The sequence below is a fragment of the Parasphingorhabdus sp. SCSIO 66989 genome, assembly GCF_032852305.1.
In the GTDB taxonomy this organism is placed as follows: domain Bacteria; phylum Pseudomonadota; class Alphaproteobacteria; order Sphingomonadales; family Sphingomonadaceae; genus Alterisphingorhabdus; species Alterisphingorhabdus coralli.
Map to the genome: position 1 here is coordinate 2,098,452 of NZ_CP136594.1, position 56,604 is coordinate 2,155,055.

A 56,604-nucleotide genomic window follows, 5' to 3' on the forward strand; every position below is an offset into this window, starting at 1 on the left:
GGCGAGATTACGGAATACACAGCATGTTCCAACATCAACACACGTTCCGCCGCCGCCAAGGCAATCGCTCCGCCAGAACCGCCCTCGCCGACAATAACCGCCACCATTGGCACGTGCAGCGATAGGCAGCGCTCTGTTGCACGGGCAATTGCCTCGGCCTGACCGCGCTCTTCGGCATCTACGCCAGGAAAAGCACCGGATGTATCGACCAGCGTCACCACCGGCAGCTTGAACCGCTCGGCCATATCCATCAGCCGCACCGCCTTGCGATAACCCTCAGGTCGGCCCATGCCAAAATTATGTTTCAGCCGACTCTCGGTATCAGACCCTTTTTCATGGCCGATAACCATGACCGGATGCTCGCCGAGACGCGCAAAACCGCCGATAATAGCGGCATCCTCTGCGAACAGCCTGTCACCGCATAGGGGCATGAAATCACTGAACATATGGTCAATAAAGTCATGGAAATGCGGGCGATCCGGATGCCGGGCCACTCGCGTTTTCTGCCAGGGCGTGAGGTTGTTATAGGTCAGCGCCAGCATCTTGTCGGCCTTGGCCTGTAATTTGCCGATATCCGCTTCCAGATCGATACTGTCCTGGTCTGCCGTTTCGCGCAGTTCGTCTATCCGGGCATGCAGCGCAGCAATGGGTTTTTCAAATTCGAGGAAACTCGTCATTTAGGGCCCTTAAGTTATAAAGCGTTGCGTTATCCGCTGGTTGTTCCGCGGTCAATCGCTGCTCTGATTACGCGTGGCATGTGGAACGCTCGCCGAACGCGTCGCCAATGGGTGCCGCTCATTGACCAGCGCCACCAATCTTTGTGCGTCAACATGGGTATAGATTTGCGTAGTCGCAATATCCGCATGTCCCAGCATCGCCTGCAGGGTGCGCAAATCGGCACCGCCCTGCAACAAATGGGTGGCAAAGGCATGGCGCAGCACATGCGGGCTTATGCCATCCGGATTGAGCCCGGCACGCGCCGCGGCAGCCTTAAGCAATTGGAACAGACGGATGCGACTCAAATGGCCTTTACGGGAGGGAAACATCCATTGCGCATCATCCGGCAGAGTCTTGCGCCAATCCGCCAGAACCGTCCGCGCTCGCTGCGACAAAGGCACCATGCGCTGCGCACCGCCCTTTCCGGTAATCAGCATAACGCGTTTATCAGGCGCATAGGCGCTGGCAGGAAGCGATACCAATTCACTGACTCGCAGCCCTGAACCATAGAGCAGCTCTACCATAGCCAATAAGCGCAATGCTGCGGTGCCATTGGTCTCTTTTGCCGCTTCATCTTCCAATAATGTGAAGAGACGCTCTACAGCACCCGTGTCCAACGTCTTAGGTAGCGCTTTGCCGGTCTTTGGCCTTGTCAAGGAAAGCGAAGGATCGCTGTCGCGGACATGTTCTTCGACAAGGAAACGAAAGAATTGGCGCAAAGCAGAGATTTTGCGCGATACGGTTGTTGGCGCAAAGTCTGACCAGCGTTGCGCCAGCGCTGCGAGCGTATCAGCATCGGCCATGGCCAATTTGCCGCACAGCCATTCCGATGCCTGATGCAGGTCGCGTTCATAAGCAGCAAGGCTATTGGGCGCGGTTCCCTTTTCCACCGCCATCATCGCCAGAAAACTGGCTATGTAATCAGCATCTTTGGAGGCTGGCTGGTCCGCCATCACGGCCTATGCCCGGGTTACCGCCTCTGCGGCGATCATCCGTGCCTCGGCTTCCAGGCCGACCTTGTCCAGTGCGCGAACAATATGGAACAGGTGCGCGGGCGACATGCCCGACCAGTCCTGTGCCTGCATACCAACAGCAGCAGTCAGCACCGTCAACGCAGCGTTATTGGTGTCTGCGGCATCATTGAGTGCCTTTTCCCATCGGCTTTGTTTATTCAAGACATAGCCATATTCCGCCACCAGATCCTCGGCGGCATCTGTATCGGTGCGCCCCAGTCCGGCAAGGCCGGCGATAAGAAACGCCGTTTTCCGGTAACTCTCACTTGAGTCACTATCGGCAAAGCTGCGCATCGCGGTCTCGGATATCTGCTCGCCTGTTGATGGCTGGCCAACGGCGATCAGCCCCCAGGCAAGGGATCCTTGCGAAACCAACGAGCGCCAGCGCACCGCATTGCGGTCAAGCCCTGCCGATAGCATGGCGGCAACCAATCCATCGGCACTGTCAGCATAGTTATTCATGACCGGGAAACGTGCCGCAGCCCGCGCGGTCAGCACCTGACTGCCATAGCGCTCAAGACTGTCTCCAGCATCATCCCAAAGCTGTTGCAACGCTGCCATGCGATCAGCAGCCGCGCGCTGACGATAGGCTTCGCGCAAGAGCACCGTGCGTCCGCGCACCGCGGAGGTCATATTGGTTTCATCGAAAGTGATCGAATAAAGATCAACCAGAGCAGCATTGGACAATACACCCATCGCAGCCGCAATATCTGCCGAGCGCATGCGCGATTCGAGGGGAACCGCGGGGTTCTCTGCGCGCCAAGCCTTAAACCGTCTGTCGGTGTCATTATAAAGAGCCTCGGGCGGCTCGGCTCCTGTTGCTGTTGCAAGGCCAAATCGCCAGAGTGTCAGGCGATCGACACCATCCCAATTGACCGTTACCGCGCGGCGGCTATTGGCCCCGGCTCCGACAACCTTTTGCGCCAATAGCACATCAATCTCGTCTGCCACCGCGTTGCGTGATGCCCGATCAATCTGGGCTCGAGCCGAGGATTGGTTGCCCGACATCGCGGCACAGATCGCCAGCACCAACTGCCAGTTGCTTTCATCGCTTTGTGCCGCACCGCCATTGGCGATTGGACAGAAGCCGGTCAAATCGGCGCTGGCCAGAGCCGCATCGCGTGCGACATTGTAGAGCCGCCCCTGATAACGTCCGGCATCAACCTGCTGCGCCAGATGGCGCGCGAGAGACGCCTCACCCATATTGAGCAATAGCCGGGTGCGCGCCGCGATCCAGTCGGTATCATTGGCGCCGCTGGGGCTTTTCAAGTCGCTGACCAGCACACGCCTCAGCAATATATGGCCCCAGCGCGAAACAATCGGCTTGTCGATATTGGCCAAAAGCGAGGTTATATAAGGGCCGCGCACATTGGACAGTGCGGAGGAATCAAAGCCACCTTCGTCAGTTCCGATAAGCCCGACCTGGCCAAGATTGCGCCGCGCCCGCGCTGGCAGGCTGGATGGCGCCAGATCTTGGGTGACAAGCGCGTCCTGCATGACCTCATCTTGATCGCGGATAATATCCGCTTCGGTCACCTCGGATGAGGCATCGGGTAAAGTAGGCGGCGGTGCTGGTTGGCTGGTCGACCCCGTTGGTGATGGTGTTTGAGCAGGTCCGGCTGGAGACGGCGCAGGAGCAGGCGCTGCTGCAGGCGCCGGAGCGGGGGCTGGAGCTGGAGAGGACGGCGCAGGCACCGGTGTGGGATCCCCGAAACCAGGCGGTAACAGCGATTCAGGTTCATCCTGATCCTGACCGTAAATCGGGCCCATAGCGACGGCGACCATAGCAATCGCCAAAACCGATGCCACGCCGCGCTTTGCACTTTTGGATGATGGGATTCGCATCGGCATTATTCACTATAATCCTCTGGCTCCGGCGGTTCCGGTGCCTTGGGCTCAAGCGGAACCTCGATACGCGACATCGCCTGTTCGCCACCATTGATATAGCCAACAACGCCAAGAGCGACCAGCAATACTGCAACTATTCCCAGTAACCGACCTATACGCATTTGATTTTTGCTTTTCCTTCAAGGCATTAACCGGATGAGAGTCTGTCTCACCCCAAATTTGCGCCTGTCTATAATCGGCGAAACGATATGATGCTATCCCCTTGCCTCTTTCTTCAACCCAATTATAGCCATGCCCATCATGCAACAAGGACGAAATCGGACCGAGATAGCGGAACAACAGCAATCTCAAGCGGATGTGACAGGAATTGACCGTCCGATTGTTCTTGTCGGGCTGATGGGATCGGGCAAGAGCACCATTGGCCGCCGATTGGCCAATAGCCTGAAACTGCGCTTTGTCGATGCCGATGAGGAAATCGAAAAAGCTGCTGACCGAACGATCAGCGAGATATTCGACGAATATGGCGAGAAACAGTTTCGCGATGGCGAACGCCGGGTGATTGCCCGGCTGATCGGCAAAGACCCTATCGTGCTGGCCACAGGCGGCGGTGCATTTGTTAATGATGACACTCGTGCGCTGATAAAGCGTGACGCCTTGTCCATTTGGCTTGATGCTGATCTTGAGACGCTGGTGGAGCGGGTTTCGCGCAAGGATACCCGTCCATTGCTGCGCAACAAATCACCGCGTGATGTGCTCACAAAGCTCGCTGCCGAGCGTAATCCCCTCTATGCAGAGGCCGATTTGCGCGTGACCAGCGCCAATGGCCCGCATATGGCGACGGTCGAACGAATATTGGAGGCGCTTGCCCAATGGCAATCCTGAATGTTGATCTTGGCGAGCGCAGCTATGCGATCACCATCAGTCCCGGCCTGCTCGACGATCCAGCACTTGCGCTTAAGGACTATGCCAGCAAAGGCCGGTTGCTGATCATCACCGACAGCAATGTCGGCGCGCTGTACGCGCAGCGTTTCTCTGAAACCCTTGGTCGACAACAGATAACGGCACACATCCTGACCCTATCGGCAGGCGAGGAAACCAAAAGTTGGGTGCAACTGGAAGCGGTGACCGACTGGCTGATTGGTCACGGCGTAGAACGCAGCGAGAGCATAGTCGCGCTGGGCGGCGGCGTGATCGGTGATCTGGTCGGTTTGGCCAGCGCCTTGGTCAAACGTGGTTGCCAATTTGTGCAGATACCCACCAGTCTTTTGGCGCAGGTGGACAGTTCGGTCGGCGGCAAGACCGCGATCAATAGCCGCGCCGGTAAAAATCTGATCGGTGTGTTTCACCAACCCAAGGCGGTGCTAATCGATCCGAAGATGCTCGCCACCCTGCCCCCGCGAGAAATGCGCGCAGGTTATGCCGAGATAGTCAAATATGGCCTGATCAATGACCGTGCCTTTTTTGAATGGTGCTACGAGAATGGTGCCGCACTATTGGCAGGCGATCATGATCTCGCGGAAAAAGCGATCTATGACAGCCTGCGGTCCAAAGCGGATATCGTCGCTGCGGATGAGCGCGAGACCCGCAATGTCCGCGCCCTGCTCAATCTGGGGCATACTTTTGGCCATGCGCTGGAGGCGGAGACCGGGTTTTCCGATAGGCTGCTCCACGGTGAGGCGGTGGCGCTGGGTATGGTGCTGGCGCATGATTTCTCGGTGGAACAGGGCTTCTGCCCAAACGCCAATGCCGAGAGGCTCCGCACGCATTTTGTTGCTACTGGCCTGCCCACCACCCTTGCCGAGGTTGGAATCGCTGCGAGCGGTGAGACCTTGGTCGCGCATATGGCGCATGACAAGAAAATGACCGGCGGCAAGCTGCCCTTCATTCTCACCCATGGCATTGGCGAAGCATTTATTACCCGCGACATTGCCATGCAGTCTGTTGCCGATTTTCTCGAAGACCAACGCAGCAAAGCACCTGCAATCCATGCCTAATGGCGTTGCCAAGCGCGATCTGCCGCAAAAGATCTGCCCGGAGTGCAACCGTCCCTTTACCTGGCGCAAGAAATGGGCGCGTGATTGGGATAATGTCGTCTATTGCTCGCAGCGATGCCGCCAAAGCAGCAAGAAGTAGCTTCTATACCTATTTGCCCGGTGTATCTGCAGCAAAAGTGACGTCGATATCAAAGGCCTTGGATTCTTCCGTGCCAAAGCTCATATCCAAGCCGGCATACATGTCACCGCTTTCCATTTGCGCTTCCAGCCTCTGGCGGTCACGATCACGGTATTCACTGACAATCTCTTCTACCGAGCGGGTGTCTAGGCCATTGGCCAACAGCCCGTTGCGCGCCATGGAAATCGCGGTTTCCATGACCTCGCGGTGCAAGCCTTCGGCACCGCCCTCACTTAAGCGCATCTCATGCACGCGGTCATAGACCCGGACAAAAATCCGCGCATTGGGGAAGGCTGTTGCAATCGCCTCCAGCTGATCGCCGGAGAAATTGCGTTCATCCATGCAGAACATCAGCAAATCCGCCTTGTCCGCCCCGGCACTGCGCAGCAGGTCAATACGGGTTCCATCACCATAGAAAACCTTCCGGCCGAATGTGCCACTGACAGCAATCTGCTCCGGTTTGACGTCAATAAAGGTAAGCGAGAGATTGGCTCCGGCAAGAATCTGCCCCACCGCCTGGCCAAAGCGGCCATGGCCAATAATGATCGCATCGGAGTCTTCAGACTGTGATGGGTCCTCCAGATCGTGATCAATCTTCTGCTTCACCCCGCCTAACCCGCGCGACAGCAGCATCAGGAAAGGTGTGCAGACCATGGAGAGCGTGACCACAGCACCATAAAGGCTTGCTGCTTCCGGATCGATCAGCAGCGCCTGTTGCGCCTGATTGAACAGGACGAAACCAAATTCACCGCCCTGGCTCAGTAGCAATCCCAACACCAAAGCAGCGGAATTGGTCATGCCGAACAGTTTGCCGAGACCGAAAATCAGAGCAACTTTGGTCACAATCAGCAACGCAGCAAGGCCAATCACAAGAAACGGATTGCTGGCGATAACACCTAAATCCAGCATCATGCCAACACTGACAAAGAACAGGCCAAGCAGGATCGAACGGAAGGGATCAATGTCGCTTTCCAGCTCATGCCGAAAGGGGGAGTCGGCCAGCATTACTCCGGCAACAAATGCCCCAAGTGCAGGCGAGAGGCCAAGAGATGCCATCAGCAAGGCACTGCCGAAGACGGCAAACAGGCCCGCGACGATAAAGAGCTCACGTTCGGCGACGCGGCCGATATATTTCAGGATTGGATTCAGCAGAAAATGGCCGATAATGATCAGACCAATAATCGCTGCCACTGCATAAAGCGCGAGTAACCAGCCAGCGGTCGCATTTTCCGCCTGGGGCGCGCGCGACAGGGCCGCGATAATCGTAATCAGCGGGATAATCGAGAGGTCCTGAAATAGGAGGATCGAGAAAGCGCGCTCACCGGTCGGCGTATTCAACCGCCCTTCCGATTGCAGCATCGGCAGGACCTGTGCTGTGGATGAAAGACCGAGTGGCAAGCCGATAGCCAATGCGGCCTCCCAGCTTGGGTTGCGCAAAAAGTAAATAAGACCGGCCATGGCCAGCCCGCACAGCGCCACCTGTGCTAGACCCAATCCGAAAATATCGCGTTTCAATTTCCATAGCCGCGCCGGAGCCAGTTCCAGACCAACGAGAAACAGCAGCAACACAATCCCGACTTCGGCGAAGACCAATATCGTCTCGCCATCGCGTACCAATCCCAGGACACCCGGCCCGATCAATACACCGGCGAGAAGATAGCCCAGTACAGCGCCCAGCCCGAAGCGCCGGAAAAGCAGCACAAAAGCGAGTGACGCGGCGAGCAAAATGAAGCCGGAGAGGAAAATATCCTCCATATGCATTTCGCCATGCTCCATCAAAAGCGCTCCATCAGGCGTTTTCCGCCTCGGTTGGTGTGTCGGCAAAAGCGACTGACAGCGCTTCATATGGCAGCATTATCGCACCATGCCGCGCCGGATAAGGCGCGGCGCGAGCGAGCAAAATCATATCGGGCCAGAGCTCAGTTACATCACATTCATTGCCCTCAAGCAGGTCGCGACAGTGCTGCGCGCGTAACTCTGCCTCTTCCTGCGATAGGCCAAGGGCATTTCCGGCCAAAATCGCGGCCGATGCCTGGCCTAGAGCACAAGCCTGAACATCCAGACCAATGCGGCTAATCCTAACGGCCCCGTCTCTATCAAACCCAAGCCTGATAGTGCTGCCACAGACCGGCGACCGCTTCTCTACGATGCGTTCAAAAGCATCATCCAGAGGCCATCGATACAGAGATGCCGCCAGTCGCAAAATGTCCCGATCATAAAGTGCAGAATTACTCATCATTACCCCAAAGTGCTCTGACGTTCCGCCAGATAGTCAACAATGAGGTCTCCACAGGCGTTAAGCAAGGGGTAGGTCCGCCCTTCGGTCAGCCATTCGGGGCGCTCTCTGGTGGCATAGGCATATTCATGCACCAATATAATCAGCAGAAAGACCACCGTGCTGATCAACAGGCCTTTGATAATACCAAAGCCGAAACCCAGTACCCGGTCGATCGGACCCAAAAAGGATTCACGCGAACGCTGGCCAGTTCTGCGTGCAATCCAGCGCAGGCCGAAATAGCCGATAAGAAACAGCGCCATATAAGCCAGCAAAGACGCACCGGTCTCGCTTGTAGTCATGGTAGCGAGATATTCAGTCGCCGGCTCATGCGCAAAACCGATGAGCACTACCGCCACCAGCAGCGCGCCGAGCGACAGTAGCTGCTCCAAGAGGCCGCGGAAAAGCCCGGCAATGGCGGCAATGGCCATCACGCTCAGTACAAGAATATCGAAAATCGTCACGAGGATGCAGCTAGTTACTCGTCAGGATATGGTCAACGAGATTTGCAAGGGTAACGACATTTTGAACGCTAATGCCGTTAGGGACATCTTTTTGCGCAGGAGCAATCGCGCGATCAAAACCCAGCTTCGCCGCCTCGCGCAGCCGGATATTGCCATGCGCCACGGGGCGCACCTCACCGGACAGCGCAATCTCGCCAAAGAAAATAGACGCATCCGGCACAGGACGATCCGCCAGTGCAGAGATAAGCGCCGCCGCTACTGCTATATCGGCGGCAGGGTCAGAGATGCGATAGCCGCCGCCGATGTTCAGATAGACTTCCGAGGTCGCGAAATTCAGGCCGCACCGCGCTTCCAATACCGCCAATATCATCGCCAACCGCCCGCTGTCCCAGCCAACCACCGCGCGACGCGGAGTTGCACCGCTGGCGAGCTTTACCGTTAGCGCCTGTATCTCGACCAACACCGGGCGTGTGCCTTCCAATGCCGGAAACACCACCGCGCCGGGGACATTGGCATCGCGTTCGGAAAGGAATAGCGAGGACGGATTGGCTACCTCGGTCAGCCCTGCCCCTTCCATCGCAAACACACCAATCTCGTCGGTCGCGCCAAAGCGATTCTTGATCGCGCGCAATATGCGATATTGATGGCTGCGCTCGCCTTCAAAGCTGGCAACGGTATCCACCATATGCTCAAGCACCCGCGGCCCGGCGATCGAACCATCCTTGGTGACATGGCCGACCAATATGATCGCGGTACCGCTTTCCTTGGCATAACGGATAAGCTCGTGCGCCGAAGCGCGCACCTGACTCACTGTACCCGGCGCGCCCTCAATCCGGTCGCTATGCATGGTCTGGATCGAATCGATCACCACCATCGCGGTGTTCTCGCGCTCCTGCAGCGTCGCCAAAATATCGCGCACCGATGTCGCCGCGGCCAGCCTGATCGGCGCATCCCCAAGCCCTAGCCTCTGACCCCGCAAGCGCACCTGATCCGCAGCTTCCTCACCGCTGATATAGACAATATCGCGCCCCTGCCGCGCCATATGCGCCGACGCTTGCAGCAGCAATGTGGATTTACCGATCCCGGGATCACCGCCCAGCAGAATGGCAGAGCCCGGAACTAGTCCGCCGCCCAGCACACGGTCCAGTTCGGCGATTCCGGTCGTCAGCCGCGGCGGTGGCGTTACATCAGCATCCAGTTTGGAAAGCGCTATCGTGCGCCCGCCGGTGCTGAGATCATGCTTGGCCGAAAAGACGGTTTCGCCCACTTCCTCAACCAAAGAATTCCAAGCACCGCAATCACCACACTGCCCCTGCCAGCGATGCGAGACCGCACCACATTCCTGACAGACATATTTCTTCTTGGTCTTGGGCAAGGCCATGCTCCCGATAATCTTTTGAAACAGATAGAGAACAAAATCGGATTTGTCAGCAGAAACTTATGCACTAGCTATCACGCAAATCCTCTCGACAATCATGCCCTGCCCTGCAAATGATAACCTATGCGTCAGAAAGAACTCCGCCTTGCTCTTGTCTGCTATGGCGGGATCAGCCTCGCCGTCTATATGCACGGCATCACCAAGGAGATATGGCGTCTGGCCCGTGCGAGCCGGAATTTCCATGCCAATGATCCGGCAGTTGATGGCACACAAGGCGTCTATCGCGCACTGCTCGAATATATTGCAGAACAGCGCAATCTGAAGCTGCGGGTTCTGCCCGATATCATCGCCGGAACCAGCGCGGGCGGAATCAATGGTGTGTTTCTGGCGCAGGCGCTGATGAGCGGAGAATCACTTGAGCCGTTGACCGATTTATGGCTCGAATGTGCCGATATTGATGTGCTGCTTGATCCTGATGCGCGGCCCCTTTCGCGCTTCACCAAATTCTGGGCGCAACCGCTGGTGTGGTTCGCGCTGTCGCGTCCGGGTGGCGCTGTGGAACGCACAGTCAGCAAAAGCGCGCGCAATGAGGTCAAGACCAAGCTGTCACGGCTGATCCGCGCGCGCTGGTTTGCGCCGCCTTTTAGCGGCATCGGTTTTTCACAACTCCTCTATAATGCACTCGATGCCATGCGGGCTTCGGAGAAAGGGCCAAAGTTGATCCCGCATGGCCAACCGCTTGATCTGTTTGTCACCGTCACCGATTTTCACGGCCATCTGGAACGGATGCGTCTGCACAGTCCGCCCGAGGTGGTAGAGACCGAGCATCGTCTCACCATCCGTTTCTCGGCGACACGCGGTGAAGGCAGCACACCGCTGGCAGATCCCGCAGAACTGGTCTTCGCCGCGCGTGCGACCGCCAGTTTTCCCGGTGCCTTTCCGCCTTTTACAGTGCAGGAAATTGATCAGCTCCTGCAACAGAAAGAGCGCCAATGGCCAAGCCGTGACAGTTTTCTGCGGCGGACCTTGCCGCAGCAATATGCCCGCGATGTGATTGAGGATACGGTTTTGGTCGATGGCGCTGTTCTCACCAATGCCCCATTCGGGCAGGCAATGGAGGCGCTGAAAAACCGCCCCGCGCATCGCGAAGTGGATCGGCGTTTTGTCTATATCGACCCCAAGCCGGATTTTCGCGGTGCGACGGCGGAGAAAGCCAAGGCGCGGCGTGAGAAAGGGGATAAAGACCCCCTGCCCGGCTTTTTTGCGACGATATTTGGCGCCATATCGGATATTCCGCGCGAGCAGCCGATCCGTGACAATCTGGAGATGATTGAAGGGCGCAGTTCGCGGGTGCAACGCATGTTGCAGATTACCGATAATCTGCGCGGCGATGTTGAAGAGACGGTCGCCAAGCTGTTCGGGCGCACGCTCTTTCTAGACCGCCCAACGCCCAAAAGGCTGGCGGCATGGCGCAACAAGGCGCAGGACAAGGCCGCACGCATGGCGGGCTTTACCTATGGTCCCTATGGTCAGCTCAAGCTCAATGGCATTGTGGAGGATATTGTCTTCACCCTGAAGCGCGCTCATGCCGAGGCGAGTTCGGTGTATCCCTATGAGCTGCGCGAAACTTTGTGGAAGCATCTGCAGGCGCAGGGCATGGATGACCTCGCCAGCAGTTCGGGCGGCGCGACTGATCAGGCAATTGGCTTTTTCCGCTCGCAGGATCTGGGTTTCCGCGTCCGACGCCTGCGCTTTATGGCGCGGCGACTGGGGCAGGATATTGCCGATGCCGATAATGCACCGCCCGAAGCGGTGATGGCAATGCAGGAGACGATTTATAATTGTCTCTCGCTCTACCTCGAATGTGAAACCAAGGATCAGCGCGGCAAAGACTTCTCCGAAATTGCGGCCATAGCGATTGCACAGCCCGGCAAGGCCCTCGAACAGCTCGCAGAGGGTCGCAATTTGCGGGGTATTGATAACCAGGTCGATGCAAAAATCAGTGAGGCGCTGGCGATGCTGCCCAAAGAAGCCCGGCGCGAGATGCTGCTCTCCTATCTCGGCTTTCCGTTTTACGACATTGCGACGCTACCGATATTGCAGGGCGAGGGTCTGGATGAGTTTGACCCGATCAAGGTCGATCGTATCTCCCCCGATGATGCGCCCTCTATCCGTGCGGGCGGTGCCGATGCCACTCTAAAGGGCATTGAGTTCAACAGTTTCGGCGCGTTTTTCAGCCGTGCCTATCGTGAGAATGACTATCTCTGGGGTCGGTTGCACGGTGCAGAGCGAATGATTGATCTGCTGGTATCGACCATAGATGATGCAAGCGCGCTTGATCCTGCGGTCATACAGGAGTTCAAGCGCAAGGCGTTTCACGCTGTTCTGGACGAAGAGGAGCAGCGGCTTCGCACCGATCGCCATCTGGTCCCGAAAATCCGGCGCGAGGTGGACGCGAAGATACCGGCACCGGAAGCTATTGACACAAAAGATGCTAGTGAAGGCCTGATGTCACGTATGTTAAAAGGCTCTGATAAACAGCCGCAGCAAACACAATAACGAAACGGTCTTGATGAAAAAGACCGCTTACTTAGCCGAGAAAATCCTTCACCCGGTTGAAAAACCCTTTGCTCTGCGGGCTTTCATCACCGGTTTCGGTTTCCTGAAACTCACGCAGCAATTCCTTCTGGCGTGAGGACAGACGCGTCGGTGTCTCGACATCAATCTGCACCACCAGATCACCACGGCCACGCCCTTGCAGCACCGGCATACCCGCACCGCGCTGATGCAGTTGTTTGCCCGACTGAATGCCTGCCGGAATACGGATGACGCTCTCATCGCCATCCAGCCCGGGAATACGGATTTCTCCGCCCAGCGCAGCCGTGGTGATGCTGATCGGAACCTGTGTGAATAGGGCCGTACCCTCGCGCTCAAACAGCGCATGTTTGGCGATATGGATAAAGATATAGAGATCACCCGGCGATGCGCCATGCGGCCCGGCCTCGCCTTTGCCTGACAGGCGGATACGCGTGCCATTGTCGACGCCCGGTGGGATATCAACTTTGAGGGTCTGCGTCTTGTCGATCCGGCCTTCGCCACCACAGGTGCGGCACGGGCTTTCAATCACCTCACCACGGCCATGACAATTGGGGCAGGTCCGTTCTACCACGAAAAAGCCCTGCTGCGCCCGGATTTTGCCAGTGCCCGAGCAGAGATTACACATCCGCGTGCTTGTGCCAGGTTCCGCGCCGGTGCCGCCACATGTATCGCAAACGACGGAGACATCGATATCTATCTCTGTGGATTTGCCGTGAAACGCATCTTCCAGCGATATTTCCATATCATAACGCAGATCCGCACCACGCGCGGGACCACGGCGTTGCTGGCCGCCAAAGCCGCCGCCGCCGAAAATGGTGTCGAAGATGTCACCAATATCGGAAAAGCCACCGGGGCCTCCCGGTCCACCGCCCATACCGCCTTCAAACGCGGCTTTGCCATATTGGTCATAGGCAGCGCGTTTCTGCGGGTCTTTCAGGCACTCATAGGCCTCACCCAGCGCTTTGAACTTCGCTTCCGCTTCGGCATCACCCGGATTGCGGTCCGGATGATATTGCATCGCCTTTTTGCGATAGGCAGATTTCAGCTCCTGATCACTGGCATTGGAAGCAACGCCAAGCAGGTCATAAAATTCGGTATCTGCAGCCATAAACTATGCCTTAGCGAGCGCTTCGCCCAGCCACCTAACCGTTAGCCCTGAGCCAGTCGAAGGGCGCTTCTCGTAACGAGAGACGGGCTTCGACAAGCTCAGCCCTAACGGTTTTAGGGCTGAGAAAGTCTGTCAGCGAAAATTATTCCGCTGCCTTTTTGTCGTCGTCTTCTTCGCTGTCATCGACTTCGGAGAACTCGGCATCGACAACATCGTCATTGGCTTCAGCACCAGCATCATCGCCCGGCGCAGCGTCAGCAGCAGCACCGCCAGCGGCCTGTTCCTGCTCATAAATCGCCTGACCCAGCTTCATTGCAACCTGTGCCAGCGCTTCTGACTTGGTCTTCATCGCTTCGGCGTCTTCGCCTTCAATCGCGGTCTTGGTTTCGGCAACCGCCGCTTCGATTTCGGACTTCAGGCCAGCGTCGATCTTGTCACCATGCTCTTCAAGCTGCTTCTCGGTCTGGTGGACGAGGCTTTCGGCATTGTTCTTGGCTTCCGCCGCTTCACGCCGCTGCTTGTCTTCTTCGGCAAACTTCTCGGCATCCTGTACCATCTGCTCGATATCATTATCGGAGAGACCGCCAGATGCCTGAATACGTATCTGCTGTTCCTTGCCGGTGCCCTTGTCCTTGGCGCTGACATTCACAATGCCATTGGCGTCGATATCAAAGGTCACTTCGATTTGCGGTACACCGCGCGGTGCGGGTGGAATACCGACCAGATCAAACTGGCCGAGCAGCTTGTTGTCCGCCGCCATTTCGCGTTCGCCCTGGAACACACGGATGGTCACCGCCTGCTGATTATCGTCAGCGGTCGAATAGGTCTGCGACTTTTTCGACGGGATGGTAGTGTTACGGTCGATCATGCGGGTGAATACGCCGCCGAGAGTCTCGATACCCAGCGAAAGCGGGGTCACATCAAGCAGCAGCACGTCTTTAACATCGCCCTGCAGCACGCCTGCCTGAATAGCAGCGCCCATGGCGACAACTTCATCCGGATTCACACCGGTATGTGGTTCCTTGCCGAAAAAGTCTTTCACGACTTCGCGGACCTTGGGCATACGTGTCATACCACCGACCATGACAACATCGTCAATTTCAGCGGCCTTCATACCCGCATCAGCCAATGCCTTTTTGCAAGGCTCAAGTGTGCGCTTGATCAGGTCAGCGACCATCTTCTCAAGGTCTGAGCGGCTGATGGTTTTCACCAGGTGCTTCGGACCATTCTGGTCAGCGGTAATGAATGGCAGGTTGACCTCAGTGGTCTGTGCCGAAGAAAGCTCAATCTTCGCCTTTTCCGCCGCTTCTTTCAGACGCTGCAGAGCCAGCTTATCCTTGGTCAGGTCAATGCCCTCGGCCTTCTCAAACTCGCCAGCGAGGAACTGAACGACCTTGGAGTCAAAGTCCTCACCGCCAAGGAAGGTGTCACCATTGGTGGCCTTCACCTCAAATACGCCATCGCCAATTTCGAGGATCGAGATATCGAAGGTACCGCCGCCAAGGTCATAAACCGCAATTGTCTTACCGTCATTCTTTTCGAGACCATAGGCCAGTGCGGCTGCGGTTGGCTCGTTAATGATGCGCAATACTTCCAGACCGGCAATCTTGCCTGCGTCCTTGGTCGCCTGACGCTGAGCGTCGTTGAAGTACGCCGGAACGGTAATCACCGCCTGCGTCACTGTCTCACCGAGATAGCTCTCAGCGGTTTCCTTCATCTTCTGCAGCGTGAAGGCAGAAATCTGCGACGGGCTGTAATCCTCGCCACCGGCTTTCACCCAGGCATCGCCATTGCCGCCCTTGACGATCTCATAGGGGACAAGTTCCATATCCTTCTTGGTCATCGGGTCATCAAAGCGACGACCGATCAGGCGCTTCACTGCAAAAATGGTGTTATCCGGGTTGGTCACCGCCTGGCGCTTGGCCGGCTGACCGATCAAACGCTCGCCATCCTTGGTGAACGCAACAATAGATGGTGTCGTCCGAGCCCCCTCGGAATTCTCGATAACCTTGGGCTTGTCGCCCTCCATCACGGCCACACAGCTGTTGGTGGTGCCCAAATCAATACCAATTACTTTAGCCATAAGATCCTCAATCTTGCGTAAATACAGATTTTCGGCCCTGCGCCGCCGCAAAGCCTCCCTTCCCGAAAGCGATATAGGAGCCATTTTGCTTGGCACAAGACGTGTAGCTAACTAGGAAGACCGTCTGAGCCTTCAAGGCCGTAAACATGTGAAAAAAGTGAGATATAAAATGCGTTCTATTCTTATCTTTCCTGCCCTTTTGACCCTTGGCCTTGCGGCATGTGATCAGCCTGCAGAGACTGAAGCACCGGCAGAAGAAGCCACAGAAGCTTCAAGCGAACTGAGCGTTACCGATGCCGAAGTCGCTTTCTCACCCGTAGAAGGACGTCCTGCCGCCGCCTATTTCACCATTACTGGAGGCGAAACCGAGCAGAACCTGACTAGTGCTTCGGTTGAAGGCGCGGAAAGAGTAGAGTTGCATGAAACCGTCGAGAAAGACGGCGTTGCTTCGATGAAGGCCATTGAGTCGGTCACCGTCGGTGCCGGTGAAACGGTCAGCTTTGAGCGCGGCGGCAAGCATGTCATGGTCTTTGGTATGGCCAAGCCTGAAGATGGCGCGGAAGTTGATATGACGCTGAACTTTGGTGATGACATGACCGTCGACGTTAAAGCCAAAGCCACAACCATTGGTGCGGACAGCGAATAATCGCGTTCTTTCCGCATAAGGGGCGCCCGTTGACCTCGGGCGAAATCGCTTTGGTGCAATCAGTCTTTGGCGATGCCATTGACCTTGCGCCCGTGCAGCTGTGCCACAGCAAATGGTTCTGGTTCCAGCCGCGCAAGACGGTGATGGCACCGCTCGGTCATATCCATTTCCACCCGCACAGCCCCTATTGGAGCGAGGATTTCTCGCAAGAACGCATTGGCCTGCGCGGGCTGTTTATCCACGAGATGGTGCATGTCTGGCAGCATCAACAGGGCATATTCCTGCCGCTGAAACGGCTTCCCTTTGCCCGTTATGGCTATAGCCTGAAACCGGGATGGACGCTGGAGCGCTATGGCATAGAGCAGCAGGCAGAGATTGTGCGTCATGTCTATCTGCTGCGCGAAGGCGCTACCCTACCCGGTGCGCCTTCGCTGGAGCAGTATGAAGGCGTTTTGCCTTTCACGCCGATTGCCAGCCGGATTGCCTGAATGATGCGAGACAAGACATGCTGAGCGCAATTGGCCTGGTTGGTGGTCTTGCCCTCCTGATCTGGATGACGGTGCGCGGGGTCAATATCCTGCTTGCCGCGCCGATTGCCGCACTAGTAGTAGCGCTGACATCGGGATTGGCCTTGCTGCCTCCCATGGCGATCAATGAAGCACCCGATTTCGCCAGTGCCTATATGGCGGGCTTCACCGGCTTTTTCGCTGACTGGTTCTTCATGTTCCTGCTCGGGGCGATCTTTGGCGAGATTATGGGCGCCAGTGGTGCTGCCGCCAGTGTCGCGCACTGGATCGTCGAACGCATTGGTATCCGCTATGCGGTTCTTGCGGTTGTCCTGGCCTGCGCAGTGCTGACCTATGGCGGGGTCAGCGTCTTTATCGTCAGCTTTTCGGTCTATTCGCTGGCGGTGCATCTCTTCCGCGAGGCCAATCTTCCGCGCCGCTTTATTCCGGCGGCTCTGGCCTTTGGTTCGGTGACCTTTACCATGACCAGCGCGGGATCGCCGGAAATCCAGAACCTGATCCCGATGCAGTATCTCGGTACGACCGCCTATGCCGCTTGGGAGGTTAGCCTGTTGGTGGCGCTGCTAATGGCAGGCCTGGGCTATATCTGGCTGCAATATATGGTACGGCGCGCGGTGGCACGCGGAGAGCATTTTATCGAACGCGACAGCGATACTGCGCACGACAAATTGCGCAATCTGCCGCCACCATTACTGTGCATTTTGCCACTGGCCGCGGTACTCGCGGTCTTTCTTGTCTTCCAATATCCGCAATCTGTTGGCGTCTTGTCCGCTATCCTCCCCGCAGAATCGCTCGGTAAATGGGCCCTGGTTGTCGCTCTGGGCAGCGGCGCAGCAGTCGCGATCGCGGTTGGCTGGCGCTCGCGCCATTCGATGCCGGATGCCTTTTCGCGCGGCGCGGTGAGTGCGGTTATTGCGATCGTCAACACCTGCGCGGTTGTCGGCTTTGGTGCTGTCGCAAAGCTGACACCCGCCTTCCAGGAAGCACTGGCTGCGGTACAGGCCCTACCCGGCGATCCGCTGATCGGTGCTGCTATTGCGGTCACGGTTATCGCCGGTCTTACCGGCTCGGCCTCAGGTGGGCAGAGCATCGCCCTGCCGTTGATCGCGCCGCATTATATCGATGCCGGGGCCAATCCCGATCAGCTGCACCGCACTGTCGCCATAGCCTCGGGCGCGCTCGATAGCCTGCCGCATAATGGCTATGTGGTGACAACCATCCGCGCCGTGTGCGGCGAAACCCATGCCGCCGCCTATCCCGCTGTAGGAACCCTGACGGTTATCGTTCCGATTATCGGATTGGGGGTAGCGTTGGCCTGTTTCAGCCTGTCTTGATCAACAGACCAACGCAAACTCTCGGTGGTTCAGTCCGGACGGCGGTCAGGATAGCCGTCCAGCCCATAGCAATCATCATCAAGACGGCCATTGCGGTTATAGCCGTCACACTCGTCGTTCTTGTCGACAAAATAGCCGACGGCTGCACCAGCAGCAGCACCGATAGCCGCGCCTTCTATGACATCACCGCCGGTCACACCGCTGATAATCGCGCCACCCACTGCGCCAACACCTGCGCCCTCGGCCGCATAGTTTCCGGCACAGGCCGAAACGGTGAGAGCCATAGCAACGGGAACTGCCAACATTACTTTACGCATTGTGTTTCTCCTCATATTTCGCCCTGTTCAGTTATGTAAAATAACGTCACTTGATAGACGCTGGCTGAACGAAAATTGCGAAATCGATACAATGCGACGGGTGGTGTCATAGAAGAAATCTATGGCGCGTAATTGGCCGTGAAAGTGATGATAAACGCCACACACTCTATGGCCTTTCAGAACGGACAGGCCTAGACGCAGCCCCATGGCTACGCGCGCATCTCCTCCAATCATATCACTGCCCTCGCCATGGCGGGTGGAGCTGCGCGCCATGGTGAATCTGTCATGGCCACTGATCCTGACTAACCTCACCATGTCGCTGATAAGCGCGACCGATGTGCTGATGATCGGCTGGTTGGGTGCGGAGGATCTCGCCGCTGCTTCGCTCGGTTTTAACCTCTGCATGCTGGCCGCGATTTTCTGCATGGGCCTGATGACCGCCAGCGCGCCTATGTTCGCCAGCGAATTTGGCCGGATGCACAACAGCGTGCGCGATGTCCGCCGCACCTTCCGCCAGAGCTTCTGGGTCGCTGTTACCATTATCATCCCCATCTGGCTGGTGCTGTGGCAGGCCGAGGCGCTGTTGATCCAAATGGGCCAGAAGCCTGAGCTCGCCGCCAAGGCTGAAATCTATGTTCGCGTCTATATGCTCTCCATCCTGCCGTTCATGATGCTGATGGTGATGCGCAACTTTATCTCCGCACTCGAGCGGCCCTTATGGTCGCTGGTGATCGGCATTATCGGGGTTTTGGCGAATATATTGGTCAACTATGCACTCATCTTCGGCAATTTCGGCTTCCCTGCGCTCGGTATTATGGGCGCCGGCATAGCCAGTATCGCCTGTAACGCCCTGATGGTGATGGGCATGATCATCGTACTGACTTCGGATAAACAGTTTCGCCGCTATAGGCTATTCGGCAATTTCTGGCGCGCCGACTGGGCACGCTATCGCGCTGTGTGGAGCCTTGGCCTACCCATTGCCGTATCCTTCGGGCTGGAAGGCGGTGTATTCTCGATTGCCGTGATCCTGATGGGCTGGATCGATACGCTATCGGTCGCTGCCCATGCCATCGCACTGCAGATCGCCTCGATCAGCTTCATGGTGCCGATGGGGCTGGCGCAAGCCGCCACGGTGCGCGTCGGTCTTGGCCATGGCCGTCGTGACCCGGCAATGATCCACCGCGCCGGTTGGACCGCCTTTGTGCTGGGGACCGGCTTTATGACCTTGATGGCGCTGAGCCTCTGGCTGTTCCCGGTGGAGCTGGCCAGCCTGTTTATCGACTATGATAACCCGGATGCCTATGCGGTTTTGGCTTTGGCCGTGGATTTCCTGATGCTCGCCGCCATCTTCCAGATCGCCGATGGCGCGCAGGTGGTCGGTGCGGGGATGCTGCGCGGGTTGCAGGATACGCGGATACCGATGGTGTTCGCGGCATTCGGCTATTGGGTCGTCGGCATCGGCGTCGGCGCGGGACTAGCCTTTTGGGCCGACTGGGATGGCGTCGGCATCTGGACCGGCCTCGCGTCCGGGCTTGCCGTGGTGGCGATATTGATGCTTACCCGCTGGATGATGCGGGATCGACTGGGATTGGTTCCTGAACCAACCTAACCTTCCAGTCGGCCCTGCGCAGGCAGGGCCAAGACTTTAATATGATTCACGCGGAGGCGCGGAGACGCGGAGTTAAACTCTTCGCGTCTCCGCGCCTCCGCGTGAAAAATACCTTTTTCAGACATAGCCTTATCCCCGCCTTCGCGGGGATGACTGAGAAGTAAAAATCAATCCGGCTTCTTCGCCACACCCACATAGGCCGCGCGCAGCAGGCGGTCCTTGATCATATAGCCGGTCTGCATTTCCTGCACGATGGTGCCGGGTTCATGCTCGTCGGTGGGTATTTCAATCATCGCCTGATGCTGATTGGGATCAAGCTCCAGACCCATGGCGGGGATGCGGCTGATGCCGTGCTGGCCGAATACTTTTTCCAGTTCGCGGCCGGTGGCTTCGATACCGGCGATAAGGCCTTTCCATTTCTCATCCTCGCGCAGATCATCGGGGATCGCTTCCAGCGCGCGCGACAGATTATCCGAGACCGAGAGGATATCGCGGGCAAATCCGGTAGCGGCATAAGAACGCGCGTCCTGGATTTCCTTTTCCATGCGCCGGCGGACATTCTGCGTCTCGGCCTGAGCATAGAGGGTTTGCTGCTTCGCCTCAGCCAGTTCAGCTTCCAGATCAGAGATGCGCGCAGCGGCATCATCGCCAGCTTGCCCTGCAACCTCAGCGCTACCTGCGCGCAGTTCTTCGGGAATGCCTGCCATCTCTGCTTCGGCGGGGGCGTCATTGGGGTTATTTTCTGTATTCATGTCACTCATATCGGTCTTGCAATTCTCTTCTATTCCGACGGCCCTATCCCAATAGCCGGGTCAGGCTGCGTGCCGTGAAGTCCACCATGGGAACCACACGGCCATAGTTCAAGCGGGTAGGTCCAATCACGCCGATGACGCCAACAACCCGGCCCTGCCCATCGCGATAAGGGGCCGCTATCACAGATGAACCGGAAAGCGAGAACAAATTATTCTCCGCACCAATAAAAATCCTTGTCGATCGGGCCTCACGCGCGCTGTCGAGCAGCGAGGCAATCTCCTGCATCTCTTCCAGTTCGCCGAGAAGTTGCCTCACCCGCTCCAGATCAGCCACCGCCTCATTGTCGAGCAGATTGGCTTGGCCGCGTACAATCAGCACAGGCCGCGCAGCGCTGTCCTTGGACCATGTGGCGATGCCACGCGCAACCAGATCGGCACTGGCACTGTCAATCGCGGCACGCTCGCGGGCGATTTCCTCTCCCATGGCGCTAAACGCTTCGCTGAGATTGCGCCCGGCAAAACGGCCTGTGATAAAATTCCCCGCCTCTTCCAGCGCCGATATCGGCAAAGGTGCATCGGTTTCAATCAGACGATTCTCAACGCTGCCATCCTCGCCGACCAGGACGGCCAATATCTGCCGGTCCGACAGCCGAACAAAGCTGCATTGTTTGAGCTTGGGCTCGCGATTGGGCACCATGACAACCCCGGCACAAGCGGAAAGCCCAGAAAGTGCGGTGGTCGCCGCCGCTAGCGCATCCTCAATAGGTCCGTTGCCATTGAGCTGCGTCTCAATCGCGGCACGCTCCTCTTGCGACAGCTCCGCCACCTGCATCATGCCATCGACAAACAACCGCAGCCCCTGCTCGGTCGGCATCCGCCCCGCGCTGGTATGCGGCGCGGCGAGCAGGCCGATTTCCTCCAGATCCTGCATGACATTGCGGATGGAAGCGGGCGAAAGGTTAAGGTCCGATGTTTTGGAAATAGTACGCGAACCCACAGGCGCGCCGCTATCGATATAGCTCTCGACAACGATGCGAAACACATCGCGGGTGCGGTCGTCCATATCGGAGATGGGTGTGGTGGCCATGACGCATATTTAGGACGTTGCGCGCCATGCCTCAAGGCTGTTGCAAAACTGACCGCCACAGCTATTGCGCCAGGGAACAAGCCATAGGAGAATCATTTATGCGTCCATCAGGCCGCGCGCCGGACGAAATGCGCGCCATCACCATCGAAACCGGTTTCACCAAACATGCCGAAGGCTCCTGCCTGATCAGCTTCGGCGATACCCGGGTGCTGTGCACCGCCAGTATAGAGGAACGTCTGCCGCCATGGCTGCGCGGCAAGGGTGAAGGCTGGGTTACGGGGGAATACTCAATGCTACCCCGCGCCACCCATACCCGTGGCAGCCGTGAGGCCGCGCGTGGCAAGCAATCGGGCCGGACGCAGGAGATTCAGCGGCTGATCGGACGCTCGTTGCGCGCCGTGGTGGACCTGACAAAGCTGGGCGAGCGGCAAATTACGCTGGATTGCGATGTCATCCAGGCCGATGGCGGCACCCGCACCGCCAGCATTAGCGGCGCTTGGGTCGCTTTGCGGCTGGCGGTCAACACATTGCTGGAGCAGAAGCTGATCAGCGAGGATCCCATCACCCAGAAGGTCGCAGCGATCAGCTGCGGTGTCTATCAGGGCACGCCAGTGCTTGATCTCGATTATGATGAGGACAGCAATGCTGATGCCGATGCCAATTTCGTGTTGATCGGCGATGGCAATATCGCCGAGGTGCAGGCTACTGCCGAGGGCGCGACCTATGATGAGGAAGCGCTGCTGCGGCTGCTGCGGCTGGCGCGCATGGGCTGTGACGGCATCTTTGCAGCGCAGGAAAAGGCGGTAAGCTAAAACACCCCTCTCCCCCTGAGGGAGAGGGAAGAGCCGAGCAGCGGCGAAGGGAGAGGGGTTCTTCGGAAACTTGGCGCCGCGCCAAGAAAGGACACCCTCTCTACTGCGACTAGGCAGACAAGCTGCCAAGTCTCGTTATCTCTCCCTTCAAGGGAGAGAGGAAATGAGGGCCATATGACCAACCGCAAACTCGAACCGGGCCGCCTGATCATCGCCACCCATAATAAGGGCAAGCTGGCCGAGATTGATGGGCTGCTTGGACCTTATGGCATGCAGACCGAGGCGGCAGGCGATCTCGGCCTGCCAGAGCCGGAAGAGACAGGGACGACCTTTGCCGAGAACGCGCTGCTCAAAGCGCGCGCCGCTTGTGAGGCAACCGGCTGCGTCGCACTGGCGGACGATAGCGGGCTCTGTGTCGCTGCTCTGGATGGCGCACCGGGGGTGTACACTGCCGACTGGTCAGAAAAGCAATGGTTTGAAGCTGAGGCGCTGGGCGGCAAGGGTCGCGACTGGTATCTCGCCATGGGCAAGGTCGAGGGCAAGCTCGCCGAGCAAGGCCCCGATACCGACCGGAGCGCCTATTTCGTCTCGACCCTCGCGCTGGTGTGGCCCGATGGGCATTATGAAATTTTCGAAGGTCGTGCCTACGGCTCGCTGACATGGCCACCACGTGGCACTTTGGGCTTTGGCTATGACCCGGTTTTCGTGCCCAATGGCGAGACGCAAACCTATGCCGAGCTGGGGCCTGAGCACAAAATGGAACACGACCACCGCGCCGATGCTTTTGCCAAGCTAAAGGCGGCTTGCCTGTAGGATTTTTCAATCGCCTTTGCTGTATCGTCATTGCGAGGAGCGAAGCGACGCGGCAATCCAGAGCAGCGCGAGACGCACTGGATTGGTTGACCTTCGGTCGCCTGCGGCCCGCTGCGCTCGCAATGACGGATTAGGTCAAAATAGAATGGCGACCACTATCCGGTTAACGGATTGCGTCCGACAACATTGCCTGCCGGATTATAGCGGCACACCAGATAATCATCTTTTCTGTTGGATGCGATAGCGCACCTCATATGCGTCGTCGTCGCCCAGATGATCTGGGTATAATGGCCGACATCGCTCCATCGGCCGGTCGTGCTCGACTCTGGAAATGCACCCCGTTTAAAATAGCGATCTTCATCGATCCAGCCACCAGACATCTCGGCATAGCTGAACGCATCGCGCGTCCCCATCCAGAGGTTTTCGCCCTGTCGTACCGCGACGCCGCTTTGCGGGTCATGCGCAAATCTCCCGCTGCGGGCCATGGCGCGCGCATAGGTGGCGGCATCTCTGGCCAGGGCATCATCCCATTGCAAAGCGGCCAGCCCCACCTCACGCCGCGCCCTGTTCTGGCTGTCGAGCATCACCTTGCGGAACAGCGCCTCACCGCGCGGTGCTGGCGTGCCGTCATAGATGGACCGGATTTTTGGCGGCGCGCCTGCATCCGCTTCACCCGCCGGGATGCATCCCAACAGCACTGGCGAAAGCGCGGTCAACAGGATAAGGGCCTTGTTCATATGGCACGGTCTAGCGCAACAATGATGAATAATCGGCAAACGGGGCTGGCGCTCTATATCCACTGGCCGTTCTGCGTCTCCAAATGCCCCTATTGCGACTTTAACAGCCATGTCCGCGCCGAGATTGATGATGCCGTATGGGCCGAGGCATTGCTGGCCGATATGGCCTATGAGGCGGAGCTGACGGCAGGCCGTCCAGTGCATTCGATATTCCTTGGCGGTGGGACGCCTTCGCTTATGCCACCTGCGCTGGTAGCAGAACTGCTTAGCGCCGCTGGGCAGCATTGGGGCTTTACCGAGGATGTTGAAATCACCTTGGAGGCCAATCCCTCTTCGGTCGAGGCCGCACGTTTTGCCGATCTGGCCGCAGCAGGCGTAAACCGCGTATCGCTGGGATTGCAGAGTTTCGATGATGATGCATTGCGTTTTCTCGGTCGCGCGCATGGTGCAGCAGAAGGCCTGGCCGCGCTGAAAACCGCACAGCAGCATTTTGCCCGCGTCTCGTTCGATCTGATTTATGCCCTCCCCGATCAGACGCTCGAAGAATGGCGCACTATGCTGAACAAGGCGCTGGATCAGGGCACCGATCATCTCTCGCTCTATCAGCTTACCATTGAACCCAATACCCGCTTCGCCAGCGATGTGCGGCGCGGGATGTTTGATCCGATGGATGGTGACCGCGCGGCAGATTTTTATGCGCTGACCGATGAGATGACCCGTGGCGCAGGCCTGCCCGCCTATGAGATCAGCAACCATGCCCGGCCCGGTCAGGAAAGCCGCCATAATCTGACCTATTGGCGCTATGGCGACTATGTCGGCATAGGCCCCGGCGCGCATGGAAGACGACTGCATGAAGCGACCGAAAGGCACAAAAAGCCGGAAAACTATCTCTCCGCCGTCGAGCGCAATGGTCATGGCATCAAACTGAGTCGCCATCTCGAAGCACAGGAAGCCGCAAGCGAGGCGCTGATGATGGGGCTGCGCCTGACTGAAGGCATTGATCTTTCAGCGCTGGCGCAGCGGTTCGGGTTGCCACAAGAGGCGATTATCAACCGGCAGAAGCTGGATATGCTGACACAAATGGGCCTATGCGAAAGCAATGGCGACCAAATCCGCGTTGCTCGCACCGCCCATATATTGCTCGATGCGATTATCGCGGAACTGGCGGTATTTGAGGAAGCCGCCCCGGCCTGCTAATCTCACTCTATGGACCGACAGGCGATCCTTGCCGCATGGCATCAGCATCTGGAACAGGCGAAGCGCTATTCGCCCAATACCGTGCGCGCTTATGAAACCACGGCGGCGCGCTTGCTCGAGGCTTTGCCGCAATGCACCAGCTGGGCCGCGATTGCCGATTTGGGATCACGCGATATCCGCACCCATCTGGCGGCGCGCCGCGCCGATGGCCTGTCTAATCGCAGCATTGCACGCGAGCTTTCGGTGATCCGCCAGCTCATCCGCTATGGCGCCGAACAGGCCGGTCGCAGCGAGATTGCCCCGATGCCGCGCGGCCCGCGCCTCAAACGCACCCTGCCCCGCGCGATTGAGGCCGATGCCGCGATTGCGCTGGCGGAGACGGTATCCGAAGAAGCAAGTGAAGCCTGGATCGCCGCACGCGATTGGGCGGTGCTGCTGCTGCTCTATGGCGCAGGCCTGCGCATCGGCGAGGCGCTGAGGCTTAATGCCGGGGTACTGCCCTTGGGCGAGACGCTGCGGATCATCGGCAAGGGCAATAAGGAACGCATTGTCCCGATCCTGCCGCAAGTGGCCAAGGCAGTGAATGATTCTGCCGCACTGTCGCCATGGGGAAAAGGCCCAGAAGAACCCCTGTTCCGCGGCGTTCGCGGCGGCAGACTAGACCCTGCCATGGTCCGCCGCGCCGTACAACGCGCCCGCGCCGCACTCAACCTGCCCGACAGCGCAACCCCACACGCCCTGCGCCACAGCTTTGCGACGCATTTACTCGGTGGCGGTGCTGATTTGCGCAGCCTGCAGGAATTGCTCGGCCATGCGAGCCTCAGCTCAACCCAGATTTACACCCAGGTCGATGCGGCGCAGCTGATGGATATCTACGATAAGGCGCATCCTCGGGCGTGACGCCTATATCTCCCCTCCTCTTCAGAGGAGGGGCAGTGAGACTTAATGAGCGCCAGCGAATTTAGTCGCAGCGGGGTGGTGCTGCAGCATGCGATCAATTCGCTAGCGCGAGCTCACCTCCGGTTCGCCACCACCCCAACCCCTCCTCTGAAGAGGAGGGGCTAATTATGCGGTCTTTATCGGCAGTTTCGCCAGAGAGCCTTCTAGTGAATAGTCGGCAAACTCTCCACGCTCGGCCTGTTGCCATGCAATCTCAATAGCCTCTCTTAGCTCTTGCAATGCTGTGGAGTTGCTTGCTTCGTAGGCATCATTGTCGGTCAACGGCTTACCCTCTGCTATCTCCGCGCCTTCGCGGCTCCGCGTGATCGTCACCCCAACCGCCCCTCAATCGCATCCCAAATCTTGCCCGACACATCACTATTGTTAAACGCATCAATCGCAACAATACCTGTCGGTGAGGTGACGTTGATCTCGGTCAGCCATTCGCCGCCAATGACGTCGATGCCGACAAAGATCAGCCCGCGTTTCTTCAGCTCCGGGCCCATGGCATCGCAGATTTCCTGTTCGCGTGGCGTCAGTTCGGTCGCCTCGGCATAGCCGCCCTGGGCGAGATTGGAGCGGAATTCACCTTCGCCCGGCTTGCGGTTGATTGCGCCGACGACCTCGCCATCGACCAGCACGATGCGTTTGTCACCCTTGGCGACTTCGGGGAGAAAGGGCTGGACCATATGCGGTTCGGGCCAGGTCTGGTTGAACATCTCCATCAGCGCCGAGAGATTGCCGCCATCGGCATCAATCTTGAAGATCGCCTTGCCGCCATTGCCGTGCAGCGGTTTGATCACCAGCGCGCCGTGACGCATCTGGAAATCGCGAACATCATCGAGTGAGCGCGTGATCATCGTCGGCGGCATGTAGCGGGCATAGTCGAGCACAAAGACCTTTTCCGGCGCATTGCGCACCGAGACCGGATCATTGACCACCAAGGTCTGGCCTTCGAGCCGTTCGAGCAGATGCGTCGCGGTGATATAGCCGAGATCAAATGGCGGGTCCTGGCGCATCAGGATGACATCACTATCGCGGCCAAGATCGAGCGTTAAGGGATCGCCAAAGCTGTAATGATCGCCCTTTACCGGCTGCACCGTCACCGGATGCGCCTTGCAGATCAGGCGTTCGTCGCCTCCGGGGCCAGCCTCCCACGTCAAAGTGGTGACATCATAATGGAACAGGCTGTGCCCGCGCTTCTGCGCCGCCAGCATCAGGGCGAAGCTGGAATCTCCATCAATATTGACGCTTTCCATCGGGTCCATTTGGACGGCGACCTTGAGGCTCATGCGATTCCTTTCTGCGCGAGATTATCCCATCTGGTCATGCCAGATATTGGCTAAATGGCGTGGCCAGCGCCCCGGCGCAACCAATATGGCGTCTATGGAAATACTATCCTGATCAGAAGCATAGATATGCGCCACGCTTTCAGTAGCCGCGACAACCCGCTGAAGCCGCCGTTTATCGAGCGCGTGATCGAGATTAGCGGCGATCTGGCGATGCTTGACCTCGACAAAGGCGACGGTCTTGCCGCGTTTCGCGATCAGGTCAATCTCACCGCGCGGGGTTTTCACCCGGGTTGCCAATATGCGCCAGCCTTTCAGCCGCAGATACCATGCGGCCAGTGTCTCGGCTCGGCGCCCCTGTTTCTCGGCCTCGGCGCGAGAAAGCCTAGCCATCGGCTTTGATATCCAGCGCCTTCTGATACAGCGCCTTGCGATCCAGCCCGAAGCGCTTGGCGACAGAACCGGCGGCTTTGCTGACCGGCATGTCCTGTAATGCTTCGGCCAAGGCATCGGCCACAACCGCGTCCCCCATTTCGACAGCCTCGGCAATGGGCGGCGCGATCACTAGCACAATCTCGCCCTTTGCTGGTGTCTCGCGATAATGCGCCGCCAATTCCGCGCTGCTGCCATTGCGCGCTTCCTCAAAGCGCTTGGAGATTTCGCGTACTACCGAAACCTCGCGCTGTGGCCACAAGCTGTGGATCGCCTCCAGCATCGCCACCAAACGCGGGCCGCTTTCATAGAGAATCAGCGTCGCCGGCACCGCGCCCAATTCCTCCAAAGCCCGCAATCGCGCCTGTGTTTTGGCGGGGAGAAAACCGGCAAAAAGAAACCGGTCTGTTGGCAAGCCTGCCAATGTCAGCGCCGCAATCGCTGCACTGGCACCGGGCAGCGTATGGATAGCCACCCCCGCCTCGCGCGCCTCGCGCACCAGCTTATAGCCGGGATCAGAGATCATCGGCGTACCGGCATCGCTGACCAATGCCACCGCGCCGTGCTGCGCCCGCTCGATCAGCGCCGCACGATCCTTGGCGCCGCTATGGTCATTATAGCGCAACATCGGCACATCGGCCTCGATATGGTTGAGCAGCTTGCCGGTCACCCGGCTGTCCTCGCAGGCGACAGCGTCGACGCCGCGCAAAATCTCAATCGCACGTAAAGTTATATCGCCAAGGTTGCCGATTGGTGTGGCGACGATATACAGGCCTTGTTCAAGTGACCGAGTCATAGACGCGGCACCATGGACCATCGGGGAAGGAAGCGACAAGTGAAGACGGGGTTTTTGCCTAAGAAATTTCAGGTAGCCATGGCCGCTGCCATGCTGATGGTACTGACCGGGTGTGAGACCCTGCTCCCCAAAGGCGCAGATCCGACCCCTCCGCCGGAGACAACGACCGATCCCACGCCGCAAGGCCCGATTGATGATGTTGTCGGCACCGACAATCAGCGGCACAAAGTGGCTCTATTACTGCCGCTCTCAGGCAGCAATTCGGGCATTGGAACATCGATTGCCAACGCCACGACTCAGGCGCTCCTGGATACTGAGGCGCAGAATATCCGCATCACCCGCTATGATACCGCCAAGGGTGCAACCGCCGCCGCACAGCAGGCGATTGCCGATGGCAACAAGCTGATTCTTGGCCCTCTGCTCAGCGACAATGTGCGCGCTGCAGCCAATGTTGCCACACCGGCCAATGTGCCGATTATCAGCTATTCCAATGACAGCTCGGTCGCCAGCAACATGGTGTTTATCATGGGCTTTGTGCCCGACCAGTCAATTGAACGGGTGGTGCGCCATGCCCGCGCGCAGGGGATGAATCGTTTTGCCGGGCTGATCCCCAATGGCGTCTATGGCCAGCGCGCATCTTCGGCTCTGCTGCAAGCTGTACGCAATGCTGGCGGCAGTGTCGTGCGGATGGAGACCTATAACCGTTCACGCAGCTCTTTGGAAAGCGCGATCAGTGGCTTGGCAGAAGTCAGCGATTATGACGCCCTACTGATCGCGGACAATGGCCAGACCGCCATTCGCGCCGTGCCGCAGGTGCGCAATAGCGGCGCCACCAGAGCGAAGATATTGGGCACTGAATTGTGGAACACCGACACGACTCTCAGCGGTGCACCGTCAATGCGCGGTGCATGGTTTGCCAGTGTTTCTGACGAACTCTATCGCCAATATGCCACCAAATATCGCCAGCGTTTTGGCAGCCAGCCATTCCGCCTTTCGAGTCTGGGCTATGACAGTGTGTTGCTGACCTATCGCGTAGCGCGTGAATGGCCGATGGGCAGCCTGTTCCCGGTTGATCGCCTGCGTGAAAGCGGCGGATTTGTAGGATTGGACGGTGCCTTCCGCTTCGGCCCGACCGGTATCGCAGAGCGCGCGCTGGAGGTGCAGGAAATCCGCACCAGCGGCAATGCGATTATCTCCGCAGCGCCACGGTCGTTTGAGGATTGAGAAAATAAGCCCCTCCTCTTCAGAGGAGGGGAGTGATCGGGTCGAAATGCCTCCCAGGCATTTCTGAACCATGCCGGGGGCATGGTTCACCCGAACACTGGTGGTGGCGAGGCGAAGGTGAGCTCGCGTAAGCGAATTCCTCTCGTAGCGCAGCACCACCCCGCTGCGACTAACCCCTTCGCTTCGCTCAGGGCTAAGTCTCACTGCCCCTCCTCTGAAGAGGAGGGGAGACTATACGATCGACTGCCCGGTCTTTTTCCAATCGGCCAAGAACCCCTCAATCCCCTTGTCGGTCAGCACATGGTTGAACAGACCACGGATCACATTGGGGGGCATAGTCGCGACATCGGCACCGATCTTGGCCGATTCGAGCACATGGATAGGGTTGCGGATTGAGGCGACGAGTATCTCGGTATCGAAGAGATAATTGTCATAGATCAGCCGAATATCCTCAATCAGCTGCATACCATCCAGACCATTATCATCATGGCGACCCACAAAGGGCGAGATAAAGCTCGCGCCAGCCTTGGCGGCGAGAAGCGCCTGATTGGCCGAAAAGCAGAGCGTGACATTGACCATGCAACCATCGTCGGTGAGCTTTTTGCAGGTTTTCAGGCCATCGATCGTCAGCGGCACCTTGATCGCGACATTATCCGCCAGATTGCGCAGCACTTCGGCTTCGCGCATCATCGTCTCATGATCGAGCGCCACAACTTCGGCAGAGACCGGACCATCGACCAAACCACAGATTTCCTGCACGACAGGCAGAAAATCACGCCCTGACTTATGGATCAGCGACGGGTTGGTGGTGACGCCATCGAGCAGCCCGGTGGCGGCTAGATCGGCGATCTCTGCGGTATCAGCGGTATCGACAAAAAATTTCATGGGGAGGCCTCTTCCTATAGTCGCTAGGTGGGGATGATTCGTAGCCGAGGTATAGCCCGACTAGCCCCTTGCGGCTATAGAAGCGGCAATGGCTTCCACCGCTCCCTCAATGCAAAAACCCGGCCAGACCACAGGCCGCAAACAGCGCGTGCGCGTGGTCCTTTTGACCGCGGTGATCGGCCCACTCGACTATGCGGTGCCACAGGGCATGACGCTGACCCCGGGGGATATTGTCACAGTGCCGCTGGGGCCGCGCCAATTGACCGGTGTGGTGTGGGAAGATGAGCGCGCCGAAACCGAGGACGTAGAGGACAGCAAGCTGCGCCCGGTTATCGCCAAGGCCGGTCTGCCGCCGCTTTCCGATGAAATGCGACGCCTCGCTGAATGGGCCAGCGACTATTATCTCGCTTCGCTACCCAATGTGCTGCGCATGGCCATCCCGGGTTCGGCAGCGCTGAAAGAGGCGCGCGAGATTACCGAATATAGCCTGAAAGACGAGCAGCCCGACCGCATGACCGATGCGCGCAAACAGGCCTATGAACGGCTGGAAGGACGGCAAGGCACAGTGCGCGAACTGGCGGCGGCGGCAGAGGTCTCCGAAGGGGTGATCCGCGGTCTGGTGAATGGCGGTTTTGCCGACACGCATCTCGTGCCGACCGATGCACCATTTGATCCGCCCGACCCTGATGCCGATCAGGTTGATCTTTCCGATACACAGCAGGACGTTGCCAATCAGCTCGTTGATGCCATCAAAGAGAAAAGCTTTGCCCCGATCTTGCTCGATGGTGTCACGGGCTCGGGCAAAACCGAGGTCTATTTTGAAGCAGTGGCCGAAGCCATACGGCAAGGCAGGCAATGTCTGGTGCTGTTGCCCGAGATCGCCCTCACCCAGCCTTTCCTCGAACGCTTCGCAAAACGCTTTGGTACACGCCCGGTCGCATGGCATTCCGGCCTGCGCCAATCGGAGCGCCGCCGTGCCTGGCAGGCGATTGCCAATGGCAGTGCGCATGTCATTGTTGGCGCACGTTCTTCACTGTTTCTGCCCTATCAAAATCTCGGCCTGATCATCGTTGATGAAGCGCATGAAACCAGTTTCAAACAGGAGGACGGGGTGCGCTACAATGCCCGTGATGTCGCGGTAATGCGCGCACATATGGAACGCTTTCCGGTCATTCTCGCCAGCGCCACCCCGGCGATTGAGAGCCACCATATGGCCGAAATCGGTCAATATCAGCGACTGTCACTGCCCGCGCGTTTTGGCGGGGCGATCATGCCCGATATCACGCCGGTCAACCTCATCGAAACCCCGCCCGAACGTAACCATTGGATCGCGCCACCTCTGGTTGAAGCGCTCGAAGAAACGCTGGAGCGCGGCGAGCAATCGCTGCTGTTCCTCAACCGGCGTGGCTATGCACCGCTGACCCTGTGCCGCAATTGTGGTCATCGTATCGAATGCCCCAATTGCAGCGCCTGGATGGTCGAACACAGGCTGACGCACCGCCTCGCCTGCCATCATTGCGGCCATGTGATGCCGATGCTCGATAGCTGCCCCGAATGCGGCGCGGAGGACAGCCTCGTCGCGTGCGGCCCCGGCGTCGAGCGTATCGCCGATGAGGTGGCGGCGCGATTGCCCGATGCGCGCAGCATTGTGGTGACGTCGGATACTATATGGTCGCCCGCCAAGGCCGAGGAATTTGTCCAGCAGGTCACCAACAATATGGTCGATATCATCATCGGCACCCAGCTGGTGACCAAGGGCTATCACTTCCCCAACCTCACACTGGTGGGCGTGATTGATGCCGACATTGGTTTGGAAGGCGGTGATTTGCGGGCAGCCGAACGCAGCTTCCAACAGATATCGCAGGTCGCCGGACGCGCCGGACGAGCGGAGAAGCCAGGCCGCGTATTGGTACAGACCCGCAACCCGGAAGCACCGGTGATCGCCGCGCTGATCGCCGGCGACCGCGATGCCTTTTATGCGGCCGAACTGGCCTCGCGCGAAATGGCGATGATGCCGCCCTTTGGCCGTTTGGGCGCGCTGATTATCTCATCCGAGGACCAGGCCGAAGCCAATGAAGCTGCGCGGATGATCGGCCATAGCGCGCCCGATTTTGATGGATTCACCGTCTATGGCCCCGCCCCTGCCCCACTTTCCATGCTGCGCGGGCGCTATCGTTTCCGGCTGCTGGTTCATGCCCGCCGCACGGTGCCGATGCAGAAGGCTATCCGCGACTGGCTCGATCCCATCAAACTGCCACAAGGCGTGCGGGTCGCGCTGGATGTTGATCCCTATAGCTTTGTTTAAGCTTCCCTCTGGCTAGGGCGCTGTTATAGCACGCTTATGACTTTGATAACGCGCCTGCTCCCGCTTCTGACGCTGATACTCTCGCCCATCCTTATGGCGCAGCCGGCCTATGGTAACTCGGCTGATATTCAGGCCAGTTCGCGCTCGGTCGTGCGTGTCGCGCTGATCGCTATGCAGGGTGATCAGGTGTTCTTTCTTGGTCATGGCAGCGGCTTTGCTGTCGCGCCCAATGTCATCGTCACCAATGCCCATGTGGTCCAGCCCAGCATCAATGACAGCACAATTATTGTCGGTGTGGTGCCTTCCGAAGGCCGCGATATCTACAAATCGCGCGTGATCGCTTTTGCGCCCGATAAAGACCTGGCTCTGCTGCGACTGGATGAAGGCTCGCTCGAACCGCTTTCTATCTTCGCATCGGCGGCGAGGGATGGCGATGATATTGTCGCTATCGGCTATCCCGGTGCGGTGGATCGGGCATTGGGCCTAACCGATGGCGACAAGGTGGAGCCGGGCACACCGGTAAAAACCAAGGGCACTATCTCTGGTGGTCGCTCAAACCGCGAATTTGCCACGTTGCTGCACACAGCGCCGGTCGCGCGGGGCAATAGCGGTGGCCCGATTGTTGATGAATGCGGTCGCGTCGTTGGTGTTAACAGCTTTATATCGGTCTCTGACGGCAGTGATGCAGAATTCGGTTTTGCGATCTCCAATCAGGAGCTTTTGAGCTTTCTGCGCGGATCAGGAATCCGTCCCCGAACCACATCAACGCCATGCCGTTCCCCGGCGCAGATCAGTCAGGCTGAGACTGAGCGCGCACTGGCAGAAATTGCGAAACAGGGTGACGAGGCCATGGCCCGCGCCAGCGCCGAGCAAAGGCGACAAGCCGCGCTGGAACGCTCGGTCGATCAGCAAATCCGCAGCGAACGCGAGGATTATATGGCGCTGGCCATGGTGCTGCTGGTTCTAAGCGGCTTCGCTGGCACTTCCGCCTTGGTTATGGACGGTCGATCAGGAGCAAAGACTGGAATTGGCTTAGGCTTTGTGGCCGTCTTCCTCGCTGGTGGCGCTGCAGCGCTCTTCTTTTTGCGACCATCCTATGATGAATTTGCCGAACGGCTCGAAGCCGCGCTGGAGGCAAGAAAAGAACCGCCATCAGCCCAAAACAGCGCCAGCAACTATGTAGGCAACAACATTTGCAAGCTGGACAGCGAGCGAAGCCGGATCACCATCAGCGATATTCGCCAAGCGCCTTTCACATGGAGCGAAACCGGCTGCGTCAATGGCCGCACCCAATATAGCCAAAGCGGCGATAGCTGGGTGCGCATATTGGTGCCCAACCAGGAGCAGACCGTTTCGGTGAATCGTTTTGATCCGCAAAGCGGAGAACTGACAATGTCGCGCTATTTGCTTGGCCGTGATGCCATGCAAAAAGCACGCACTATCCGCGCTCGCTTCAATGGCAATCAATGCACGGATGATATGGACATTATTTCAAGCCTTCAGGACGTGCATACGGCTCTTCTGGACATCATCCCTGACAACCCGAACGAGCGATTAGTGTTTCAGTGCGAGAAACAAGCGGAATAAAGCCTTCACGCAAACGCGAAGGATATGTCCTCTATCCTTTCGCCTCTTTCTCCAAGAGTTTCTGCTTGATCTCCAACCCATAGGCATAGCCGCCAAGCGACCCATCACTGGCAATGACGCGGTGACAGGGAATCAACACAGCGACATTGTTCGCACCATTGGCAGAACCGGCAGCGCGATAGGCTTTAGGCTTTCCCACAGCCGCTGCGAGTTCGGCATAGCTTCGGGTTTCTCCCGGTGGGATGCGCTGCAATTCCTGCCACACCGCTTCCTGGAAAGCTGTGCCCTGAACATCAAGCGGGATCGCCTGGCGCTCAGCGGGGCGCTCGACTGCCGCGACAACATCGCGCACCAGCGAAGCAAAATCCTCGCCGCCTTTGTCCAGCAAAGCATTCGGGAAACGCTCTTTCAGCTCCGTCTCACCCTCATTGAACGAAAGACGACACACGCCTTTATCCGTGGCGGCAACCAGCATCGGCCCCAAAAAACTGTCCACGATAGTCCAGTGGATCGTTACCCCTGCTCCGCCATCTTTCCATGCGCTTGCCGTCATACCCAGCCTCTTGTCCTGTTCTGCATAAAATCGGGATGGGCCCGAATAGCCCGCATCATAAATGGCATCGCCCACCTTAGCCGCCGCGCCGAGCACATCCCTGGCCCGTTCCGCACGCAAGGCGCGGGCATAAGCCGCCGGAGATAGGCCGGTTTCGCGCTTGAACAGCTTTTGCAGATGCGTCGGTGAATAGCCGGTCATCCGGGCCAGCTCATCCAGCTTGGGACTGCCTTCCATTTGCGTCACGCTCTGACGGATGGCACCAATTATCGCCTGCACCGCACCTTCATCGCGCGCAATCTCATTCGGCCGACAGCGTTTGCAAGCGCGCAGTCCGGCAGCTTCTGCTTCCTCGATAGTCGCAAAGAAACGGACATTCTCGCGCAAGGGATGCCGCGCCGGGCAAGATGGTCGACAATAGATACCCGTTGACAACACGCCGGTAAAAAAGCGCCCATCATAGGCTCTGTCGCGCCGCATAACCGCCGCCCATGCTTCATCATCCGTTATTGTTCTCGTCTCAACCATAGTGCCTATTTCATCATATTGTTGACTGATAGCGCATAACATAATCGCTTCTCAATCACCCCGCGTCCCGAAACTTGCGTTCAAAGCAAAAGAGCTTCCTGCACAGCCTTTGCAAAGCCCGTCTTGCAAAGGTGAAACAGGGATGCTAGCAGCCGCGCCAGATTAAGCGGATATGCCATTTTCACACGGCCTGATCCGCAGGTTTTCTGGCCCAACCGGGCCTCATTTCAGGGAAAGCATCACGGTGGAGCATTCCAGCGGCATTCAGGCCAGTCTTTCAGGACGTTATGCCAGCGCACTTTTCGCACTGGCGCGTGAGGAAAAGAAGATTCCGGCTGTCGAAAAAGACCTTACATCGCTTGGCAAGTTGGTTGATCAGTCCTCTGATAACTATAGTGAAGAGCTGGACGCCCTATTGTCATCACAGGTCATCAGCCGCAGCGCCGCCAAAGAGACCATGGCGACTGTTGCCAAATCGATGAAGCTCGACACGCTGACCGCAAACTTCCTTGGCGTACTGGCTGAAAATGGCCGTCTCGCCGAGCTCAAGGCGATGATTCGCGCTTTTCACGGCCTTGCTGCCGATCATCGTGGCGAAGTCACTGCTGAGGTCACCAGCGCCTATCCGCTGACGCAAGAACAGCGCGATGCCATCTCAAAGAACCTCAAAAGCCGCGCAGGCCGTGAGGTGATTATTTCCGAACATGTCGACCCTGACATTCTCGGCGGGCTGATCGTCCGCATGGGCAGTCAGATGATCGATGGTAGTATTAAAACGCGTCTCAATACGCTGTCCCAGGCGATGAAAGGCTAAACCCTCATGGACATTCGTGCCGCAGAAATCTCAAAAGTCATCAAGGACCAGATTGCCAATTTCGGCACTGAAGCCACGGTATCCGAAGTCGGCACCGTGCTTTCGGTGGGCGACGGTATCGCCCGCGCCCATGGTCTTGCCAATGTGCAGGCCGGTGAAATGGTCGAATTCGCCAATGGTACCAAGGGCATGGCACTCAACCTTGAGGCTGACAATGTCGGTATCGTGATCTTCGGTTCGGACGCCGATATCGCCGAGGGCGATACGGTGAAGCGGACCGGCACGATTGTGGACGTTCCGGTTGGAAAAGGCCTGCTCGGACGCGTTGTCGATGGTCTGGGTAACCCGATTGACGGCAAGGGCCCGATTGAAGCGACCGAACGCAAGCGCGTTGAAGTGAAGGCACCGGGCATTATCCCGCGTAAATCGGTGCATGAGCCAGTGCAGACCGGCCTTAAAGCGATTGACGCTCTGGTTCCGGTTGGCCGTGGCCAGCGTGAGCTGATCATCGGTGACCGTCAGACCGGCAAGACCGCTGTCGCCATCGACACCTTCATCAACCAGAAGAATGTCAATGACAGCGATGATGAGAGCAAGAAGCTTTACTGCATCTATGTTGCTGTTGGTCAGAAGCGCTCGACCGTGGCGCAGATCGTCAAGCAGCTCGAAGAAAATGGCGCGATGGAATATTCCATCGTTATCGCCGCAACCGCTTCCGAGCCGGCCCCGCTGCAGTTCCTGGCGCCTTATACCGGCTGCACCATGGGCGAATACTTCCGTGACAATGGCATGCACTCGCTGATCGTTTATGACGATCTGTCGAAACAGGCGGTTTCCTATCGTCAGATGTCATTGCTGCTGCGTCGTCCTCCGGGCCGTGAAGCCTATCCGGGTGACGTTTTCTTCCTGCACTCACGTCTGCTGGAACGCGCCGCGAAAATGAACGAAGATAATGGCGCCGGATCGATGACCGCGCTGCCGATCATCGAAACCCAGGCCGGTGACGTATCGGCCTATATCCCGACAAACGTTATTTCGATTACCGATGGTCAGATCTTCCTCGAAACCGACCTCTTCTATCAGGGTATCCGCCCGGCGATTAATGTTGGTCTCTCGGTGAGCCGTGTGGGTTCTGCTGCACAGACCAAGGCGATGAAGAAGGTGTCCGGCTCGATCAAGCTTGAACTGGCGCAATATCGCGAAATGGCGGCCTTTGCACAGTTCGGTTCAGACCTCGACGCGTCCACGCAAAAGCTGCTCAATCGCGGCGCTCGCCTGACCGAGCTGCTCAAACAGCCGCAGTTCAGCCCGCTACCTTTTGAAGAGCAGACCGTCTCCATCTTCGCCGGGACCAATGGCTATCTCGATGAGGTCGAGACCGACCGGGTCACCGAATATGAGACCGAGATGCTGCACTTCGTCCGCTCCGAGCATAAGGATATTCTCGACGAAATCCGCTCAAGCCAGAAGTTTGAGGGCGAAACCAAGGACAAGCTGGTTGCGGCTCTCGACAAATTCGGCAAGCAGTTTGCGTAAATGCACTCGTCATCCTGAACTTGTTTCAGGATATCCAGCGTTCAAGCGCATTACCAACAGATGCTGAAACAGGTTCAGCATGACGAAATTAGGGTTAAGTTAGAGGCTTATGGCCAGTCTTAAAGAACTGAAAAACCGGATCGGATCGGTCAAATCGACCCAGAAGATCACCAAGGCCAAGCAGATGGTCGCCGCGGCCAAGCTGCGCCGTGCACAGGCAGCGGCAGAAGCCGCGCGGCCCTATGCCGAGCGTCTGGCTGACGTCATGGCGTCACTGGCTGGCAAGGTATCGGGCGACAGCGCACCAAAGCTGCTCGCGGGCACTGGTGCGGATCAACGTCACCTGCTGGTGGTCGTTAACACCGACAAAGGTCTGTGCGGTGGTCTTAATTCCAATATCGTCCGTGCCGCCATCGCCAAGGCGCGCGAGCTTGAGCAGGACGGTAAGGACGTTACCTTCTATCTCGTCGGCAAAAAGGGCCGCGCGCCCATCAAGCGTGTTTACGAGAACAAGATTGGCACCCATTTCGATACGTCGGTCGTGCGTAATCCCGGCTTTGAAGAAGCCACACAGATTTCCGAAGAGCTGGTCACCATGTTCGACCACGGCAAATATGACGTTGCGCATCTGATCTACCCGATCTTCAAATCAGCACTGGCGCAGGACCCTACCGTGCAACAGCTGATCCCCGTCCCTGCCCCGGACAGCGCTGAGGACACCGGCGCGGTCGTGGAATATGAGCCGGGCGAAGAGGAAATCCTTGAGGAGTTGCTGCCACGCTACGTTAAGACCCAGCTTTTTGGCGCTTTGCTCGAGCGCGAAGCCTCGGAACAAGGCGCATCGATGACCGCTATGGACAATGCGACGCGCAATGCCGGCGACCTCATCAACCGCCTCACCATCGAATATAACCGCAGCCGTCAGGCCGCGATCACCACCGAACTTGTTGAAATCATCTCGGGCGCGGAAGCCCTGTAAAGACCCGTAAGGACGAACATCATGGCAAACACCAATACCGTAGGCCGCATCAGCCAGATTATCGGCGCTGTCGTCGACGTGACCTTTGACGGCGAACTGCCGGCAATTCTGAACGCGCTGGAAACCGACAATAACGGTCAGCGTCTGGTTCTTGAAGTGGCGCAGCACCTTGGTGAGAATACCGTGCGCACCATCGCCATGGACGGCACTGACGGTCTGGTCCGTGGCCAGGAAGTCAAGGATACAGGCGACCAGATCGCTATGCCGGTTGGTCCTGAAACGCTGGGCCGCATCATGAATGTTGTTGGCGAGCCGATTGATGAGCGCGGCCCGATCAACAACAAGGCTACCGCGCCAATCCATGCCGAGGCACCGGAATTTGTTGATCAGTCGACCGAATCTGAAATTCTCGTTACCGGTATTAAGGTGATCGACCTGCTCGCTCCTTATGCCAAGGGTGGCAAGATCGGCCTGTTCGGCGGTGCAGGCGTCGGTAAGACCGTGCTTATTCAGGAACTGATCAACAACATCGCCAAAGGCCATGGCGGTACGTCGGTGTTCGCTGGCGTGGGTGAGCGTACCCGTGAAGGTAATGACCTGTACCACGAATTTCTCGACGCCAATGTGATCGCCAAGGATGATGACGGCAACGCCATCTCCGAAGGCTCCAAAGTGGCGCTGGTTTATGGCCAGATGAACGAACCTCCGGGCGCACGTGCCCGCGTTGCGCTTTCCGGCCTGACCATCGCGGAATATTTCCGTGATCAGGAAGGCCAGGACGTGCTGTTCTTCGTCGACAATATCTTCCGCTTTACCCAGGCAGGTGCTGAGGTGTCCGCGCTTCTCGGCCGTATTCCTTCGGCTGTGGGCTATCAGCCGACCTTGTCGACCGATATGGGCGCGCTGCAGGAGCGGATTACCTCGACCAATAAAGGCTCGATCACCTCGGTGCAGGCGGTTTACGTTCCTGCCGATGACTTGACCGACCCTGCCCCGGCTACCTCTTTTGCCCACTTGGACGCGACCACCGTGCTTAACCGCGCGATCTCCGAGCTTGGCATTTACCCCGCGGTTGACCCGCTCGACTCCACTTCGCGTGTGCTTGAGCCGCGTGTTGTTGGTGAAGAGCATTATGAAACCGCGCGTGCGGTGCAGTCGACGCTGCAGAAATACAAATCGCTGCAAGACATTATCGCCATTCTCGGCATGGATGAGCTGTCTGAAGAAGACAAACTCACCGTTGCCCGCGCCCGCAAGATCCAGCGCTTCCTGTCACAGCCATTCCATGTGGCTGAGGTCTTCACCGGCCTGCCCGGCAAGTTTGTTGATCTGGAAGACACCATCAAATCGTTCAAGGCGGTTGTCGATGGCGAATATGACCACCTGCCCGAAGCAGCCTTCTACATGGTCGGCGGCATCGATGAAGCGATTGAAAAAGGCAAACAGCTGGCCGCTGAAGCAGCCTAATCAGCTATAGCTCTCCTCCACCCCTTGTGGGGGAGAGCAGCTAGAGATTGGAAACATGTCCAACCTGAAACTGGAAGATTGCGCCAACGAAACCTGCCCATGGTCGGGAGAGCCCGTATCAGCGGACTCGCTGGTCCTCTACAAAGGCAAGGTTGTTGGTTTCTGCAACCCCGGCTGTCGGGACAAATTTGAGAAAGCCACATCCCATTTTGATGCGGCCATACAGGACTGAAGATCATGCCCCTTCATTTTGAACTCGTAACCCCGGAAAAGCTGGTCCGCTCCGAAGATGTGCATATGGTGCAGGTCCCGGGCAGTGAGGGCGATTTCGGCGTGCTCGAAGGCCATGCCCCGTTTATGTCGACCATCCGCAACGGCGAAGTTGCGATCTTCGCGTCGGAAAATGCGCAGCCTGAAACAATCTCGATTGAAGGTGGCTTTGCCGAGGTCAACGACAAGGGCCTGACGATTTTGGCTGAGCGGGTTTCTGGCTGATTTTTCCTCCCCGTAAACTGGGAGGATTGTTTTCACACAAAGCCACAAAATCACGAAGACACTGTCATGATGAAGAGCGCTTTGTGCCTTCGTGGCTTTGTGCGCACTAAAAAGCCCTGTCTCCATCTTCGCTGAAGCGACGATGAGAAGGAAAACAGGGCTTAAGCCGCCCTGCTCCTCTGCCAAAGATAGAGACCGCTCGCGATAATCAGCACAGCACCGCCCATCGCCTGCAGGTCAGGATAATCCTGATAAAAGAAAACCCCCACCAGCAGCGCCACCAATAGCTGGACATAGACCATAGGCGCGACAACGGCTGCGCTGGCACGGGTGGTGCCGAGATAAATCAGCATATGGCTGACTGACGAGGTGCAGGCGACTACCACACAGACAATCCAGACCCATTGCGGCGGTGGCGCGGTTATGGTGAAGCCTTCTATACTGGCATAATGCGCCGCAATGGTGGCCAATATCAGAAACGGCGCAGTGAAACACGCAAGCAGAAACTGCATCAGCAACACACCGCCACTACCGGCGACCTTACGGTTGAGCATCATCACTCCTGACATCGCCAGTGCTGCAATCAATGGCAAAGCAGCGGTTGGGCCAAAATTGGCAATATTCGGCCGCAGAATCAGCACTACGCCGATAAAGGCAATAACACTCGCGACCCAGATATGTGGTGCAACCCGCTCTTTCAGCAGCCAAGCCGAAAGTAACGCCGTCAGCGCCGGGCTAATAAACAATATTGCCGTCGCATCGGCCAGCGGCATCAGGAAAATACTGGTAAAGAAAGCCAAAGTCGCCGTCGCGAGCATAGCGCCACGCGCAATCTGATATTTCGGCATCGGCAGGAAAAACGCTGATGGCCCTGAACGGACAAGTAGCAACAGGCCGAGCAGCACCGCCCCTAAAGTGAATCGCAATGCCGCAACGCCGGTGCTGGGCCATAGCCCTGCGGCTGATTTGATAACAGCGTCCCCAAGCGAAAGGCTGGCAAAACCTGCCAGAGTCAGCAACATCGCACTGCTTATGCTGCTATGGTCATGACTATCATTGCCATCAACACGCGGATCGCGCGCCAATGCTGCTCGGCTTTCTACCATAGGCGGCATGTTGGAGGATGGGCGGTTCATGGTCTGGCCCATGACAGAAAAAGGCGATGCCGCCAAGCCGTTGCAAAAAGGAAATAATCCGAAGCTGACAGTCCGATCAATCAGCCTCGTCTGAGCGTTAGGGAAATATAAAAGTTTCCTCCTTATTTACCTTATCCAACCACACATATTTGGGCCTTTCGGGCGCATAAGACAGATATTATGGGGCAGGCAGAATGAGTGCATTTGGTCGGAAAAACGGCATGGGCAACCGCCCACAATTTGGCGTTGCCCGGCCAATGAAAGGCGGCAGTGCCCAAGATGTCGCCAAAGAGGATAAAGCCGAGCAATTTCCGCCTGTTGATGAGGCCAAACTACCCGGAGAGGCACCTCCACCGCCAGTCTCCGACAGCGATGCCATGGCGCGGCTTACCGACCGCGCCAATGCTCTTGCCGAGGAAGCACCCAAGCCCGAAGGCTTTGAGGCGTCGGTCCACAAGATCAAGGAACAGGTCCTACCGCGGCTGCTGGAACGTGTTGACCCGGAAGCCGCTGCGACGCTGACCAAGGAAGAACTGTCCGAAGAGTTCCGCCCGATCATTCTCGAGGTGTTGGCTGAGCTTAAGCTCACACTGAACCGGCGCGAGCAGTTTGCTCTGGAAAAGGTGCTGATTGACGAACTGCTGGGCTTTGGTCCGCTCGAAGAGCTGCTGTCCGACCCGGATGTTTCGGACATCATGGTCAACGGCCCGGAACAGACCTATATCGAGAAAAAGGGTAAGCTCGCCATCGCCCCGATCCAGTTCCGCGATGAAGAGCATCTGCTGCAGATCGCACAGCGGATCGTCAATCAGGTCGGCCGTCGTGTTGACCAGACAACCCCGCTGGCTGACGCCCGTCTCAAGGATGGTAGCCGTGTCAACGTCATCATCCCGCCGCTCTCACTTCGCGGCACCGCCATCTCTATTCGTAAATTCTCCGACAAACCCATCACGCTCGACATGATGAAAGAATTTGGTTCCATGTCGGAAAAAATGTGCACCGCGCTGAAGATCGCCGGTGCCAGTCGCATGAATGTGGTGATCTCGGGCGGTACGGGTTCGGGTAAAACCACCATGCTCAATGCCCTGTCGAAGATGATTGACCCGGGCGAGCGTGTGCTGACCATCGAGGATGCCGCCGAGCTTCGTCTGCAACAACCGCACTGGCTGCCGCTGGAAACACGCCCGCCCAACCTTGAGGGCAAGGGGGCGATCAGCATTGGTGACCTCGTCAAAAACGCCCTGCGTATGCGCCCGGACCGCATCATCCTGGGTGAGATTCGTGGTGCGGAGTGTTTCGACCTGCTCGCCGCGATGAATACTGGCCATGATGGCTCCATGTGTACGCTCCACGCCAACAACCCGCGTGAGTGTCTTGGCCGTATGGAAAACATGATCATGATGGGCGACATCAAGATTCCGAAAGAGGCGATCAGCCGCCAGATCGCCGAATCGGTGGATCTGATCGTTCAGGTGAAGCGTCTGCGTGATGGTTCTCGTCGCACCACCAACATTACCGAGGTGATCGGTATGGAAGGCGATGTTATCGTGACGCAGGAGCTGTTCAAGTTTGAGTATCTCGACGAAAGCGCCGACGGCAAGATCATGGGCGAGTATCGTTCCACTGGCCTGCGCCCTTATACGCTTGAAAAAGCACGCCAATTTGGCTTCGATCAACCTTTCCTTGAGGCCTGTCTCTAAAGCCCGCGCAGGCCTAGTCCGGCGGCGAAAGCCCCTATTATCAGCGACAGCACCATGATCAGGTTCCACGGCATAAAGCCGACACGTTCCAGATCGACACGATCATTGCGCCGCTTTTCCATAAGAGCGCAAATGATCGCGACCATCACAGCAGCAACCGCCGCAATACCCCAAGGGTGATTGGCCAATTCGTCCATAGCTAATGATCAGAGTCGCTTTAAGCGGCGCTGATGCTGTCCATCGCGGTGATGATCCCGGAGAAATCGAGACCCTGGCTATCAGCCTCGACAAAAGCGCTATAGAGTTGCTCGGCACGCTCACCCATCGGCACTTCGGCTTTCACTGAACGCGCAGCATCAAGCGCGAGGCGCATGTCTTTCAGCATCAATGCTGCCGCAAACCCACCTTCATAGCCATTGTCGGCAGGGCTTTGCGGACCAACACCCGGCACCGGACAATAGCTTGTCATTGACCAGCTTTGACCTGAAGCCTGGCTGGAAATGTCGTAAAAAGTCTTTAGATCAAGTCCGATTTTCTCGGCCAATTTGAAAGTCTCACAAGTGGCGGCCATGGTCGAGCCAAGCAGCATATTGTTGCAGATTTTCGCCGCCTGCCCCGCGCCATTGCCACCGGCATGGATCACCGCCTTGCCCATATCGGAAAGGATCGGCTCGGCGCGTTTAAAGGCTTCCTCGCTACCGCCAACCATGAATGTCAGCGTACCGCCATTGGCCGCAGCAATTCCGCCAGAAACCGGCGCATCAACCGGCAGCATCTTCTTGGCATTGGCCATATCGGCGATATCGGTGGCGGTGTTGAGATCAATAGTCGAGCAATCGAGAACCAGTGTCCCCGGTGATCCTGCCATAATGACGTGATTGGCATAAACCTGCCGCACATGCTTGCCAGCGGGCAGCATGGTCACCACCGCTTCCTGCCCCAAAACCGCCTGCTCGACTTCGGATACCGCTTCACATCCCGCGGCACCCGCCCGGGCCAGCGCCTCACCAGAAAGATCAAACGCAGTCACCTTATGGCCGGCCTTAACCAGATTGGCCGCCATACCACCGCCCATATTGCCGAGGCCAATAAAACCGATCTTCATATCCAACCCCAATGATTCAAGATTATAGCTATTCCTGCAATTACCGCAGAGCCGCCAAATAGAAAGCATAAAAAGGCTTGGGCATAAGAGAGGAACCTATCAAAATCGGTCCTCGGCAAAGGTTCATCAGCACCACCGATTTTGAGGATCATAACTTCGATGATATTGATGTTATCGGTATTACGATAACGCCAGTGACACCAGCCAATCCAAAGAAGAACACAGCCAAAAGCCAATAATAGAAGGCCGCCTTTTAACGCATCTTCCATCTGCCCAGCCACCTAATGAATAGACGATTAGATCATAATTGCCCCGCGACGAAAGCTAGGCTTTGATCTCGCCAAAGACCATCCGGCGCCATCCCGAGCGGTCAAACGGTTTCCAATCGTCCTCAGGCTGCGCCAAGCGGTCGGCCAGGACGTACATAACCAGCGGATTGACGCCCAATCCAATATGGCTGGCAGTGACTTCAACATTGTCAGTCTGCGGACCCGGCTTCTGCACCGAACCGCGCCAGGCGACAACGCCATCGGTCTTGGTCAGAATCGACGTGGTCGGAACAGGCGGCGCCTCATCAATGTTGAGATAGCGTCCATCGCGCAACGGTTCCGGTTCTTCGCCATTCAGCGCCTCGAACAGATGCCGCGCATTGCTGTGGTTGCGGTCATTGGAGATCGGACTTCCCAGGGTGATCACCTGTCGCACCTTCTCCGGGGCCATTTTTGCGATCTCACGAGCGAAAACGCCGCCAAGGCTCCAGCCAATCAGCGATACCTTGCGTTCATCAAGACGATAGACCCGATCCAACAGATCATTCATCGCCTTTTCACGCTCGCGATTAATAATCACATTGCGGCCCATATCCCAACCATGGGTGTCATAGCCGAGCTCCTCAAGCAGGCCGCGCATCGGTCGGGTCGAGCGGTCGCTGGCCATAAATCCGGGCAGCACGATCACTGAATGACCATCACCCTGAGGCAATTGGGTCATTGCTCCGCGTAAGGCATAAAACCATCCGAGTTCAAACACCGCACGGCCCTCCAACATGCTCCACAGAAGGCTGGGTGGCTTGGCAGAATTGCTCGGGACTGTGCTTGCGGTGGCCATAAATTGTGTCTTTCTTGTTGCCTGTGTCGTTCGCGATAAAGCGCGATCATATATGGTTTTTCAGATAATTTCAGCCCGTTGCCGCTTGTTTCCGGGTTCGGGGCTTGCGGGTGGCTGCGGTTTTGCTGCGGCTTTTGGCTGTTTTGGGCTTCGCTTGAGCCGATTCTTCATCTGGTAAAGCTGCCATCATCTCCTCATAGGATTGGCGCAAGCATTCAGTGTAGAATTCCGGATCAGGCATCGCTTTGCGGCAGGCGGTGAAGGCAATACTCGCCTGATCACAATAGCTTTGCACCACATGGCCGAGCGCCAGCCCATCTGTCAGGCACAGCAGCCCGTGCATGCTCACCATCTTGGCACCACTGGAATAGATCGGCACTGGCGGGCCGGGCACATTGGTAACGATGGTAGAAAATGGCGGCTTCACATAATTGGCCAGACCCAGCTGCGAATAGGCCCGCGCACCCAGCGACATAAACAGAGCGGGCGATACCTTGCTGATATCAGCCATTTGCCGCGCGCCAATCGCATTGGTCATCGCCTTTGAGCGCTTGGTCTCGTCATAGACATAGTGCAAACGCTCAACCGGATCAGCAATATGGGTACCCAACGGCACGACCATCGCCGCAACCTGATTGCCCATACTGTTTTTCTCTTCCTCACTGCGCACCGAGATTGGCGCCATAGTGGTCAGGCTTTTGTCCGGGAGATCATCTTTTGATTCCAGATACATGCGCAGCGCGCCGCCGATAATGGCGAGGAAAACATCATTGATCTTGCAGCCCGGCGTCAGCGCCCGCAACTTCTTGATTTCTTTCAGCGAAAAACTCTGCCCTTCAACCACGCGGTTTGAGGAAACGGGCACATTGAACCGTGTCCGAGGCGCAGACATGGCTGGCTCCAGCGCAAATTCATCCTGCACCAGTCCTTTAATCGCACGGTAAACGCCCGGAGCCGATTTAGCCAAGAGACTGGTCTGACGCAGCGGATTTGTCCAAGCGCGAATATAGCCTTTGAACATCAAGCCCAGCGGATCGGGCATACGGTCCGCTTTCCACTCATCCGGTTTTTCCGGAGGCGGTGCATCAGGCGTCAGCGTATGCATTGCATCCATCAGATCAATGCCCGACATGCCATCAATCGCGGCATGATGCACCTTGGTGATCATGGCATAGCTGCCCTTGGGCACACCCTCGACATTATCCAGCCCTTCAATAACGCAGAATTCCCAGGGCGGCCGCGACAGGTCAAGAGGGCGGGCAAATATACGTGCTGCCTGAATACAGAGCTGCCGCCAATCACCCGGTTTCGGCAAAGCGATATGGCGGACATGATATTCCAGATCAAAATCCGGATCCTCAACCCAATAGGGATAATCCAGATTGAGCGGTACCTTAACCAGCCTTTGCCGGATGGTCTGCGACAGCGACATGCGCGATCTAAAGAAGTCTAGAATGTCTTTGAACCGGACAAAACCGCCCGGGGCCGTGCTCGGATCGTAAATCAATATCGACCCGATATGCATAGGCGTGTTGGGTTGCTCAAGAGCAACAAAGGACGAGTCCATACCCTGTAGCTGGCGCAATTTTATTCCCCTCAATCAGCTTGTTATGAAATTTATGGTGCTGATATAAGGAGACAGACTAACAGAAAGCGGGCATAGCACAAGTAAACTGGCGTTCGGGCGGTGTCCGCTCGAGCGCCAATAGAAAACCCGGTTCACTATGAGAGGCTTAGCGGCCTTTCCAGCTACCTTCGCGCTTCTCGATAAAGGCGGCCATCCCTTCGGCCTTGTCTTCGCTGGCGGTCAATATCTGGAACAGACGCCGTTCGTGAAGCAAGCCTTGATCCAACGTCATTTCATAGGCGGCGTTGACCATTTCCTTATTCACCTTGGCAGCCATTGGCGGCATGGCAGCGATCTGGCTGGCGGTTTTCATGGTCTCTTCGATCAGAACATCATGCGCCACCACCTTGGCTACCAGACCCGACCGCTCTGCTTCCTCTGCGTCCATCATCCGTCCGGTCAGGCACATTTCCATCGCTTTGGATTTGCCAATGGCGCGGGTCAAACGTTGCGAGCCACCCATGCCGGGCGCAACCCCGAGTTTGATTTCGGGCTGGCCGAACTTGGCGTTTTCAGATGCGATAATGAAGTCCGCCATCATCGCCAACTCGCAACCACCGCCAAGAGCGAAGCCGTTGACGGCGGCAATCCACGGTTTGCGAACAGCCTTTACCAAATGGCTAGTCCAGCGGGAGAAAAAGTCTTCTAAGTAAAAGTCTGCAGCCGCTTTCTCATACATCTCCTTAATGTCAGCACCGGCCGCAAAAGCCTTGTCACCTGAGCCGGTCAGGACGGCACAATGCTGACTATCATCGGCTTCAAATGCGGCAAAGGCGGTGATCAGTTCTTCCAGCACTATACTGCTCAGCGCGTTGAGCGCCTTGGGACGATTCAGCGTAATTAGCGTTACTGCATCGCGTTTCTCGGTCAGGATGGTTTCAAAGTCTGGCATCATTCTTTCCCTAGATTTCGTCATGCTGAACTTGTTTCAGCATCTCTTTGTTAAGCGCTCATTGCCTGGCATCAGGAGACCCTGAAACAAGTTCAGGGTGACGAAACTAGGTTGTGAGCGGCGTCCATTTCTCATCCTCAGGCAGTGGCGCGAAGATGCTGTCGAGCAGCTCGTCGGTCACGCCCTCTGGTGTGGCCGGATCCCATTGCGGGCTGTTGTCCTTTTCGATAATCAGCGCGCGGACACCTTCGATGAAATCATGTCGCTGCACCACGCGTGAGCCGATAGCATATTCCTGCACCATCTGGCTGGCAAAGTCGGGCATTTCCGCCCCCTCCTTCAACTGGCGCAGTGCCACCTTGCAGGTTTGCGGACTCTTGGTGCCAAGCGTGTCGCGCTCTTTGACTGCCCAGTCGTCATCGCTGGCCTCAAGCGCAGCCAGTATCTCTTCATAGATATCCGAAGCGAAATAGCGGTTGATCTTGTCGATATTGCCCATAATGCGCGCTTCAGGAGCAGTGGCGGAAAGATCACCCAAAATCCCGCTTATCCGACCAGGATGTTCCGCTATGCGTGCCTTGGCCTCATCCAGTGCTTCGGACGGCAGATAGTGCGTTGCCAGTCCGAGAGCCAAACACTCAGCACCATCGAGCCGCGCGCCGGTCAGTGCCAGAAAATGCCCTACCCGCCCTTCAAGTCGGGGCAGATACCAGCCACCGCCGACATCGGGAAACAGGCCGATACCCGTTTCGGGCATGGCAAAACGCGTATTCTCGGTGGCGACGCGATATTGCGCGGGCTGCGAAATGCCGACACCGCCGCCCATGGTGATGCCATCCATAAAGGCGACGACCGGCTTTGCATAGGTGAACAGCAGATGGTTGAGGCGATATTCGGTATGGAAGAACTGCTGCGCCTCGATACCGTCCTTCGCTCCGCTTTCGGCCAGCATGCGGATATCGCCGCCGGCGCAAAAGCCCCTGCCCTCGCTATGGTCGATAATAACGGCTTCTATCGCATCATTCTCCGCCCAGCCTTGCAGCGCCTCAATAATACCCTCGCACATGGCAAGATTGAGCGCATGGATCGCCTTCGGGCGATTGAGGCTGATGCCGCCAATGCGGTTTTCGGTGGTAATAATCAGGTCCTGGGTCATGGCTTTATCATTATCCGTTCGTGTCGAGCGAAGTCGAGACACTTTGCGTTATTGCCATCATCTCTCGACTGGGCTCGAGATGAACGTGAGGCGAAGGTTTTACTGCCGCATCATCTCACGCGAAATGATCATCCGCATCACCTGATTGGTGCCTTCCAGGATCGAATGCACGCGCAGGTCACGCCAGAAGCGTTCGATCGGGTAATCCTGCAAATAACCATAGCCGCCGAACAGTTGCAGCGCGTCATTGACAATCTTAGAGCCACTATCGGTCGCCAGACGCTTGGCCATCGCGGCGAATTTGGTCTTGTCAGGCGCATTGGCGGTAACCTTGGCAGCAGCGGTGTAGAGCAGCCAGCGCGCTGCCTCTAAATCGGTAGCCATATCGGCAAGCGTGAACTGGGTATTCTGAAAGTCGATGATGCGCTGGCCGAATTGCTTGCGGTCCATCGTATACGCCATAGCTTCATCAAGACAGCGTTGCGCCCCGCCAAGCGAACAGGCGCCGATATTGAGGCGACCGCCATCCAGCCCCATCATCGCAAAGCGGAAACCGTCGCCCTCAGCACCAACGCGATTAGTCACCGGCACGCGAACATTGTCGAGCAGAACCTGCCGTGTCGGCTGCGAGTTCCAGCCCAGCTTCTTCTCAAGCGCACCGAAGCCCAAGCCTTCCATGCCTTTTTCCAGAACAAAACAGCTAATGCCTTTGGGGCCATCCTCGCCGGTACGCGCCATCAGCACATATACTTCATTCTCGCCCGCACCAGAGATAAACTGCTTGGCGCCATTGAGGACATAATGGTCATCCTCCAGCTTCGCGGTGGTCTTCATCGCCGCCGCATCGGAGCCGGAGCCCGGCTCGGTCAGGCAATAGCTGGCGATCTTGTCCATACACACCAGATCGGGGAGATAGCGATCCTTAAGCTGCTGATCGCCAAAGCTGTCAATCATCCAGCTCGCCATATTATGGATCGAGATAAAGGCGCTGGTCGAAGGGCAGCCATAGGCCATCGCCTCCATAATCAATGCCGCCTCAAGCCGTCCAAGGCCGATGCCACCCGAAGCCTCGGAGACATATATCGACCCAAAGCCAAGATCGGCGGCTTTTTTAATCGTCTCACGCGGGAAGATATGGTCCTCATCCCATTTGGCAGCATGTGGCGTGATTTCATCCGCCGTAAATTTCTGCGCCATATCCTGAATGGCGAGCTGGTCTTCGGTGAGAGAGAATTGGTCGGTCATACGGAACTTTCTTCGAAGGGATTCACAATTCGGAGCTGATCTTCAATCACCAAACCGTGCTGCATGTCTTCAGAATAAAGAATGGCACAGCCGTCCAGAAGCGCTGCTGAAACTATCAAGGCATCAAAAAAGGAGAGATTATGAAGCGACGTAAGCCTCAGAGCCTGCTTATGCACAGCCAAGTCAACAACCCTCACGGACAAAGCGGCATATGCAAGTTCCGATAGCATTCGGGTCAGCTTTTCCGGTCCTGCAAGGCGCTTTCTTTGTATCACATTGGCAAATTCATTGAGGAGCTGGACACTTATCGCTGGAGCATTACCGACAAGCTTGTCCGCAATAAGGCGCTTCTCATCATCAGCAAAAGCGTAGATGGCGATATTGGTATCGATCGCAAAGGCCTTGTTCACCGCGCATTTGCCTCTTCCCGATCAAACTTATAATCAGGCGGCAATTCAATTCGCATCTTACGAATATTCTCTATTGCTTGCTTTCTCCGATCTTCGCGCTGTTTCTGGAGCATTTCCTCAAACACGGCGTTATCAATTTCGTCGCCTTCCTTAAGTCCGTACTTTTCAACAAGCGCCATCGGCAATCGCAATGCCAAGCTTCTGCCCCAGCGTCCGAGTTGAATGCCCATCATAATCTCCTATGATATCACATTGTGATATGCCACAAATAGCCAACCAATACAATCACCCACGATGGGTCAGATACTATTTCCCACAATCGCTTCTGCTTCTATTTCGATACGCCATTCAGGCCGGCACAGTGCCGCGACCTGGACCATCGTTGCAACCGGTCTGACGTCTTTAAAAAACTCCGCATGCACCGCGCCGATGGTGTCTTGATCATCAATATCGGTGAGATACATGCGGGTTCGTACCACATTGCTCAGCGAGCCACCCAATTCGGCAATAGATCGCTCGATCAGTTCAAAACAGCGCCTGGCTTGCTCGGCGGGGCCGCCTGATGTCGAGCTGCCATCATCTTCAATCGGCCCTGTACCGGCAACATAGATATGCGGGCCCACTCTTAAGGCCCTGCTAAAGCCGAAAGCCTCTTCAAAAGGAGAGGCGGACTCCGTGGTTTCTCTCAACCCCATGACTTACCCCATGGTCGGGATAACAAAGGCATTGTCGCCGCTGTCCGAACCATCGGGCCAACGCTGGGTCACGGTTTTGATCTTGGTCCAGAATTTGACGCCCTCCATACCATGCTGGTTGGTGTCGCCAAAGGCCGAGCGCTTCCAGCCACCGAATGTGTGATAGGCAACCGGCACCGGGATCGGTACATTGATGCCGACCATGCCGACATTGACCCTCGCCGCAAATTCACGTGCGGCATGGCCATTGCGGGTGAAGATCGCGACGCCATTGCCATATTGGTGTTGGCTGGGCAGCGCGAGCGCTTCCTCGAAATTCGCGGCGCGCACCATCTGCAATACGGGGCCGAAAATCTCTTCCTTATAACTTTCCATATCAGGCTTCACATGGTCGAAAAGACTGGGGCCGATAAAGAACCCTTCCTCATGCCCCTGCAGCGAAAAGCCGCGGCCATCGACGACCAGTTCCGCGCCCTCATCAACACCCTTCTGGATCCAGCCTTCAACCTTGTCCTTATGCGCGCCGGTGACTACAGGACCGTAATGCGCCTCAGGATCGGTGGAGACGCCGACACGCAGCGCAGCGATCGCCGGGAGTAGTTTCTCACGCAGCCGCTCGGCAGTGTCTTCACCCACCGGGACAACAACCGGCAGCGCCATGCAGCGTTCACCCGCAGAGCCGAAGGCCGCACCGGACAGGTCGTTCACCACCTGATCAAGATCAGCATCGGGCATAACAATGCCATGGTTTTTGGCACCGCCCATGGCCTGCACGCGTTTGTTTTTCAGCGTGCCTTGCGAATAGATATAATGCGCGACATCGGATGAGCCGACAAAGCTGATCCCGGCAATATCAGGATGCGCGATAATCGCATCGACCATTTCCTTGTCGCCATGCACGCATTGCAAAATGCCTTCCGGCGCGCCTGCTTCGACCATCAACTCGGTAAGCCGCACGGGCACGCTAGGGTCACGTTCCGAGGGTTTCAGGATAAAGGCATTGCCCGTCGCCAGCGCCGGACCAAACATCCACATCGGGATCATCGCCGGGAAGTTGAACGGCGTAATTCCTGCGCCAATGCCGAGCGGCAGCCGCATCGAATAGACATCAATGCCCGGGCCTGCACCCTGACTATGTTCGCCCTTCACCGCATGGGGAATGCCACAGCAAAATTCGATCACATCCAGCCCGCGTTGCACATCGCCCTTGGCATCGGCAATCACCTTGCCATGTTCGGACGACAGCAGATGCGCCAGTTCATCAATATGCGCTTCGACCAGCTGCTTGAAACGAAAGAGAACCCGCGCGCGCTTTTGCGGATTGGTCGCAGCCCATGCCGGTTGCGCGGCTTTTGCCGCCTCAACCGCCTTGTCGAGTATCGCTGCATCCCCAAGCGTCACCTCTGCCTGAACATAGCCGTTATTGGGGTCATAAATCGGCGAGGTGCGCCCTGCTCCGCCCTCATGGCCACCGGCTAGGACATGATCGACTGTACGCATGATGTTTCTCCTGGGGATGTTCTTTTCTATGCGCCGGCTTATGGGCCGGAACCCTTGGATTCTCAAGATTGTTATTGCGGCGCCGGTTGAAACAAAACACACCTTTTGCGCTGCTGCCGGTAATTCTGTTGCTCACCGGATTATGCGGTGATGCGGGCTTGTGTATTTCCCTCGCTTGCGCCAAGGCCGCAGCATGGCGTTCACCGCTCCCACCTTGCAACAGAACCGGCCTGCGCAAGGCTTGGCCATGCGTCTGCTTGCTGTGTTTGCATTGGCAACAATGATGGCGCTCGTCAAAATGGCGGCGGATCGCGGCGTCAATACATTGGAGAGTGTATTCTATCGCCAGGCGATAGCAATCTTGTTCCTTATTCCCATCATATTGAGCCAAGGCGGTTTTGCGACTGTAAAGACACAACGCTTGGGTACGCATATGCAGCGGTTGCTGGTTGGCCTGACCGGGATGATGTTCAACTTTGCCGCGGTGTCGCTGCTCCCCCTGGCCGAAGCCACGTCTATTACCTTTACGGTCCCGATTTTTGCGACATTGCTGGCAATTCTCCTCTTGTCAGAAAGCGTTGGCTGGCACCGTTGGAGCGCGATATTGGCGGGCTTTGCTGGCGTGTTGATCATCGTCCAGCCCGGGGGTGGCGCAATCGCGTGGCAAGGCGCATTGGTTGCACTGATTGGGGCGCTGCTGACCGCCTTGGTCAGCATCATTATCCGCTCCTTGGGAAGCACCGACAAACCGGTTACCGTCGTCTTCTGGTTCACACTTTTGTCACTGCCGCCACTGAGCATAGGCATGTTCTATTATGGCGCTTTGCACGATGCCGAAACATTCCTTATTATCGCCGGGATAGGGCTGTGCGGCGGTGTAGGTCAGCTGGCGCTCACCAGTTCGCTGCGGCTCGCACCGGTGTCCATAGTTCTCTCCGCTGACTATACCAGCCTGATATGGGCGACTTTTTTCGGTTGGCTAATCTGGCAAAGCTGGCCCTCGGTCTGGACATGGATCGGCGCGCCGCTGATTATCGGCTCCGGGCTGTATATCGCATGGCGCGAGCATAACTTGGCCCGACGCCCGCAATATCGACACGAGGCCAAGGAGCAAGCCGAAGCTAATTGACCTGCCGGTCCTTACCCTCCCAATAAGGTGCGCGCAGCTCCCGCCGCAAAATCTTGCCCGAGGCATTACGCGGCATTTCGGGGATCACATCAATGGACTTGGGTACCTTGTAAACCGCCAGAGATTCTCTCGCGAACGCGATGACCTCATCGCTTTCTATTTCATGTCCGGGCCTTGGCACGATCACCGCCTTGACCGCCTCGCCCCATTTATCGTCAGGAACGCCTATCACTGCTGCCTCCAACACCGCCGGATGGCTATAGAGTGTATTCTCCACCTCAGCCGGATAAACATTCTCACCCCCGGAGATGATCATGTCCTTCACCCGGTCATGGATATAGACATAACCATCCTCATCCATATAGCCGGCATCGCCAGTGTGCAGCCAACCCTCCGGGTCGACAGTCTCGGCAGTCTTTTCCGGTTGCTTCCAATAGCCGAGCATATTCGCCTTGCTGCGGGTAACAATCTCGCCCACCTCGCCCGTAGCTACCGATGCATTGTCGCTATCAACAATACGCACCTCTACTTCCGGCATTGGCAAGCCCGCAGAGCGCATACGTTTATTGCCTTCCGGGTCATGGTCAGAAGGATGCAGGCAGGTAAAAGTGCCGGTTGTCTCGGTCATGCCATAATGCTGCACAAAGCCGCAGCCGAGCACCTGCATAGCCTGTCGCAACAGCGCCAGTGGCATGGGCGACGCGCCATAATGCATATAGCGCAGGCGCGAAAAATCGGTCTCGGCCGCACTTGGATGGTTGATCAGCATCTGAATCGCAGTCGGCACGAGAAAAATGTTGGTGACACCGGCTTCTATGGAATCCAGAACACCCGCCGGGTCATATTCGGGCAGAAAATAAGCGGTTGCGCCTGCATGGAGGAACATAGAGGTATAGCCCGAACCGGCAATATGCGCGATCGGCATGACCACCAGGCCCTTGTCATTTTCATCAAGCCGGGCCCAGTCATAATCCGATTCCTCAACCGCCTGCCTCAGGCCGAACAGATTGCGATTGCACAAGGTCGCGCCTTTGGGGAGGCCAGTGGTGCCGGAAGTGTAGAGCTGAAGAACGCCATTTTCGGGATCTGTCGGTGGCAATTCCGCATCGTTCGGCTGCGCCGCCATCCAGTCGACCAAGCTAGTCAAATGCTCACAGCCATGGGTGCACACTATGGTCTCCAGCTCCGGGCACTTTTCTTTGGCATCGCGCGCCATAGTCGCAAAGTCAGGTTCAGACAGCATCCATTTCGCGCCGGTGTCCTGCAAGATATAACAAATCTCCGGAAGTGCCAGACGCCAGCCAATCGGCGCAATCACCAGCCCGGCCCGGCTCGCCGCCACCATGAGCATCGCGTAGGCAGCACGGTTCTTACCCAACCAGGCAATGCGATCGCCGGTCTTGAGCCCCGAACCGACAAAGGCCTTAGCCAGTGCAGTGCTCTTCTCCGCCAGTTCAGAATAGCTGTAGCTGCCATCGGCATCCTCGAGCGCAATATGCTCCGGACGCCGCTCAGCCCAATAATCCACACATGCATGAAAAGACCCGCGCGGGTCTGTTGCTTCGGTCATTATCTACTCTCCCAAT

58 protein-coding genes (1 of these 58 cut by a window edge) are annotated in these 56,604 nt (G+C 57.2%); 23 read left to right on the forward strand and 35 right to left on the reverse strand.

Annotated features, from left to right (window positions below; translation table 11 throughout):
- The 4 genes in view from RB602_RS09735 to RB602_RS09750 are tightly spaced (at most 51 nt apart) and all read right to left on the reverse strand, a layout consistent with a single transcriptional unit that may run on beyond the window.
- Window positions 1-677 carry the 5' portion of an acetyl-CoA carboxylase carboxyltransferase subunit alpha gene (locus RB602_RS09735; RefSeq protein WP_317080366.1) on the reverse strand. 274 nt of this gene lie to the left of the window's left edge, so the window shows 677 of its 951 coding nt (coding positions 1-677); it begins with the start codon at window positions 675-677; its stop codon lies off the left edge, out of view.
- A 51-nt stretch (window positions 678-728) separates the two neighbouring features.
- Window positions 729-1,670 (reverse strand): tyrosine recombinase, encoded by a 942-nt coding sequence (locus RB602_RS09740; protein ID WP_317080367.1) that lies wholly within the window; start codon window positions 1,668-1,670, stop codon window positions 729-731.
- A 6-nt stretch (window positions 1,671-1,676) separates the two neighbouring features.
- Window positions 1,677-3,581, reverse strand: coding sequence for a hypothetical protein (locus RB602_RS09745; protein ID WP_317080368.1), 1,905 nt, complete (start codon window positions 3,579-3,581; stop codon window positions 1,677-1,679).
- Window positions 3,581-3,739 carry a hypothetical protein gene (locus RB602_RS09750; protein WP_317080369.1) on the reverse strand — a complete coding sequence of 53 codons (159 nt, stop codon included), beginning with the start codon at window positions 3,737-3,739 and terminating at the stop codon, window positions 3,581-3,583. Before RB602_RS09750 ends, RB602_RS09745 begins: the two co-directional genes overlap by 1 nt.
- 139 nt (window positions 3,740-3,878) lie before the next feature.
- Here RB602_RS09750 and RB602_RS09755 point away from each other — a divergent pair, with 139 nt between their 5' ends.
- From RB602_RS09755 to RB602_RS09765, 3 genes are read left to right on the forward strand one after another with little or no spacing between them, the layout of a single operon-like run.
- The gene (locus RB602_RS09755; protein ID WP_406568350.1) at window positions 3,879-4,460 is read left to right on the forward strand and encodes a shikimate kinase; all 582 of its coding nucleotides are present in this window, start codon (window positions 3,879-3,881) and stop codon (window positions 4,458-4,460) included.
- Entirely contained in the window at window positions 4,448-5,572 is a 1,125-nt protein-coding gene (gene aroB, locus RB602_RS09760; RefSeq protein WP_317080371.1) for a 3-dehydroquinate synthase, read from the forward strand. Before RB602_RS09755 ends, aroB begins: the two co-directional genes overlap by 13 nt.
- Complete coding sequence (locus tag RB602_RS09765) at window positions 5,565-5,711, forward strand: DUF2256 domain-containing protein (protein ID WP_317080372.1); 147 nt, start codon at window positions 5,565-5,567, stop codon at window positions 5,709-5,711. Before aroB ends, RB602_RS09765 begins: the two co-directional genes overlap by 8 nt.
- 9 nt (window positions 5,712-5,720) lie before the next feature.
- Here the strand turns inward: RB602_RS09765 and RB602_RS09770 are convergent, their stop codons facing one another.
- The 4 genes from RB602_RS09770 to radA are packed head-to-tail and all read right to left on the reverse strand — an operon-like array spanning window position 5,721 to window position 9,864.
- Window positions 5,721-7,526, reverse strand: a complete 1,806-nt coding sequence (locus RB602_RS09770) for a monovalent cation:proton antiporter-2 (CPA2) family protein (RefSeq protein WP_317080373.1) — start codon at window positions 7,524-7,526, stop codon at window positions 5,721-5,723.
- A gap of 13 nt (window positions 7,527-7,539) precedes the next feature.
- Window positions 7,540-7,989 (reverse strand): iron-sulfur cluster assembly scaffold protein, encoded by a 450-nt coding sequence (locus tag RB602_RS09775; protein WP_317080374.1) that lies wholly within the window; start codon window positions 7,987-7,989, stop codon window positions 7,540-7,542.
- On the reverse strand, window positions 7,989-8,489 hold the full coding sequence (locus RB602_RS09780; protein ID WP_317080375.1) for a CvpA family protein: 501 nt from the start codon (window positions 8,487-8,489) through the stop codon (window positions 7,989-7,991). Before RB602_RS09780 ends, RB602_RS09775 begins: the two co-directional genes overlap by 1 nt.
- Before the next feature lie 10 nt (window positions 8,490-8,499).
- Complete coding sequence (radA, locus tag RB602_RS09785; RefSeq protein WP_317080376.1) at window positions 8,500-9,864, reverse strand: DNA repair protein RadA; 1,365 nt, start codon at window positions 9,862-9,864, stop codon at window positions 8,500-8,502.
- Window positions 9,865-9,990: 126 nt separating this feature from the next.
- Here radA and RB602_RS09790 point away from each other — a divergent pair, with 126 nt between their 5' ends.
- Entirely contained in the window at window positions 9,991-12,426 is a 2,436-nt protein-coding gene (locus RB602_RS09790) for a patatin-like protein (protein WP_317080377.1), read from the forward strand.
- A gap of 31 nt (window positions 12,427-12,457) precedes the next feature.
- Here RB602_RS09790 and dnaJ read toward each other — a convergent pair whose 3' ends face one another.
- A complete protein-coding gene (gene dnaJ, locus RB602_RS09795; RefSeq protein WP_317080378.1) occupies window positions 12,458-13,573 on the reverse strand; it encodes a molecular chaperone DnaJ in 1,116 nt (371 codons plus the stop codon).
- Window positions 13,574-13,715: 142 nt separating this feature from the next.
- Window positions 13,716-15,656, reverse strand: a complete 1,941-nt coding sequence (gene dnaK, locus RB602_RS09800; protein ID WP_317080379.1) for a molecular chaperone DnaK — start codon at window positions 15,654-15,656, stop codon at window positions 13,716-13,718.
- Window positions 15,657-15,825: 169 nt separating this feature from the next.
- Between dnaK and RB602_RS09805 the strand changes: the two genes are divergently transcribed.
- From RB602_RS09805 to RB602_RS09815, 3 genes are read left to right on the forward strand one after another with little or no spacing between them, the layout of a single operon-like run.
- Window positions 15,826-16,302, forward strand: coding sequence for a copper chaperone PCu(A)C (locus RB602_RS09805; RefSeq protein ID WP_317080380.1), 477 nt, complete (start codon window positions 15,826-15,828; stop codon window positions 16,300-16,302).
- Between the two features lie 29 nt (window positions 16,303-16,331).
- A complete protein-coding gene (locus tag RB602_RS09810; RefSeq protein ID WP_317080381.1) occupies window positions 16,332-16,790 on the forward strand; it encodes a vgr related protein in 459 nt (152 codons plus the stop codon).
- Window positions 16,791-16,807: 17 nt separating this feature from the next.
- Window positions 16,808-18,163, forward strand: coding sequence for a GntP family permease (locus tag RB602_RS09815; RefSeq protein ID WP_317080382.1), 1,356 nt, complete (start codon window positions 16,808-16,810; stop codon window positions 18,161-18,163).
- A 29-nt stretch (window positions 18,164-18,192) separates the two neighbouring features.
- On the opposite strand, the gene RB602_RS09820 is transcribed toward RB602_RS09815, so the two are convergent.
- Both RB602_RS09820 and RB602_RS09825 read right to left on the reverse strand, forming a co-directional pair.
- Window positions 18,193-18,480, reverse strand: coding sequence for a YMGG-like glycine zipper-containing protein (locus tag RB602_RS09820; RefSeq protein WP_317080383.1), 288 nt, complete (start codon window positions 18,478-18,480; stop codon window positions 18,193-18,195).
- A 27-nt stretch (window positions 18,481-18,507) separates the two neighbouring features.
- Window positions 18,508-18,753 carry a hypothetical protein gene (locus tag RB602_RS09825; RefSeq protein ID WP_317080384.1) on the reverse strand — a complete coding sequence of 82 codons (246 nt, stop codon included), beginning with the start codon at window positions 18,751-18,753 and terminating at the stop codon, window positions 18,508-18,510.
- On the opposite strand from RB602_RS09825, the gene RB602_RS09830 reads away from it, so the two are divergent.
- Entirely contained in the window at window positions 18,752-20,089 is a 1,338-nt protein-coding gene (locus tag RB602_RS09830; RefSeq protein WP_317080385.1) for an MATE family efflux transporter, read from the forward strand. The genes RB602_RS09825 and RB602_RS09830 overlap by 2 nt on opposite strands.
- A gap of 167 nt (window positions 20,090-20,256) precedes the next feature.
- Here the strand turns inward: RB602_RS09830 and grpE are convergent, their stop codons facing one another.
- Window positions 20,257-20,850, reverse strand: a complete 594-nt coding sequence (gene grpE / locus RB602_RS09835) for a nucleotide exchange factor GrpE (RefSeq protein ID WP_317080386.1) — start codon at window positions 20,848-20,850, stop codon at window positions 20,257-20,259.
- Between the two features lie 34 nt (window positions 20,851-20,884).
- Entirely contained in the window at window positions 20,885-21,928 is a 1,044-nt protein-coding gene (hrcA, locus tag RB602_RS09840; RefSeq protein WP_317080387.1) for a heat-inducible transcriptional repressor HrcA, read from the reverse strand.
- Window positions 21,929-22,026: 98 nt separating this feature from the next.
- On the opposite strand from hrcA, the gene rph reads away from it, so the two are divergent.
- Both rph and rdgB read left to right on the forward strand, forming a co-directional pair.
- Complete coding sequence (gene rph / locus RB602_RS09845) at window positions 22,027-22,740, forward strand: ribonuclease PH (RefSeq protein WP_317080388.1); 714 nt, start codon at window positions 22,027-22,029, stop codon at window positions 22,738-22,740.
- Between the two features lie 174 nt (window positions 22,741-22,914).
- Window positions 22,915-23,553: an RdgB/HAM1 family non-canonical purine NTP pyrophosphatase gene (gene rdgB, locus RB602_RS09850; RefSeq protein WP_317080389.1), complete on the forward strand. Its 639-nt coding sequence runs from the start codon at window positions 22,915-22,917 to the stop codon at window positions 23,551-23,553.
- Window positions 23,554-23,708: 155 nt separating this feature from the next.
- Here rdgB and RB602_RS09855 read toward each other — a convergent pair whose 3' ends face one another.
- Entirely contained in the window at window positions 23,709-24,290 is a 582-nt protein-coding gene (locus RB602_RS09855) for a CAP domain-containing protein (RefSeq protein ID WP_317080390.1), read from the reverse strand.
- Here RB602_RS09855 and hemW point away from each other — a divergent pair, their 5' ends adjacent.
- Both hemW and RB602_RS09865 read left to right on the forward strand, forming a co-directional pair.
- The gene (gene hemW / locus RB602_RS09860) at window positions 24,291-25,487 is read left to right on the forward strand and encodes a radical SAM family heme chaperone HemW (RefSeq protein ID WP_317080391.1); all 1,197 of its coding nucleotides are present in this window, start codon (window positions 24,291-24,293) and stop codon (window positions 25,485-25,487) included. It begins immediately after the preceding gene.
- Window positions 25,488-25,496: 9 nt separating this feature from the next.
- A complete protein-coding gene (locus RB602_RS09865) occupies window positions 25,497-26,387 on the forward strand; it encodes a tyrosine recombinase XerC (protein WP_317080392.1) in 891 nt (296 codons plus the stop codon).
- Between the two features lie 165 nt (window positions 26,388-26,552).
- On the opposite strand, the gene RB602_RS09870 is transcribed toward RB602_RS09865, so the two are convergent.
- From RB602_RS09870 to rsmI, 4 genes are read right to left on the reverse strand one after another with little or no spacing between them, the layout of a single operon-like run.
- Window positions 26,553-26,759 carry a hypothetical protein gene (locus RB602_RS09870; RefSeq protein WP_317080393.1) on the reverse strand — a complete coding sequence of 69 codons (207 nt, stop codon included), beginning with the start codon at window positions 26,757-26,759 and terminating at the stop codon, window positions 26,553-26,555.
- Window positions 26,756-27,718: a glutathione synthase gene (gene gshB, locus RB602_RS09875; RefSeq protein WP_317080395.1), complete on the reverse strand. Its 963-nt coding sequence runs from the start codon at window positions 27,716-27,718 to the stop codon at window positions 26,756-26,758. Before gshB ends, RB602_RS09870 begins: the two co-directional genes overlap by 4 nt.
- 21 nt (window positions 27,719-27,739) lie before the next feature.
- Complete coding sequence (locus tag RB602_RS09880) at window positions 27,740-28,108, reverse strand: YraN family protein (protein WP_317080396.1); 369 nt, start codon at window positions 28,106-28,108, stop codon at window positions 27,740-27,742.
- A complete protein-coding gene (gene rsmI / locus RB602_RS09885) occupies window positions 28,101-28,943 on the reverse strand; it encodes a 16S rRNA (cytidine(1402)-2'-O)-methyltransferase (RefSeq protein WP_317080397.1) in 843 nt (280 codons plus the stop codon). Before rsmI ends, RB602_RS09880 begins: the two co-directional genes overlap by 8 nt.
- Before the next feature lie 54 nt (window positions 28,944-28,997).
- Between rsmI and RB602_RS09890 the strand changes: the two genes are divergently transcribed.
- Window positions 28,998-30,167: a penicillin-binding protein activator gene (locus RB602_RS09890; protein ID WP_317080398.1), complete on the forward strand. Its 1,170-nt coding sequence runs from the start codon at window positions 28,998-29,000 to the stop codon at window positions 30,165-30,167.
- A 231-nt stretch (window positions 30,168-30,398) separates the two neighbouring features.
- Here the strand turns inward: RB602_RS09890 and fsa are convergent, their stop codons facing one another.
- A complete protein-coding gene (gene fsa, locus RB602_RS09895; RefSeq protein ID WP_317080399.1) occupies window positions 30,399-31,052 on the reverse strand; it encodes a fructose-6-phosphate aldolase in 654 nt (217 codons plus the stop codon).
- 88 nt (window positions 31,053-31,140) lie between these two features.
- Between fsa and RB602_RS09900 the strand changes: the two genes are divergently transcribed.
- Both RB602_RS09900 and RB602_RS09905 read left to right on the forward strand, forming a co-directional pair.
- Entirely contained in the window at window positions 31,141-33,357 is a 2,217-nt protein-coding gene (locus RB602_RS09900; RefSeq protein WP_317080400.1) for a primosomal protein N', read from the forward strand.
- A 36-nt stretch (window positions 33,358-33,393) separates the two neighbouring features.
- The gene (locus tag RB602_RS09905; protein ID WP_317080401.1) at window positions 33,394-34,944 is read left to right on the forward strand and encodes a trypsin-like peptidase domain-containing protein; all 1,551 of its coding nucleotides are present in this window, start codon (window positions 33,394-33,396) and stop codon (window positions 34,942-34,944) included.
- Between the two features lie 31 nt (window positions 34,945-34,975).
- Here RB602_RS09905 and ada read toward each other — a convergent pair whose 3' ends face one another.
- A complete protein-coding gene (ada, locus tag RB602_RS09910) occupies window positions 34,976-36,025 on the reverse strand; it encodes a bifunctional DNA-binding transcriptional regulator/O6-methylguanine-DNA methyltransferase Ada (protein WP_317080402.1) in 1,050 nt (349 codons plus the stop codon).
- Window positions 36,026-36,269: 244 nt separating this feature from the next.
- Here ada and RB602_RS09915 point away from each other — a divergent pair, with 244 nt between their 5' ends.
- From RB602_RS09915 to RB602_RS09940, 6 genes are all read left to right on the forward strand, one after another.
- The gene (locus tag RB602_RS09915; protein ID WP_317084488.1) at window positions 36,270-36,839 is read left to right on the forward strand and encodes a F0F1 ATP synthase subunit delta; all 570 of its coding nucleotides are present in this window, start codon (window positions 36,270-36,272) and stop codon (window positions 36,837-36,839) included.
- 6 nt (window positions 36,840-36,845) lie between these two features.
- Window positions 36,846-38,375: a F0F1 ATP synthase subunit alpha gene (gene atpA, locus RB602_RS09920; protein WP_317080403.1), complete on the forward strand. Its 1,530-nt coding sequence runs from the start codon at window positions 36,846-36,848 to the stop codon at window positions 38,373-38,375.
- A 109-nt stretch (window positions 38,376-38,484) separates the two neighbouring features.
- Window positions 38,485-39,354 carry a F0F1 ATP synthase subunit gamma gene (locus RB602_RS09925; RefSeq protein WP_317080404.1) on the forward strand — a complete coding sequence of 290 codons (870 nt, stop codon included), beginning with the start codon at window positions 38,485-38,487 and terminating at the stop codon, window positions 39,352-39,354.
- 21 nt (window positions 39,355-39,375) lie between these two features.
- On the forward strand, window positions 39,376-40,821 hold the full coding sequence (atpD, locus tag RB602_RS09930; RefSeq protein ID WP_317080405.1) for a F0F1 ATP synthase subunit beta: 1,446 nt from the start codon (window positions 39,376-39,378) through the stop codon (window positions 40,819-40,821).
- 55 nt (window positions 40,822-40,876) lie between these two features.
- Window positions 40,877-41,053: a glutathione S-transferase gene (locus RB602_RS09935; RefSeq protein WP_317080406.1), complete on the forward strand. Its 177-nt coding sequence runs from the start codon at window positions 40,877-40,879 to the stop codon at window positions 41,051-41,053.
- A 5-nt stretch (window positions 41,054-41,058) separates the two neighbouring features.
- Window positions 41,059-41,316, forward strand: coding sequence for an ATP synthase F1 subunit epsilon (locus RB602_RS09940; RefSeq protein WP_317080407.1), 258 nt, complete (start codon window positions 41,059-41,061; stop codon window positions 41,314-41,316).
- Between the two features lie 161 nt (window positions 41,317-41,477).
- Here the strand turns inward: RB602_RS09940 and RB602_RS09945 are convergent, their stop codons facing one another.
- Entirely contained in the window at window positions 41,478-42,452 is a 975-nt protein-coding gene (locus tag RB602_RS09945) for a DMT family transporter (protein WP_317080408.1), read from the reverse strand.
- 194 nt (window positions 42,453-42,646) lie between these two features.
- On the opposite strand from RB602_RS09945, the gene RB602_RS09950 reads away from it, so the two are divergent.
- Entirely contained in the window at window positions 42,647-44,152 is a 1,506-nt protein-coding gene (locus RB602_RS09950; RefSeq protein ID WP_317080409.1) for a TadA family conjugal transfer-associated ATPase, read from the forward strand.
- Here the strand turns inward: RB602_RS09950 and RB602_RS09955 are convergent.
- From RB602_RS09955 to RB602_RS10010, 12 genes are all read right to left on the reverse strand, one after another.
- A complete protein-coding gene (locus tag RB602_RS09955) occupies window positions 44,149-44,349 on the reverse strand; it encodes a hypothetical protein (protein WP_317080410.1) in 201 nt (66 codons plus the stop codon). The genes RB602_RS09950 and RB602_RS09955 overlap by 4 nt on opposite strands.
- 20 nt (window positions 44,350-44,369) lie before the next feature.
- The gene (mmsB, locus tag RB602_RS09960) at window positions 44,370-45,257 is read right to left on the reverse strand and encodes a 3-hydroxyisobutyrate dehydrogenase (RefSeq protein ID WP_317080411.1); all 888 of its coding nucleotides are present in this window, start codon (window positions 45,255-45,257) and stop codon (window positions 44,370-44,372) included.
- Window positions 45,254-45,526: a hypothetical protein gene (locus RB602_RS09965; RefSeq protein WP_317080412.1), complete on the reverse strand. Its 273-nt coding sequence runs from the start codon at window positions 45,524-45,526 to the stop codon at window positions 45,254-45,256. Before RB602_RS09965 ends, mmsB begins: the two co-directional genes overlap by 4 nt.
- A 55-nt stretch (window positions 45,527-45,581) precedes the next feature.
- Window positions 45,582-46,364, reverse strand: a complete 783-nt coding sequence (locus RB602_RS09970; protein WP_317080413.1) for an esterase/lipase family protein — start codon at window positions 46,362-46,364, stop codon at window positions 45,582-45,584.
- A 70-nt stretch (window positions 46,365-46,434) separates the two neighbouring features.
- Window positions 46,435-47,949 carry a WS/DGAT/MGAT family O-acyltransferase gene (locus RB602_RS09975; RefSeq protein ID WP_317080414.1) on the reverse strand — a complete coding sequence of 505 codons (1,515 nt, stop codon included), beginning with the start codon at window positions 47,947-47,949 and terminating at the stop codon, window positions 46,435-46,437.
- 148 nt (window positions 47,950-48,097) lie between these two features.
- The gene (locus RB602_RS09980) at window positions 48,098-48,883 is read right to left on the reverse strand and encodes an enoyl-CoA hydratase-related protein (RefSeq protein WP_406568417.1); all 786 of its coding nucleotides are present in this window, start codon (window positions 48,881-48,883) and stop codon (window positions 48,098-48,100) included.
- Between the two features lie 106 nt (window positions 48,884-48,989).
- Window positions 48,990-50,039, reverse strand: coding sequence for an enoyl-CoA hydratase/isomerase family protein (locus RB602_RS09985; RefSeq protein WP_317080416.1), 1,050 nt, complete (start codon window positions 50,037-50,039; stop codon window positions 48,990-48,992).
- Between the two features lie 99 nt (window positions 50,040-50,138).
- Complete coding sequence (locus RB602_RS09990; RefSeq protein WP_317080417.1) at window positions 50,139-51,284, reverse strand: acyl-CoA dehydrogenase family protein; 1,146 nt, start codon at window positions 51,282-51,284, stop codon at window positions 50,139-50,141.
- Window positions 51,281-51,694, reverse strand: coding sequence for a PIN domain-containing protein (locus RB602_RS09995; protein ID WP_317080418.1), 414 nt, complete (start codon window positions 51,692-51,694; stop codon window positions 51,281-51,283). Before RB602_RS09995 ends, RB602_RS09990 begins: the two co-directional genes overlap by 4 nt.
- Complete coding sequence (locus tag RB602_RS10000) at window positions 51,691-51,927, reverse strand: AbrB/MazE/SpoVT family DNA-binding domain-containing protein (RefSeq protein WP_317080419.1); 237 nt, start codon at window positions 51,925-51,927, stop codon at window positions 51,691-51,693. The genes RB602_RS09995 and RB602_RS10000 overlap by 4 nt, the downstream gene beginning before the upstream one ends.
- Window positions 51,928-51,993: 66 nt before the next feature.
- A complete protein-coding gene (locus tag RB602_RS10005) occupies window positions 51,994-52,317 on the reverse strand; it encodes a RidA family protein (RefSeq protein WP_317080420.1) in 324 nt (107 codons plus the stop codon).
- 75 nt (window positions 52,318-52,392) lie between these two features.
- On the reverse strand, window positions 52,393-53,889 hold the full coding sequence (locus RB602_RS10010) for a CoA-acylating methylmalonate-semialdehyde dehydrogenase (RefSeq protein ID WP_317080421.1): 1,497 nt from the start codon (window positions 53,887-53,889) through the stop codon (window positions 52,393-52,395).
- 193 nt (window positions 53,890-54,082) lie between these two features.
- Between RB602_RS10010 and RB602_RS10015 the strand changes: the two genes are divergently transcribed.
- Complete coding sequence (locus RB602_RS10015; protein WP_317080422.1) at window positions 54,083-55,018, forward strand: DMT family transporter; 936 nt, start codon at window positions 54,083-54,085, stop codon at window positions 55,016-55,018.
- On the opposite strand, the gene RB602_RS10020 is transcribed toward RB602_RS10015, so the two are convergent.
- A complete protein-coding gene (locus RB602_RS10020) occupies window positions 55,011-56,588 on the reverse strand; it encodes a long-chain-fatty-acid--CoA ligase (RefSeq protein ID WP_317080423.1) in 1,578 nt (525 codons plus the stop codon). The genes RB602_RS10015 and RB602_RS10020 overlap by 8 nt on opposite strands.
- Between the last annotated feature and the right edge of the window lie 16 nt (window positions 56,589-56,604).

Bases quoted from the DNA above. Each gene is read 5' to 3' on its own strand.
- RB602_RS09740 (WP_317080367.1), bottom strand. From the start codon at position 1,670: ATGGCGGACCAGCCAGCCTCCAAAGATGCTGATTACATAGCCAGTTTT.
- RB602_RS09745 (WP_317080368.1), bottom strand. From the start codon at position 3,581: ATGCCGATGCGAATCCCATCATCCAAAAGTGCAAAGCGCGGCGTGGCA.
- RB602_RS09750 (WP_317080369.1), bottom strand. From the start codon at position 3,739: ATGCGTATAGGTCGGTTACTGGGAATAGTTGCAGTATTGCTGGTCGCT.
- RB602_RS09755 (WP_406568350.1), top strand. From the start codon at position 3,879: ATGCAACAAGGACGAAATCGGACCGAGATAGCGGAACAACAGCAATCT.
- aroB (WP_317080371.1), top strand. From the start codon at position 4,448: ATGGCAATCCTGAATGTTGATCTTGGCGAGCGCAGCTATGCGATCACC.
- RB602_RS09765 (WP_317080372.1), top strand. From the start codon at position 5,565: ATGCCTAATGGCGTTGCCAAGCGCGATCTGCCGCAAAAGATCTGCCCG.
- RB602_RS09770 (WP_317080373.1), bottom strand. From the start codon at position 7,526: ATGGAGCATGGCGAAATGCATATGGAGGATATTTTCCTCTCCGGCTTC.
- RB602_RS09775 (WP_317080374.1), bottom strand. From the start codon at position 7,989: ATGATGAGTAATTCTGCACTTTATGATCGGGACATTTTGCGACTGGCG.
- RB602_RS09790 (WP_317080377.1), top strand. From the start codon at position 9,991: ATGCGTCAGAAAGAACTCCGCCTTGCTCTTGTCTGCTATGGCGGGATC.
- dnaJ (WP_317080378.1), bottom strand. From the start codon at position 13,573: ATGGCTGCAGATACCGAATTTTATGACCTGCTTGGCGTTGCTTCCAAT.
- dnaK (WP_317080379.1), bottom strand. From the start codon at position 15,656: ATGGCTAAAGTAATTGGTATTGATTTGGGCACCACCAACAGCTGTGTG.
- RB602_RS09805 (WP_317080380.1), top strand. From the start codon at position 15,826: ATGCGTTCTATTCTTATCTTTCCTGCCCTTTTGACCCTTGGCCTTGCG.
- RB602_RS09815 (WP_317080382.1), top strand. From the start codon at position 16,808: ATGCTGAGCGCAATTGGCCTGGTTGGTGGTCTTGCCCTCCTGATCTGG.
- RB602_RS09820 (WP_317080383.1), bottom strand. From the start codon at position 18,480: ATGCGTAAAGTAATGTTGGCAGTTCCCGTTGCTATGGCTCTCACCGTT.
- RB602_RS09830 (WP_317080385.1), top strand. From the start codon at position 18,752: ATGGTGAATCTGTCATGGCCACTGATCCTGACTAACCTCACCATGTCG.
- RB602_RS09825 (WP_317080384.1), bottom strand. From the start codon at position 18,753: ATGGCGCGCAGCTCCACCCGCCATGGCGAGGGCAGTGATATGATTGGA.
- grpE (WP_317080386.1), bottom strand. From the start codon at position 20,850: ATGAGTGACATGAATACAGAAAATAACCCCAATGACGCCCCCGCCGAA.
- hrcA (WP_317080387.1), bottom strand. From the start codon at position 21,928: ATGGCCACCACACCCATCTCCGATATGGACGACCGCACCCGCGATGTG.
- rph (WP_317080388.1), top strand. From the start codon at position 22,027: ATGCGTCCATCAGGCCGCGCGCCGGACGAAATGCGCGCCATCACCATC.
- rdgB (WP_317080389.1), top strand. From the start codon at position 22,915: ATGACCAACCGCAAACTCGAACCGGGCCGCCTGATCATCGCCACCCAT.
- RB602_RS09855 (WP_317080390.1), bottom strand. From the start codon at position 24,290: ATGAACAAGGCCCTTATCCTGTTGACCGCGCTTTCGCCAGTGCTGTTG.
- hemW (WP_317080391.1), top strand. From the start codon at position 24,291: ATGGCACGGTCTAGCGCAACAATGATGAATAATCGGCAAACGGGGCTG.
- RB602_RS09865 (WP_317080392.1), top strand. From the start codon at position 25,497: ATGGACCGACAGGCGATCCTTGCCGCATGGCATCAGCATCTGGAACAG.
- gshB (WP_317080395.1), bottom strand. From the start codon at position 27,718: ATGAGCCTCAAGGTCGCCGTCCAAATGGACCCGATGGAAAGCGTCAAT.
- RB602_RS09880 (WP_317080396.1), bottom strand. From the start codon at position 28,108: ATGGCTAGGCTTTCTCGCGCCGAGGCCGAGAAACAGGGGCGCCGAGCC.
- rsmI (WP_317080397.1), bottom strand. From the start codon at position 28,943: ATGACTCGGTCACTTGAACAAGGCCTGTATATCGTCGCCACACCAATC.
- fsa (WP_317080399.1), bottom strand. From the start codon at position 31,052: ATGAAATTTTTTGTCGATACCGCTGATACCGCAGAGATCGCCGATCTA.
- RB602_RS09900 (WP_317080400.1), top strand. From the start codon at position 31,141: ATGGCTTCCACCGCTCCCTCAATGCAAAAACCCGGCCAGACCACAGGC.
- RB602_RS09905 (WP_317080401.1), top strand. From the start codon at position 33,394: ATGACTTTGATAACGCGCCTGCTCCCGCTTCTGACGCTGATACTCTCG.
- ada (WP_317080402.1), bottom strand. From the start codon at position 36,025: ATGGTTGAGACGAGAACAATAACGGATGATGAAGCATGGGCGGCGGTT.
- atpA (WP_317080403.1), top strand. From the start codon at position 36,846: ATGGACATTCGTGCCGCAGAAATCTCAAAAGTCATCAAGGACCAGATT.
- RB602_RS09925 (WP_317080404.1), top strand. From the start codon at position 38,485: ATGGCCAGTCTTAAAGAACTGAAAAACCGGATCGGATCGGTCAAATCG.
- atpD (WP_317080405.1), top strand. From the start codon at position 39,376: ATGGCAAACACCAATACCGTAGGCCGCATCAGCCAGATTATCGGCGCT.
- RB602_RS09935 (WP_317080406.1), top strand. From the start codon at position 40,877: ATGTCCAACCTGAAACTGGAAGATTGCGCCAACGAAACCTGCCCATGG.
- RB602_RS09940 (WP_317080407.1), top strand. From the start codon at position 41,059: ATGCCCCTTCATTTTGAACTCGTAACCCCGGAAAAGCTGGTCCGCTCC.
- RB602_RS09945 (WP_317080408.1), bottom strand. From the start codon at position 42,452: ATGAACCGCCCATCCTCCAACATGCCGCCTATGGTAGAAAGCCGAGCA.
- RB602_RS09950 (WP_317080409.1), top strand. From the start codon at position 42,647: ATGAGTGCATTTGGTCGGAAAAACGGCATGGGCAACCGCCCACAATTT.
- RB602_RS09955 (WP_317080410.1), bottom strand. From the start codon at position 44,349: ATGGACGAATTGGCCAATCACCCTTGGGGTATTGCGGCGGTTGCTGCT.
- mmsB (WP_317080411.1), bottom strand. From the start codon at position 45,257: ATGAAGATCGGTTTTATTGGCCTCGGCAATATGGGCGGTGGTATGGCG.
- RB602_RS09965 (WP_317080412.1), bottom strand. From the start codon at position 45,526: ATGGAAGATGCGTTAAAAGGCGGCCTTCTATTATTGGCTTTTGGCTGT.
- RB602_RS09970 (WP_317080413.1), bottom strand. From the start codon at position 46,364: ATGGCCACCGCAAGCACAGTCCCGAGCAATTCTGCCAAGCCACCCAGC.
- RB602_RS09980 (WP_406568417.1), bottom strand. From the start codon at position 48,883: ATGCCAGACTTTGAAACCATCCTGACCGAGAAACGCGATGCAGTAACG.
- RB602_RS09985 (WP_317080416.1), bottom strand. From the start codon at position 50,039: ATGACCCAGGACCTGATTATTACCACCGAAAACCGCATTGGCGGCATC.
- RB602_RS09990 (WP_317080417.1), bottom strand. From the start codon at position 51,284: ATGACCGACCAATTCTCTCTCACCGAAGACCAGCTCGCCATTCAGGAT.
- RB602_RS10000 (WP_317080419.1), bottom strand. From the start codon at position 51,927: ATGATGGGCATTCAACTCGGACGCTGGGGCAGAAGCTTGGCATTGCGA.
- RB602_RS10010 (WP_317080421.1), bottom strand. From the start codon at position 53,889: ATGCGTACAGTCGATCATGTCCTAGCCGGTGGCCATGAGGGCGGAGCA.
- RB602_RS10015 (WP_317080422.1), top strand. From the start codon at position 54,083: ATGGCGTTCACCGCTCCCACCTTGCAACAGAACCGGCCTGCGCAAGGC.
- RB602_RS10020 (WP_317080423.1), bottom strand. From the start codon at position 56,588: ATGACCGAAGCAACAGACCCGCGCGGGTCTTTTCATGCATGTGTGGAT.